This window comes from Bacillus paralicheniformis, from assembly GCF_002993925.1.
Classification (GTDB): Bacteria; Bacillota; Bacilli; order Bacillales; family Bacillaceae; genus Bacillus; species Bacillus paralicheniformis.
On record NZ_CP023665.1, the window covers coordinates 3254431 to 3302500 of the forward strand.

The window sequence follows — 48070 nt, forward strand, 5'->3', positions numbered from 1 at the left end:
CAGAATCATATTGTTTTGAAGGGTTTGCAGCTGAAGCCTTTTGCGGTGAATTTCCTCCCTTTGTTGCTCATTGGCAAACAGCGAAAGCTTGTTTAATTCATTGACCGCGTTTTCAAGCATCAGCTGCGCATCGCTGAACTCTGTCTCATTGTAATGTTCCTGCCTGCTTGCAGTTTCAAATTGAGATAAAGCATAATCATAAGCATCTTCGCTTCTTTGGATGTGCTCTCCGACGGATTGTCTTGTAGCCAAAGAAAACCCCTCCTTAATGGAAAAATCCATCGTGATTAGTTTGGCCATCACAGCCGTGATCATTGAAGAAAATAATTGGGAATCGGTTTGTTCTTATCGTGTTTATTTGCTACAATTTTAGGATGCGTAATACTAAAAGGAGGTCCTTTTGTTTGCATCAAAACAACCCTTTTCCATATACGAACAGTGAAAAACGATATCATACATGGAATTATCATTTACGAAATCATTTCGGTCATAAAGTGTTTAAAGTCGCCCTTGACGGAGGCTTTGACTGCCCGAATCGCGACGGCACGGTCGCACACGGCGGATGCACATTTTGCAGCGCCGCAGGGAGCGGAGACTTTGCGGGAAACCGAGCCGACGATCTGCTGACCCAATTTAATGAAGTCCGCGACAGAATGCATGAAAAATGGAAAGACGGCAAATACATGGCGTACTTTCAAGCATTTACGAATACGCACGCTCCTGTCAGCGTTCTTCGCGAAAAATACGAAACGGTCCTCGGCCTCGACGGCGTAGTCGGCCTTTCAATCGCAACCCGGCCGGACTGTCTTCCTGACGATGTTGTCGAATATCTTGCCGAGCTTAATGAACGAACATACCTCTGGGTGGAACTCGGCCTTCAAACCGTTCATGAACGGACGGCTGATTTGATCAACCGTGCCCATGATTTCGACTGCTATGTAGAAGGCGTGAACAAGCTGAGGAAACACGGTATCCGCGTCTGCTCTCACATCATTAACGGGCTGCCTCTCGAAGACCGCGGCATGATGATGGAAACCGCAAAAGCGGTCGCCGATTTGGATGTGCAGGGGATTAAAATCCATCTGCTTCACCTGTTAAAGGGAACGCCAATGGTGAAGCAGTATGAAAAAGGAAAATTAACGTTCCTTTCGCAAGAGGATTATGTCCAGCTTGTTTGTGATCAGCTTGAAATTCTTCCGCCGGAAATGATCATTCACCGGATTACGGGTGACGGACCGATCGAATTGATGGTCGGACCGATGTGGAGCGTCAATAAATGGGAAGTCTTAAATGCCATCAATGGAGAACTGGAAAGGCGCGGCAGCTATCAGGGGAAATGGTTCAACAAAGAGAAAGAAGGCATCGCCACATGAAGCTCAAGAAGATCCTCCCGTATGCGAAAGAACTGCTGAAAACAGCCGCAGGCGAAGGAGACATCGTCATTGATGCGACAATGGGAAACGGACATGATACGTATTTTTTAGCAGAACTTGTCGGTGAAAACGGACATGTCTATGCCTTTGATATTCAAGAAACAGCTCTTATGAATACTGCCGAAAGACTTGGAAACGAGTACAAAGACCGGGTGACATTGATTCAAAAAAGCCATGATGAGCTCATCACTTCGCTTCCTGACGACATCTCAGGCAAGGTGGCAGCAGCTGTGTTTAACCTCGGGTATCTTCCGGGAAGCGACAAATCGGTGACGACAAAAAGCGATTCAACCATCGCCAGCATCAAGCAGCTTCTCAAAATCCTGAAAAATGAGGGGCTGATCGTTCTGGTCGTCTACCATGGCCATCCCGAAGGAAAGCGGGAAAAGGACGCCCTGCTCGAATTTTGCACATCACTCGACCAAGATACTGCCCGCACCCTCTGTTACCAATATTTAAACCAGCGAAACGATCCGCCTTTTATCATTGCGATTGAAAAGAAAATAGCGGCTCAAAAATGATATCTTGAAAATCCTCCATTAGGAGGATTTTTTTCATCCAAACATAATGTAAGCGATATCAAAATAAAATATAAGAAATTTTTCGCAATTTTCTAAAAAGAAAAGGTGTTTCACTCTTTGTCACGAAATTATTGAAAACTCATGTAAAATACGGAGGGATTTCAATTTGAAAAAATTTATCGCTTATCAAATTTTGATCGCACTCGCCATTGGAGCAGTGATCGGACACTTTTTCCCTGATTTCGGAATGGCGCTGCGCCCCGTCGGAGACGGATTTATCCGCTTGATTAAAATGATCGTCGTTCCGATCGTTTTTTCTACAATCGTCATCGGAGCGGCCGGAAGCGGAAGCATGAAAAAAATGGGCAGTCTCGGCATCAAGACGATTATTTGGTTTGAAGTGATTACGACGTTCGTGCTCGGACTCGGGCTGCTTTTGGCTAATGTGCTAAAGCCCGGCGTCGGCCTTGACCTCTCCCATTTGGCCAAAAAAGATATCGGAGAGCTCTCAGGCTACACGGAAAAAGTGGTCGATCTTAAACAAATGATCCTCGATATTATTCCTACCAACATCGTTGACGTCATGGCCAGAAATGATTTGCTTGCCGTGATCTTCTTTGCGATATTGTTCGGCGTCGCAGCTGCCGGGATCGGCAAAGCCTCAGAGCCTGTCATGAAATTTTTTGAGTCTGTTGCCAATATCATGTTCAAACTGACGCAGATGGTTATGGTTACAGCCCCTATCGGCGTGCTTGCTCTTATGGCCGCATCCGTCGGGCAATACGGCATCGAACTCCTGCTTCCTATGTTAAAATTAGTCGGCACTGTTTTTCTCGGACTGTTTCTCGTTCTTTTTGTTTTATTTCCGATTGTCGGTCTTATTTTTAAAATTAAATACTTCGAAGTCCTGAAAATGATTTGGGATTTGTTTCTGATCGCGTTCTCCACTACGAGCACAGAAACAGTCTTGCCGCAGCTGATGGACCGCATGGAGAAATACGGCTGCCCAAAACGGGTCGTTTCCTTTGTGGTTCCTTCAGGCTTATCGCTGAATTGTGACGGCTCCAGCCTATATTTATCTGTCGCTTGTATCTTTTTGGCGCAGGCTTTCAATATAGACATGAGCATTTCACAGCAATTGCTCATGATGCTCGTGCTAGTGATGACAAGCAAAGGGATCGCCGCCGTTCCATCTGGCTCGCTCGTCGTCCTTCTGGCTACCGCCAACGCAGTCGGCCTTCCCGCTGAAGGAGTCGCGATTATCGCGGGAGTGGACCGCGTGATGGACATGGCGCGAACAGGCGTGAACGTGCCGGGTCATGCTGTCGCCTGCATCGTTGTTTCAAAATGGGAAAAAAGCTTCCGGTATAATAAGCGTTTTGTACTTGAAAAACAATACCGGATGGAAAGCTTGTAAACAGCAAAAGCTCAAGCCGATGAACGGTTTGAGCTTTTCTTTACGAGCTTTTCATCCACGGCATTTTTTGAATTTTGCGGTAGGCCCTTCCGTTGATATAGAAGAAGTAGGAAGTTTTTCCGCTCGCTTTAATAAGGCGCTTCGCCAGCCGGCCGATTTCCTTTTGACCCGCGACCTTATCGTCTGATAAATAAACACCCAGAAGACCTCTGTTGATCAAACGGTGAAAGTTTTCGTGCGGAATCCCGCGCAAATGTTCATCCGCCATTTCAATGAAATATTCGAGCCTTTCCATCATATCTGAATGTGATGGGTAATACGTGCAGAAATTCAAATCTCCGCCGATTAAGTCTTCCTCCTGGTCAATTAAATAATCGAGCAGGATGTGCAGTCCCTGTATGTACGGAAAATAGCTGTCGCGGATCTTTCCGGCCATCGATTCAGTAAAATCGGAACGGACGGAATACGATACGAGGCAGAAGATGCCGAGCGTTGAACCCGCACAGGCTGAGAACTCGTACCATTCCATTTTCGGCAAGGCCGATCTATAATTCTCAAACCACGCTTCGAGCCGGGGGACACGCTCATGCTCCACAACGTGTTTATGAACTTGCAGATCGCAGTAATAGCTGCAAAGCTCAAGCAGGTGCTGCTTGATCAAATCATAGTTCTCAATTTCCGCAAGCACGTCTTGGCACGTTTTCACTAAGTCGTGCAAATAGCCTTGATCATCCTGGTCTTCCCTGAACCGGTAATAGTTCTTCAATTCAGCCCCGACGGTCAGCGCGTCTTTCATTGACTGATGAAGCATGGAAAAATCATCCGGGTCAAGCGAGGTGCTCCGGTCGCATAGATTGTCGAGATAGTCGCTTATCGTCTGATACGCCGTAATAAACCGGATCGACTGCTCGATTTTGTCGCCTGAAAGGAGGGCCATAATGCCGCCGCCTTCACAGTGAAAGGTTTTATCCCTGATGCTGGCTTTCGCCTGCGTTTTCAGCTCGGGATTTTGAATCGTTTCAGCTTTTCGTTTCCACTTGTCCAACTCCTGATGAACAAGGGGAAAAACTTCTCTGTATACTTTAGCCATTAATCCAAAAGGATGCTCCGGTACTGCCAAAGAATGCACCTCCATTATGTCATATACTGTTCCACAAACGCTCTGGCCGCTTTAAAAACGTCTTCCCGCTCAGGCTCATTAAAAATTTCGTGGTATAAGCCCTCCCATTCCCTGTACGTCTTATTGTGAGAAGCAAGCTCGTTAAACCACTTGACGACCATTTTTTTGTCGACAAGCCAGTCTGTGCCCGCCTGCATGACAAAGAGCGGGATGTTGAGAAAGGCGTCCGTCGGCTCCATCGCGCTTTTCAACGCTTTTAACATTTCTTGATACCATCTGACAGAAACTTTTGTGATATATAATGAATCGTTGATGTCCATTTCGATGACTTCTTTGTTTCTCGTCGCTTTATCAGGCGTGATCCCGGATTCAAACCGCATGGACGGAGCCAAAACGTTGAGCCCTTTGGAAATCCAGTCCAAAAATTTGTTCGGCTTTAATTGCAGCCCGAGACAAGGGGATGATAAAATGAGACCGGCAATGCCGCTTTGCTGCTGCTTAAACCACTCGATCGCGATCAGGCCGCCCATGCTGTGCCCGAGCATAAATACAGGCAGTTCAAATGCTTTCGCCCTGGCGACCCATTTGTCCACTTCATCAATATATTCTTGAAACGAGCGTATATGTCCTCTTTCTCTTGTCGAAGTTCCCTGTCCGGGCAAATCCCCCATGACGACATTAAACCCGGATGAACGCCACATTTCGGACAGCCATTTATACCGCCCGTGATGCTCACATGCACCGTGAATGATGACGATTGAAGCAACAGGTCTTTCCGCTTCCATGCACCACATGCTGACCACCTCACACAATTTTATAAATGAAAGGATGAAACCTATGATCTACCCTTATAAAAAAACGGAACCCGTTATTCATGAAACGGCGTTTATCGCCGACAACGCGGTCATCACCGGAGATGTAACAATCGGAGAGCAATCAAGCATCTGGTTCTCTTCGGTTATCCGCGGCGATGTCGCCCCGGTCAGGATCGGAAAAGGCGTGAACATTCAAGACCTTTCCTGCCTGCACCAAAGCCCTGAGCGCCCTCTTGTGATTGAAGACGGTGTGACGGTAGGCCATCAGGTTACACTGCACAGCTCCGTGATACGAAAGCATGCCCTTATCGGAATGGGGTCGGTTATTCTTGACGAAGCGGAAGTCGGGGAAGGCGCTTTTATCGGGGCAGGCAGTCTTGTCCCGCCTGGCAAAAAGATCCCGGCCGGGCACCTCGCATTCGGCAGGCCCGCTAAAGTCATCCGCCCGTTAACTGACAAGGATAAACAGGAAATGGAAAGAATTCGCAAAGAATATATTGAAAAAGGACAATACTACAAATCCTTGCAAAAAAAAGATTAGCTTTGCTACAACTTTACCATTTTTTCACCGATAATTTAAGCAATAACCTTTTCGGCCGCACGCGTCTGCGGCTTTTTTCTTTTCCGAAATCTTTACAAATACTTATCATTTGCTAAACATTCATTTTTTACAATAAACATGAAGCAGCCATTCATGTAAAGGGGGTTATGACATTTGAATAAACTGATGGTCGGCATCTACAACTTTGAATGCCGGGTCTTCCTCGGTATGAACAGCTTATTTCACCAAAAAGCACTAAACCGTTACTTTCGTTCCTCAACACATCTGGGAGGGGCATTCTGCACGATTTCCGCTTGCCTGTCTCTCTTGCTGTTCGGATCCGGAAGTGTTCGTACAGCGGGGATCGCCAGCGCCATTGCACTTTTGGTCAGCCACCTTCAAGTCATGCTGATCAAAAAGCTGTATCCAAGAAAGCGGCCGTATTTAACGCTAAAGGAAACACAGGTTTTGCAAAATCCGCTCAAGGATCATTCTTTTCCATCCGGCCATACGACCGCGGCATTTTCCATCATTACACCGCTAATGATATTCTTTCCGATACTCGCGCTTTTATTAATTCCGGTAGGCATCAGTGTGGGACTCTCCAGAATTTATCTCGGTCTTCATTATCCTTCGGATGTTCTGGCAGGCACGGCCCTCGGGATATCAGTCGGAACTTTGTCGGCGCTGGTCTTCTAAGCCGGCCGTTTCTTCCAAAGCGTCACTGATTTTTTACATCACAAACAGGAGGGGAAACGATGAAAATTGCGATATTTACGGACACTTTTACACCGGATGTGAACGGATGCGCCAGAACGCTGAAAAGGTATACGGATTATCTTGAAAAAAACGGGATGTCCTATAAAGTATTTGCGCCGGAAAGCACGCATGAAACACAATTTTCGAGCCGCATCCGCCGTTTTACGAGCATGCCGTTCTTCTTATACCCCGAGTGCAGAATCGCTCTTCCTAATCTCATCAAAATGAAATCAGAACTCCGCGAATTCAATCCCGATCTCATTCACATCGCGACTCCTTTTAATATCGGCCTAGCAGGGCTCAAGCTTGCGAAGAAATGGAACATCCCTGTCGTAGGCTCTTACCATACCGATTTTGACCAGTACCTTTCATATTATGATCTTCAAATGTTTTCCAAACTATTATGGAAATATATGCACTGGTTTCATAAAGATTTTCGAAGAATTTTTGTCCCTTCGCGCGAAACGTTTATGCAGCTCAAAGCCAAACAATTCAGGAACCTCTCCATCTGGAAGCGCGGCGTGGACTGCTCGCTGTTCAGTCCGGCACATCAAACCGAACACATCCGCAAGCGATACGGCATAAAGGAAACCTATATCCTCAGCTATGTCGGAAGGCTTGCACCTGAGAAAGATTTGGAGACGCTGCTCAAGATCGCAAGTCACCCCAATTTGAAAGATGGCGTCCACTGGCTGATCGCGGGAGACGGCCCGTTAAAAAAAGAGCTTGAGAAGCGGGCTCCCCTCAATATGACTTTTGCCGGCTATGTCAAAGGAGAAGAGCTGGCAAGCATTTATGCAAGCTCAGATTTGTTCGTCTTTCCTTCTCCGACGGAAACCTTCGGAAATTCCGCGCTTGAAGCGCTCGCTTGCGGGACGCCTGTTATCGGGGCAGATTCCGGCGGCCTGAAAGACTTTATACAAAACGGAAGAAACGGTTTTCTTTCCGAACCTGGAAATCCGGATGCATTCACCGAAAATATATTGCGCGTCCTCTCCAATGTGCCGTTAAAAAAACGGATGTCATACGATGCGAGAAGCTATGCCCTTACCCAGTCGTGGGAAGTGATTTTTGACAATCTCTTCTCCGAATGTGAACGTGTGCTAGCAGATTTATCAGCTGAAAAACCGGCATAAAAAAAGAAGGTTTTCGATTAACGAAAACCTTCTTTTTTGACTTAAACGATAATGACTTCTTTTGGCTGATGGTTCAGTTCTTCCGGTACAAAGCGCTTTTCAACGAAAATGCTGTGCCAGATCATAAAGATGAGAACCGTCCAGATTTTGCGGCTGTTATCCGCTTTGTTGGCGCAGTGGTCTTCAAGAAGCTGAAGCACGTAATCTTTATGGATATATGCGTCTGTCTCGCTCTCTTTAATGATGTTCACGGCCCAGTCATGCATTTCGTTTTTCAGCCAGTGGCGGATCGGCACAGGGAACCCTAGCTTTTTGCGGTTTAAGACATGATCTGGAACGATGCCTTCCGCCGCTTTTCTAAGCAGATATTTTGTCGTGCCGTTTTTCGTTTTCAGCTCTTCCGGAATTTTGGAAGCCGCTTCAAATACGACTTTGTCCAAAAACGGAACGCGGAGTTCCAGTGAATTGGCCATCGTCATTTTGTCGGCCTTCAGCAAAATGTCACCGCGCATCCATGTGTGGATATCGACATACTGCATTTTGTTAATTTCGCTGTAGGACTTGCTTTCTTCAAAATATGGCTTTGTCACGTCACAGTAAGAGAGGTTGCTGTCATACTGGCGAAGAAGTTTTGATTTCATGCCTTCTTCAAAAATCTTTGCGTTGCCGATATATCTCTCTTCAAGAGGTGTACAGCCCCTCATTAAAAAGCTTTTCCCTTTCATTCCTTCCGGCATCGCTGAAGCTACGTGCAGAAGCATCTTTTTCAGCGGGGACGGAATTCGTTCAAACGGCTTTAATGAAAGCGGCTCCCGGTAAATATTGTAACCGCCGAACAGCTCATCTGCTCCTTCTCCGGACAAAACAACCGTAACTTGCTTCTTCGCTTCCTTCGCGACAAAATACAAAGGAATTGCAGCAGGGTCTGCCAACGGATCATCCAGATGCCAGACGATCTTTGGAAGCTCGTTCATATATTCTTCAGGGGAAATGATCGCGCTGAAGTTCTCCACGCCGACCCTATCAGCGGTTTCTTTCGCAACGTCAACTTCGCTGAAGCCTTCATGTTCAAAGCCGACAGAGAACGTTTTTAAGTTGGGATGAAATTGCTTCGCCACCGACACGATAAAAGAAGAGTCGATGCCTCCGGAAAGGAAGGAACCTACAGGCACATCGCTTCGCATATGGACTTTTACGGAATCAAAGATCGCGTCTCTTACTTCCTGAACAAGCTTGTCTTCTTCGGTCTGAACAGGCTTGAATTGAACTTTCCAGTATGTTTTAAATTGAATATCCTCGCCCGGGCGGACAGTAAACTGATGGCCCGGTTCTACTTTTTGCACCTTTTTGTCAAGCGTCTCAGGCTCTGGTACAAATTGGAATGACGTATACTGCTGAAGCGCTTTTTCATTCAATTCCAAATCGGCATCAACAGCCATCAGGCTCTTTCTTTCTGACGCAAAATAAACATGGCCGTCCGTTTTCGTAAAATAGAGCGGCTTAATGCCGAACGGATCGCGCGCTCCGTATAGGAGCTGTTCTTTTTTATCCCAGATTAAAAAAGCAAACATTCCGCGCAGCTTGGAAGCAGCTTCCTGTTTGTAGTGGCGGTAAGTCGCAAGCAAAACTTCCGTATCTGAATCGGTTTTGAACTCGTATCCTTTTGAAATAAGTTCGTCTTTCAGTTCTATATAGTTATAGATTTCTCCATTAAAAATAATCCAATAGGAATCATCTTCATAAGACAGAGGCTGTCCTCCGTTTTCCACATCGATGATGCTGAGCCTTCTAAATCCGAAGCCTACATGCTCATCATGATAGTACCCATCATCGTCCGGACCGCGGTGTACAATCATTTCATTCATTTGTTTAATCAGTTCTTCCTGGGCTGCTGTCTCGGATGATGGGCGATGATTGAATACCCCTACAAATCCACACATAGTATTGCCTCCGATTTTTTAAATTTCGTGCAGAAATCAAAGTCTGCTTCTTGATTAGACAAGTGTTTAAAGAAAAACGTTTCACATCCGCCCGCTTTTTGCCATCGAAAAACAAAGCCGCTTATGAAAGCGGCTATGCGGTTGTTATTCTCCTAATGCATCTTTCTTCAGCTGATCTGCTTTGTCTGTGCGCTCCCAAGGCAGATCGAGGTCGAGGCGGCCGAAATGTCCGTAAGCTGCCGTTTGTTTGTAAATCGGACGGCGAAGATCGAGCATTTTAATAATGCCGGCAGGTCTTAGATCAAAGTTTTTGCGAACCACTTCGATCAATGTTTCTTCACTGGCTTTGCCTGTACCGAATGTATCGATTGAAATGGATACCGGCTGTGCGACACCGATCGCGTAGGCAAGCTGCACTTCACAGGAATCAGCAAGGCCTGCGGCGACGATATTTTTCGCTACATATCTCGCAGCATAAGCTGCAGATCTATCAACCTTTGTCGCATCCTTACCGGAAAACGCTCCGCCGCCGTGACGGGCATATCCGCCATAGGTGTCAACGATGATTTTGCGTCCTGTTAAACCGGCATCCCCCTGCGGTCCTCCGATAACAAAACGGCCCGTAGGATTAATGAAGTACTTCGTGTTTTCATCGATCAGCTCTTTTGGCACTACCGGGTTGATGACATGCTCTTTCAGATTGCGCTGAATTTGTTCAAGCGAAATCTCAGGGTGATGCTGAGTCGAAATGACAATTGTATCGATGCGAATCGGCTTGTTGTTCTCATCATACTCAACAGTTACCTGTGTCTTTCCGTCCGGACGAAGATACGGCAGAATTTCCTCTTTGCGGACTTCTGTCAAACGGCGAGACAATTTATGAGCAAGCGAAATCGGCAGAGGCATAAGTTCCTTTGTTTCGTTGCAGGCAAAACCGAACATTAAACCTTGGTCTCCGGCTCCGATCGCTTCAATTTCAGCGTCGCTCATTGCTCCTTCACGCGCTTCAAGCGCCTGGTCGACTCCCATTGCAATATCTGGCGACTGTTCATCTATAGACGTTAAGACCGCGCAAGTTTCGGCATCAAAACCGTATTTTGCACGTGTGTAGCCAATTTCTTTAATCGTTTCGCGGACTGTTTTCGGAATATCGACGTAAGTGGACGTCGTGATTTCACCGCTTACCAGCACCAATCCGGTTGTCACAGATGTTTCACAGGCAACGCGGGCATTCGGATCTTTCTTTAAAATTTCGTCTAATATACTATCCGAAATCTGGTCGCAAATTTTGTCCGGATGTCCCTCCGTAACTGACTCTGATGTAAATAACCGACGGTTTTTGCTCATTTATGTTTCCTCCTGTATATGAAGATCAGCCGTGATCTTAAGTATGATACGGATCTCGTCCCTCTTGATTATATGACGATACTCGGGCTTCATACGCTCTCGTTTTGAAACAATTTCCATATGCTATTCTTGACGAGATTCTAAGTCAAAATTCCTCTTAATAGAATTTTTCCTGACTGGCTGCCCGGCTAGACCTTTCACGTCCTGTGAAAAACGCCCAGTACCTTCCTCCTGCTTGATACTCGGCTAAAACCTTTCACGTCCTGTGAAAAACGCCCAGTACCTTCCTCCTGAAGGCAGTTTTTTTAGCAATTTTTGGATCTCGATTTATGCAATAAAAAAACCTTTTCCTATTCGCTGAGGAAAGGGTCTGGTATTGCGTGCCTTTCACTCTTATCGCTCAAGGTATTGAACACCTTGCATCAGGTTAGCACCGTAGTTGTCTCAGAAACTGTTTTTTTCCATTAATAAGAGAAACCGGTTGCTGGGTTTCATTGGGCCTGTCCCTCCACCAGCTCGGGATAAGAGTATCCGCTCAATGAAATATCTTATCTTAAAATGGCTTGTTATGTCAATATCGGCCGCAATAAATTTAAACTTGTCTTTCGAGAAAAAACCCGAACGAAAAATGAAGAAACGGTATAGACTATAAGAGTAAATGTGTTATACTAATTCTACATTAATGATATACACATTAAAAAACACGCAAAGGAAGGTTTTTTATGAATTCTGTAGATTTAACAACTGACTTACAAACGTTATTAATGGGCGAAAACGTTCAGCTGAACTTATCCGTTCCCCTTTTGGTTGAAAAAGTCCTTGAACGCAAAGAAGGAGTCTTAACATCTTCCGGAGCCGTGCGGGCTACAACCGGTACATACACCGGCCGCTCGCCAAAAGACAAATTCATTGTGGAAGAAGCGAGCACAAAGGACAAAATCGATTGGGGCGCAGTAAACCAGCCGATTTCAGAATCCGCCTTTGACCGGCTGTACACAAAAGTGCTCAGCTATTTAAAGGAACGCGATGAATTGTATGTATTTGAAGGGTTTGCAGGAGCAGACGAAAAATACCGGCTTCCGATTACAGTTGTCAACGAGTTCGCCTGGCACAACCTGTTTGCAAGACAGTTGTTCATCAGACCTGAAGAACATGATAAAAAACCTGAAGAACAGCCGTTTACGATTCTTTCCGCTCCGCATTTCAAAGCCGATCCGCTCATTGACGGGACCAGATCTGAAACATTTATCATCGTGTCGTTTGAAAAGCGTACGATTTTAATCGGAGGCACCGAATATGCCGGCGAGATGAAAAAATCGATTTTTTCTATTATGAATTATCTTCTTCCTGAACAAAACATTTTACCGATGCACTGTTCGGCAAACATTAGCGAGGAAGGCGGAACAGCTCTCTTCTTCGGATTGTCAGGCACAGGAAAAACGACGCTTTCCGCCGATCCGAAACGGAAGCTGATCGGTGACGACGAACACGGCTGGTCCAGCACAGGCGTTTTCAACATTGAAGGAGGCTGCTACGCCAAGTGCATTAACTTAAGCAAAGAAAAAGAACCGCAGATTTACAATGCGATCCGCTTCGGTTCCGTTCTTGAAAATGTCGTGGTTGACGGCAAAACCGGGGAGCCGGACTATTCCGACGCATTCTATACGGAAAACACGAGAGCGGCTTACCCGATTGATGCGATTGACAACATCGTCAAGCCGAGCATCGCAGCACACCCGCAGACCATTGTATTTCTGACGGCAGATGCTTTCGGCGTGCTTCCTCCGATCAGCAAGTTAACGAAAGAACAAGCCATGTATCATTTCCTGAGCGGATATACAAGCAAGCTCGCCGGCACCGAACGCGGGATCACCGCTCCTGAAGCCACATTCTCGACCTGCTTCGGTTCCCCGTTCCTTCCGCTCCCTGCACATGTGTACGCTGAAATGCTCGGAAGAAAAATCGATGAGCACGGCGTCAGCGTCTTTCTCGTCAATACAGGCTGGACCGGCGGCGGATACGGAACAGGGGAAAGAATGAGCCTCGCTTATACGAGAGCGATGGTTCAGGCTGCGATAGAAGGAGAACTGGATAACGCCGAAATGAAGACTGACCGCATTTTCGGACTTCATTCACCGGTCCATGTTCCGGGTGTGCCTGATCAAGTGCTTGACCCGGCTAAAACTTGGACAGATGAAAACGAATACGAGGAAAAAGCGATCCACTTGGCGAATGCATTCAAAAAGAATTTCAAAAAATTCTCTAATACCGAAAACATTGAAAAAGCCGGAGGACCGCTCGTATAACTCAACCCGCTTGCAGCAGCGCAGGTATTCTGCGCTGCTGCAGTTTATTAAAAATCCGCTTCGCCTGTCAGCGGCCGATGCCATTTTCTGGACAATGATTAAAACGACAATCAAGCACGGCCTGTGATAAAACGCTTCCAATTCGCGGCTGTTATTATTTGAAAATACAGACTTTTTTTATTTTTAACAAAAGAAATCTTTCATATGATAATATGATAAAAACATTTGTATATATCAGGAGGACACATCTATGAAATTTGGATTACTGCCGAGAATTATGACGGCAATTGTTCTTGGTGTTATCGTCGGAAGCTTTGCTCCGCTTTGGTTTGTCAAAACAGCCGCTACTTTCAATGATATTTTTGGAAACTTCATTAAATTCGTCATTCCTTTTATTATTATCGCTTTTATTATTCCCGGCATCGGACAAATCGGCCGCGGCGCCGGAAAAATCCTTGGCATTACAGCAGGTATCGCCTACACGTCAACCATTTTTGCCGGCCTCCTGGCGTACCTTGTCGGATCAAATCTTCTCCCCGCGATCATTTCCGGCCATCAGCTGCAGGAATTTAAAAATCCGGAAGAAGTTTTGCAAGCAGGATTTTTCACCATTGAAATGACGCCGTTTATGAGCGTGATGAGCGCACTGATTTTTGCTTTCATCATGGGAATCGGAATCGCTTATCTGCCCGGAAAAACATTAAAAAACGCTTTCGATGAATTTCAAACGATCGTTGAAAAGCTGATATCATATATTATTATTCCGTTACTGCCTGTTCATATTTTCGGTATTTTCACCAATATGACGTTCGGCGGTCAGGTGCAGACAATCTTATCCGTATTTGCTAAAGTTTTCGTGATGATTATCGTGCTTCACCTCGTCATACTTTTGATTCAGTACTCCGTTGCGGGCGCTGCAAACGGCAGAAATCCGCTGTCGCTGTTGAAAATCGTGGCGCCGGCATACTTCACTGCGCTCGGCACACAATCGTCAGCGGCAACGATTCCCGTCACGTTGAGACAAGTCAGAAAAACGGGAGCAAGCCAAAAAGTGGCTGACTTCGCCGTTCCGCTCCTGGCCAATATTCATTTGTCAGGTAGCACGATTACACTGACGAGCTGTGCAATGGGCGTAATGATTCTAAACGGTCAAACACCGACTTTTTCGATCATGATGCCGTTCATTTTAATGCTTGGCGTCACAATGGTCGCAGCGCCCGGTGCCCCGGGGGGTGCCGTTATGGCCGCGGCCGGACTGCTGCAGTCGATGCTCGGCTTTAATGAAACCAGCGTATCATTGATGATCGCACTTTACCTTGCTCAGGACAGCTTGGGTACAGCAACGAACGTGACAGGAGACGGCGCTCTCACCATGCTGATTCACAGGCTGACTTCCAAAAAAGGAATCGGAAAAGAGGAAGATGTGCCTGCATAATACAGAAAAGCCAAGGACGCTACCCGCGCCTTGGCTTTTTTTAATTCGTCGAATTTAATGATACGAGCCTGTATGTTAAATGAGTCCGTCCGTCTGACCATTCAAGGCGCTCCGCCTGCGCGGTGCCGGTAATGTCGCCCCGCTTAGTCTTTCTGACTTCAAGCGGCACATGAAGAGGGTAAACCCGATAACCTTCTTTTTCAAGTGTAAACACATTTTCCTCAACCCGTGTTTCTTTTCCTTTTGTCACAATCATTGTATTAAATTCAACTGGCATTCCCACCTAAAGTCCCCCTCCTTTTCTCTTTTCTTTTAGTTTACCATAACTTGTCCAAGGCCGGCTTTTCATCCATTGAGACAATTCTCTTACAATCCGCCTATTTTCCCGCGGAGGAAAATAGTGGGTATATCGACTGAAATACCACGTATCCACAGACTTGTTTCTTTGCAGAAGTTCGCGTTCTAGACGCCGCGCATGCTCTATGGAGACATTTTCATCGTTTGCTCCGTGGATCAAAAGCACGGGCGCTTCGATCTTCTCCAGCTCGTCAAAAGGCGTCCTCCATTCGTACGCTTCAGGAACCTTTTCAGGCGTCCCGCCGATGACCCGCTTCATCATCCGCCGCAAATCTTTGCGTTCGCGATAGGTCATAACCATATCGCTGACACCGCCCCAAGACACAAACGAAGCTGCAGCTTCTTTCATTTCGATTGCCGTTAAGATACCCATGATCCCGCCGCGGGAAAAGCCAAAAATGTGTACGCGTCCGTCTTTTACCAGGTCATGCTTCTGCAGAAGACGAAAAGCGGCAAAAGCATCTTCCCGGTCATCACCCGCAAAGTCTTCATCGCCTTCTCCTCCTTGATTGCCTCTGTAAAACGGAGCAAGAACGACAAAGCCCTGTGAAGCGAACTGGACGATTCGGCCCGGTCTGACCATCCCGACGTTTTTAATTCCGCCGCGCAAATACAAAAATCCGTCATAATGTCCGGGAGCGGCCGGTTCCGCCAAGAGCCCCTTAACCTTGAGTCCTTGTGAAAGGTATGTGACGGAAAACAGACGCACCTTTTTGTTCGGCGATGGAAACCTTCTTTTTTCTAACCACATTCGTCACGTCACCTCTTTTTTAATCCGCAGCTGCCCCTCACACCTGTTTAGTATATAACATAAACTATTTTATGCCGAAAATAACCGAAATCAAAGGAGGGAAATCGGTTTGAAGCGTTTCTTTTTTACCATATTATCCTTCATTATGATGCTGTTTATCCTCGCGTCATGCGGCGGTCAAAAGCCCGAAAAGATCCGTCTCGCGGAAGTGACCCGTTCCGTTTTCTATACGCCTTTATATATCGCCTTGTCTGAAGGTTTGTTTAAAGAAGAAGGCCTTGATGTTGAACTGAAAACGACATGGGGTGGAGATAAAACGATGACTGCCCTTCTGTCAAACGGTGCCGATATTGCGCTTGTCGGCTCGGAAACGTCAATATACGTGAATGCCCAGGGCGCAAGCGATCCGGTGATTAATTTTGCACAGCTTACCCAGACGGACGGAACATTCCTCGTCGCCAGGAACGATGCGGGGCATTTCAGCTGGGATGATTTGAAAAACAAAACGTTCCTTGGCCAGCGCAAAGGCGGAATGCCGCAGATGGCGGGCGAATTTGTCCTGAAACAGAAAGGCATTGATCCCAAAAAGGATGTGGACCTGATCCAAACGATTGATTTCGCGAATATCGCAAACAGCTTTGCATCTGGTACAGGCGATTATGTTCAATTATTTGAACCCCAGGCCTCCATTTTTGAAAGAGAAGGCATCGGCCGCATTGTCGCCTCCTTCGGAAAAGAATCGGGCCGAATTCCATATACGACATTCATGGCTAAACAAAGCTACTTAACAAAAAACGAAGAAGCGGTCGAAAAGTTCACCCGCGCGGTTTACAAAGCGCAGCAGTGGGTAGAGACGCACTCTGCAAAAGAAGCTGCCGAAAGCATTCAAGATTATTTTAAAGATACCGAGCTTTCAATCATTGAATCTTCAATCGAACGGTATAAACAACAACGGTCTTTTGCCCTTGAGCCTGTTTTGGCTGAAAAAGAATGGAACCAGCTTCAAACCATCATGGATGAAGCCGGCGAGCTGCCGAAGCGCACCCCTCATCAAGAGCTGGTCAATACAAGGATCGCCGAAAAGGTCACAAAAAATCACTAGGAGGTGGCCGCAGTGTCTTTTTTGCAAGTTCAGGATGTCACACATACTTACTTTTCATTAAAGGAAAAAACAGCAGCGCTGGAAAACGTCAGCATTGAAGTCGAAAAGGGCGAATTTGTTTCGTTTCTCGGCCCAAGCGGATGCGGCAAAACAACACTTTTATCGATCATCGCCGGCATCGTTTCCCCCACGGAAGGACGCATCTTGGTTGAAGGGCGCACGCCTGACGAAGAGGATCGGCACATCGGTTATATGCTCCAGCAGGATTATTTATTTCCCTGGAAAACCATTGAGGAAAACGTCTTAATCGGTTTGCATATTTCCAAAAAATTCGGACCGGAAACAAAGGAGACCGCTCTCGGCCTGCTGAAAAAATTCGGGCTTTACGAGGTTGAAAAAAAGTATCCAAAAGAGCTCTCAGGCGGTATGAGACAAAGGGCGGCGCTTGCCCGCACACTCGCTGTCGACCCCGATATCCTCCTGCTTGATGAACCTTTTTCAGCCCTTGACTATCAGACAAAACTAAACCTCGAAGATTTGGTGTTCAACACGTTAAAGACGTATCAAAAAACAGCGGTGCTCGTGACTCATGATATCGGTGAAGCGATCGCGATGAGCGATCGGATATTGCTATTTTCAAAGCAGCCGGGCACCATCCATAAAACATTTGCCGTTCCTGAAGCGATCAGGAAGCTGACACCGTTTGAAGCGAGACAGGAACCGGAATTTCAGCCCCTCTTTCAGAACATATGGAAGGAGCTCAATGACCTTGAATAACAAACATCTGAAATTAAAAATTGACTTCCTTCATGAGGATTTTTTAAAGGAGCAGCAAGCCGAAAAAAGGCGGGTCCGCTTTTATCAAATCGTGATTTTCATCGTTTTCTTTTCACTGTGGGAAACCGCAAGCCGTCTGGCGTGGATCGATCCGCTGATCTTCAGCTCTCCTTCAGCCGTCTGGGCGCTTTTCCTCGAAAAGATGGGAGACGGATCATTGCCGGGGCATATCGGTGTCACCGTATTTGAAACCATCCTCGGCTTTCTGGCCGGAACATTGCTTGGAACTTTTCTGGCCGCCCTCCTATGGTGGTTCCCGAGGCTCTCCAAAATATTGGATCCGTATCTTGTCGTCTTAAATGCGATGCCGAAAGTGGCGCTAGGCCCCATTCTCATCGTGGCGATCGGCCCCAGCTTGACGAGTATTATTGCAATGGGCGCCATCATCAGCGTTATCATTACGACAATCGTCGTCTACACGTCCTTTCAAGAAATCGATGAAAATTATTTAAAAGTCATGAAAACATTCGGTGCAACGAAACGCGAGATTTTCAAAGAAGTCATTCTGCCCGCTTCCATTCCGACAATCATATCTACACTGAAGGTCAATGTCGGCTTAAGCTGGGTCGGCGTCATCGTAGGAGAATTTTTAGTGTCGGCTCAAGGCCTCGGCTATATGATCATCTACGGCTTTCAAGTCTTTAATTTCAACCTCGTCATGCTGAGCCTCCTGATCATCGCCGTCTTTGCAACATTGATGTATCAGGGTGTCGAGCTGTTGGAAAGAAAGTGGATGAAAGGCAGAGTATAACATGAAAAAACCCTGCAAATGCAGGGCTTTTTATTTGATGATGCCGGCCTTTTTCAGCTTTTCAAGACTGATCGTCAGGACGGAATCTTTCATTATAAAACTGTAATTTCTGTTTTTAGCGATATCTTTCGGGAGGCTCTTCAGCAAAACAGGGCCATTTGTCTCATAGTATGTCTGCTGTTTTTCGATCTTTTCGATATCGGCAAAATAAATATTTTTGACGATCACTTTCTCTCTGCCAAGAACTTTATATTGTCCGAGATAGGTCAGCTTTCTTACGACAGCGCCTGTTTCTTCCTTTACTTCCCGCAAAGCCGCTTCCTCAGCATTTTCGCTTGGTTCGACTTTGCCGCCTGGGAATTCACGGCCCCTGTCTTTATGATTTGTCAACAGCCATTGATCTTCGTAACGGCAGATCACCCATACATGCTTTGGTTCTTTTGAAAAAGGTTCCTTTTCAAAAGAAAGCTGAACCGTATTACGGTAAAAATCTTTAAATTCGTACATCCTAATCCCTCTTATCCGTTTCCTTGCTTCTTCCACTCATCATATCATATATTGGTTCTTTCGGTAGAGTTTTTGTCCAGTTCAGCTCAGTAATTTTATCGTTCCCTCGGGAACTTCAGTGTCCATTTCTGAGTGAGAAGGCAGCAAGGCTGGGTAACTCCGTGCTTGATGGTGCTTCGTTTAATCTGCTGAATTGAGTTCAGCAAGGCCGTTTTCACTGATAAACGACTTGGTTTCTTCATTGCCCAGACGGTAAAGCATCGAGTAAATGTCTTTGCGCAGTTCGTCCATTTTGTCATTTGCACTGTCATAATGGTATTCGACTGCCGGCACGTGAGCTCTGAAAAAGTTTATCCAGTCTTCTGAATACAGCTGATCAAAATATTCCCTTAATATAATGATGTCATCATCTGTCGCTGAAATTTGAAATTCCCACGGGGAAGCGTCTGAGCTCTGTGAAATCATTCCATCTTGCACCGAAACATAGTATGTCCTTTTTTCCAAAGCCAATCATCCTTTTTCGTGTTAGTATGACCAGTTGTGTTAAAATGTTACGGCTTTCCCCGGAGTTTTTCCTTTATGGTATTTAAAATATCCAATAACATCTGCGGCACGGGGATTCCTAACGAATGAGCCGTGCTTATGATTTGAAACGCTTCATATAAAATATAAAACATAATAGAAAAATCGCGGATCGAACTGCCTGTTTGCAGCATCTGATCAAAAAGGTGGGCAACGGATATAAGAAAGAGCGTCACCAATTTTTTCGCCAGCCTTGTAAACAGCCTCTTCATTGTAAAGCGATCTTCCACACATTCGTTCAAGCTTTTGCTGACAAATTCAATTCCCATGAGCGTTATTAAGATCATAAATAAATATTCGATTCGGCCAAACAAAAATCCGATGGCTGATAAACCGATTGTAAAGAGCGAAAAGATGCTTAAGTCCTTAAACATATGCTTCAACATCCTTTCAAAAAAGACTTTTCATAGCTTATCCTATGAAAAAAGACTTTGAAAGGCTTGGATGAATTGTTTGACAATTTCTAAAAAAGGCTTTAAAAAGAACGAAAATAAAAAAAGCTCAGGCATTGCCCGAGCTATTCTTACCCTAAGTAGGCTTTCAGCATCCAGTTGTGTTTTTCGATCGATTGATGAATCGCGAGCAGCATGTCTCCCGTCGTTTCATCATTGACTTCATCGGCAAGCTCCATTCCGCTTTTCAGCTCCTCAGCCACCGTTAAAAAGTCATTATAAATATTTTGCACCATTTGTTCAGCAGACTCGCTTCCGTCCGCTTCTTTAATCGCGGACATTTCCAGGCATTCCTTCATCGTTCCGACCGGGGAGCCCTGTATAGCCAAAAGGCGTTCAGCCAAATCATCGATATGCTCTGCAGCTTCTGTGTAAAGTTCCTCAAATTTTTCATGCAGCGTAAAGAAATCTTTCCCTTTCACATACCAATGATAATTATGTAGCTTTACATATAGAACGGTCCAGTTTGCGACTTGTTTGTTGACGGTTGTTTTCAATTTTTCAGACATAAGGTCGTCCTCCTTTTCGTTTACTTTTGATTTACCCGTTTAGCTTGTGCAGGAAACATTTCTTTTACTCTTTATCATGATTTTCTTTGCCTGATATGGTAAACTGTTGGAAAAAGCTATTCGGAGGTAAGTGATGATCCTCTTTTGGATTATTGTAGGAATTCTGATTACAGGCGCCGTTCTGGCCGTATCGCTTGTCACAACATCAAAAGCTTATGACTACAAGCATGAAGTCGATCCCCTTCCGTCGCGGGAAGAAGAACAGCCTCATCAGTGATGGTGGGCTTCTTCTTTTTCATCTTCTTCAGTCACATCCGTTGCTTTCCCTACCTTAATGTCTGCAACCGGCATTGTATGCTGTTTTTTCGCCGTGACATGGACTTGAACTTTGTAATGGCCATCTTCAGGAAACGCTTTTTCAATGCTGTATACGCCTTTTCCTTCATTCTTCGCTTTGATTAGCTCGCTATCTTCCTTGCTCCCGGCCTTCCAGCATTCAAACTCCACATCATCGGCATCTGCAACAGGCTCGTCCCCATAGCTCACGGTCGCTTTTATGACAGCCTTTTCATTTTTGGCCGCCGCTTCTGGAGCCGCCAGTTTTGCCGTCAGCACTTTGGGCTCCTCATCCGATGCCGCCTGCTTGTCCCCCTGGCTGCAGGCTGAAAGACCGACTGCTAAACATAAGAGAATAAACCATTTTCCCAAACGCATCCTATCACCCTTTTTCTATGATATGTATTACAATATAAAGTGTAGCAAAGTTCAGGGATATATGGCATTATTTTCTTTGTGAACAAAAAATGAAAACCGGCTCTTTTCTGAGCCGGTTTTTTTCAAACGTTTTATCCAAACACTTTGAGCAGATCTTCTTTATTTTGCGAAAGCCAAAAACGCATCATGCGCTTTGCGCCCTCTAGATCGTGAAGCTTTGCCTGGCCGCACTGTTTTTCGTTAGCCGCCGGAATTTCAGTCACTTCAACGGCTTCTTTGAACGTATCCTCAAGCAAATCAACGATTTCTTCCACTTTCGGTTCACCGCTCACCACCAGGTAATAGCCTGTTTGGCAGCCCATCGGCGAAATGTCGATAATATCAAAGTGGTCATATTTTTCCGCATACGTGCGGATCGTAAATGCAAGAAGATGCTCCAAAGTATGAATTGTATCAGGTTTCATCGCCTGCTTATTCGGCTGGCAAAAACGGATATCAAACTTGTTGACGACGCCGTCCGATCCCACTTTATGGACGCCGCAGTGTCTGACGTAAGGCGCTTTTACTGCATTATGGTCAAGTTCAAAACTTTCAACTGAAGGCATGGTTCCTCTCTCCCCTCTAATCGGTCTTTTTGTATTATATCATACTTTACCGATAAGTTTTCAGGTCAATGCTTTTCCTTTTTATGAGTTTTTTGCTTATATTATAATAAGGTCAAAACAAAAAAGGTGCGAAAAACATGAAAACCTTATTCCTGCTGCTCATCCGCTTTTATCAAAAATGGATATCACCGGCTCTTCCGCCGACATGCCGTTTTTATCCGACATGCTCCAATTACGGCCGTGAAGCGATCGAAAAGCACGGCGCATGTAAAGGCGGATGGCTCACCATTAAGCGGATTCTGAAATGCCATCCGTTCCATCCCGGCGGGATAGATCCCGTTCCGGAAAAAAAGCAAAAGGATTAACGCTCTTCCGGATATCCGTTGACAATAAGATCCAGTCTGCCTGTTTCCGGATTGATGACAAGTCCGTGAACAGGTACTTCCTCCGGCATCAGCGGATGGTTTCGAATCACGCTTACACTATCCCTGACGCTGTCCTCTACAGAATCAAAGCTTTTCAGCCATTGTTCAAAATCGACGCCGGAGTACTCAAGCGTCTCAATCCGTTCTTTTGGAATGCCTCGCTTAACGACTTTATCCAAAAAGCTGTCGCAGCTCAGCTTGCTCATTCCGCAGTCATGGTGGCCGATCACGCATACTTCATCAGCGTTCAGTTCGTATACCGCAACGAGAATGCTCCGCATAATACTCCCGAAAGGATGAGCCACGAGTGCACCCGCGCTCTTAACGATCTTCACGTCCCCGTTCCGCATATTCATGGCATGAGGAAGCAGCTCGACAAGCCTTGTGTCCATGCAAGACAGAATCACCATTCTCTTATCGGGAAACTTGCTTGTTTGGTATTTTTGATAGTCCTGCCGCTCAACAAACTGTTGATTGAACTGTAGAATGTTCTCCAAAAGTTTCATGGCTCATTTCCTTTCTAAACGCTTTTTATATCTAAATATAACATATTTCTTGTATTTTTTTCATAAGTCAAGTAAGATTTCCATTGTGCAAATCGAAATAATTACGTTTTAAAGGAAGTGAAAACATGACGCAAAACCTGATTCCTGTCACTGTTTTAAGCGGCTATCTCGGGTCCGGGAAAACGACGCTGCTGCAGCATGTCCTGCATGAAGCGCACGGCATGAAAATCGCCGTGATCGTCAATGACATGAGTGAAATTAATATCGACGGCTCCCTCGTGAAAAAAGGGGATCTTATCCGCACGGATGAAAAGCTTGTCGAAATGCAGAACGGCTGCATTTGCTGTACGCTGAGAGACGATCTGCTCATCGAAGTCCAAAAGCTGGCGGAGAACGGCGGAATCGATTATATTCTCATCGAATCTTCCGGTATCAGCGAGCCGATTCCCGTTGCCCAAACCTTTACTTACAAAGATGAGGAGCTGGATATTGATTTAAGCAAATATTGCAGGCTTGATACAATGGTCACCGTCGTCGACGGCAGCCGTTTTTTTGAGGACTTCGCTTCGGGGGAAAGTCTTTTGGAACGGAAACAGGCGGCAGATGAAACAGACAGCCGTGAAGTGGCCGATCTTTTAATTGAGCAAATCGAATTTGCCGATGTCCTCATTTTGAATAAAACTGATTTACTCAATAAAGAAGAGCAAGAAAAGCTTTTCTGGTCTCTGAGAAAACTGAATCCGGACTGCAGAATCATTTCCTCGACATTCGCAAAAGTGCCGATTTCGGCCATCATGAATACGAAATCGTTCGATTTTGAAAAATCGAGTCAATCAGCGGGGTGGATCAAAGAACTGAATGAAGAGCACACACCTGAAACAGAGGAATTCGGAATTTCTTCCTTCGTCTATCAAAAACAAAGGCCTTTCCATCCTGAAAGACTGAAGCGCTGGCTTGAAAACTGGCCGCCTCATATTATCAGAGCAAAAGGCTTCTTCTGGCTTGCTTCTCGAAATGACACAGCAGGCCTTCTGTCCCAGGCAGGCGCTTCTCTGATGATCCAAAGCGCAGGCCCCTGGATTGCAGCGTCTCCCGAGGAAGAACAAAAGCTCGCGTTTGAAGAGGATCCCCATTTAAAAACGGACTGGGATGAAACATACGGAGACCGGAAAACGGAAATCGTTTTTATCGGCATTGACATGAATCAGGAAGACGTGATCCGCTCCCTGGATCAGACCCTTCTTACAGATAAAGAAATGAATTCAGACTGGTCGGCCTTCCATGATTCACTGCCTGAGTATATTTAACTATCATTTCCTCTTTTCAAATCGTAATTATTACGATACAATGATACAGGACCATTAAATCGGAACCATTACAGTTTTACATTGAGAGGAGAAATACCATGAAAAAAACATTCGGATTAGCATCTGCATTCATTCTTGCTGCCGGATTAGCAGCCGGTTGTTCAAGCAACGGCACTTCCAGTGAACAAAAAGAAAATAAAGACACGCTGGATATCTATACAACCATTTATCCGCTTGAAGACTTCGCCAAAAAGGTCGGCGGAGAATATGTGAACGTCAAAAGTGTTTACCCGCCAAACGTTGAAGCGCACACTTACGAGCCAAGCTCAAAAACGATGGCGGAAATTTCCGACTCGGATGCCTTTATATACTCTGGAGTCGGTGTAGAAGGATTCGCAGACAAAGCTGTAAACACATTAAAAAACAGCAACGTCAAAATCGTCAAAGCCGGAGAGGGCATTGACCTTCTGTCACGTGAAGAAGAAGGCGAACACGATGACCATGCACATGAAGAAGAACATGGTGACCACGATGAGCATGCTCACGAAGAAGAACATGAACACGGAGAAGCCGAAGGCCATGATCATCATCACGACCATGGAGATCATGACCCGCACGTATGGCTTGATCCTGTCCTTGCTGAAAAAATGGCCGAAAACATTAAAGACCAACTCGTAAAATTAGATCCGGAACACGAAAAAACGTTTACGAAAAACTATGAGTCTCTAAAAAAAGATTTGGAGCAGCTTGACAAAGACTTTAAACAAACCGTTGACAAAGCTGATAAAAAAGAAATTCTCGTCTCACATGCCGCCTACGGCTACTGGGAAAAACGCTACGGCATTAAACAAATAAGCGTTCTCGGCCTTTCGCCTACTGAGGAACCTTCACAAAAGCAGCTTGAAAACATTGTTAAAACAGCGAAAGAACATAATATTAAATACGTCATTTTTGAAAGCAATGTCAGCAGCAAAATCTCCGAGATCATCAAAAAAGAAATCGGAGCCGAAAGTCTGACGATGAAAAACCTTGAATCTGTAACAAAAGAAGACATTGAAAGCGGCAAAGATTATACTACCATCATGAAAGAAAACCTGACCGTCTTGAAAAAAGCTTTATCAAACAAATAACAAAGATCAAGCGCATGAGAACTCATGCGCTTGTTTTTTTTATATGGACGAAAAAAGACCGGAAACATCCGGTCTTTTTCATTTAATCCATATTAAATCTTTTCTTGAACTGTTCGACCCTTCCGCCTCTTTCGTTGAATTTCTGTCTTCCGGTATAAAACGGATGGGTGTCTGAGCTTACCTCAACTTTTATAACGGGATACGTCTTGCCGTCTTCCCACTCGGCCGTCTCATCGGAAGTTTTAGTTGAGCGGCTTAAAAAACGGTACCCGCTGTTTACATCCTGAAAGATCACTTGATAAGTTTTCGGATGAATATTTGGTTTCATATGCCATTCCTCCTAACAAAACGTAATAATTACGTTTTATTATATACCTTTCATATGCTTGTGTCAAAAATGAATGTTCATTTGCCATGTTTTGATCACCTTATCCATTTTAACCGCTCGCAGGAAGAATAATCTAAAAAAGGCGGTAAACAATAAAAAGCAAAATGGTGTAAATGAAAGGTGGTTTTCCGGATGAATGACTTGATTTTTGCAAGAAGCCTTTTCGGAACAACGATGGGGTTCCATATTATTTTCGCCTCGCTCGGTGTCGGAATTCCTTTAATGATTTTGCTGGCCGAGCTGATCTATCAAAGAACGAAAGATCCCCACTACGCCATTATGGCCAAAAGATGGACGAAGGCACAGGCCGTGTTGCTCGGGGTCGCCATACCGACCGGAACCATTGCCGGAACGCAGCTCGCCTTGCTTTGGCCGGGATTCATGGAAGTGATCGGGAAAGTCATGTCCCTCCCATTTCAAATTGAAATCTACGCTTTTTTTATTGAGGCTTTATTTATGTCCATTTATGTTTACGCAGCCGATCGGCTGACTCCTCTTATGAGAATTACAGCTGTCATTTTTATCGTTATCGGAGCAGCCGCATCAGCCATCTTAATTACAAATGTGCACGCTTTCCAGGGAACGCCTGAAGGCTTCAAAATCGTGAACGGCGAAATTACAGATGTTCAGCCGTGGACGGCGTTCTTCAACAAAAGTTTTGTGGCTACAGCAGGACACGTTGTCGTCTCCGCTTTTATGACGGGCGCGTTTATTATTGCGACGATAGCCGCTTACAAAATGCTCCGAAACCGCGGCGATGAAAAAGTCTACGCCCTTCATAGAAAAGCGCTGCTGCTCGGGCTGATTGTCGGAGGAGCGTTTTCTCTGGTCACGGCTCTGAGCGGTCACGAATCCGCACAGCTTCTTCACCGCTACCAGCCTGAAAAACTGGCGGGCGCAGAAGGGCTTTTTGAAACTCAGTCCCACGCTCCACTTGCGATCGGCGGATTTACTGATGAAAAGACGCAATCGGTCAAATGGGCGATTGAGATTCCTTGGGCTTTAAGCTTTTTGGCCGACAACCGCTTTGACACCGTTGTAAAAGGACTGAATGACTTTCCAAGGGATGAGTGGCCTCCTCTGTTCATTCATACTTTGTTCAACGGCATGGTTTTTATCGGCAGCCTTTTGATTGTTTATGCCGCTGTCGGTTTTATTTGGAGAAAAGTCATGAAAAAAGACCGCTTTCCCCGCTGGATGCTGGCCGTGTTTATAACCGGCGGCCCGCTCGCTTTGCTTGCAATCGAATTGGGCTGGGTTTTCGCTTGCACCGGAAGGCAGCCTTGGGTTATTTACCATATGCAGAAAACGTCCGAAGTAGTGACATCCTCCGGCTCGATCGGCATATTGTTTCTTTTGTTCTTTATCGTCTACATCATTTTAGGAGCAGCGGTGGTGTTCGTATTGCAATATTACTTTAAACGCCACCCTGTCGAAGAAGATTTAAAAAGCAGCTGAATGCACAAAAAAACAGAAGGGAAGTCATATGATGCAACTGGATGGAACAACAGATGCCCTGCTGGCTATTTCGATCGTCTGGGGATTTATATTTATCTACGCTGTGATGGCGTCAATGGATTTTGGAGCGGGATTTTGGTCGATGATCTATATGAACAAAAAACAGCTGAAAGCAACCAATATTGCAAACCGCTACCTTTCCCCGACCTGGGAAGTGACCAATGTTTTCATCGTCGGAATCGTCGTGGCCCTTTTCAGCTTTTTCCCGGGCGGCACTTTTGTGCTGGGAACGGTGCTTTTGCTTCCCGGCAGCATTATTTTATTGCTTTTGGCGATTCGAAGCGGATTTTTGGTCTTTTCGCACGCAGCAAAAGATTATGAAAGGGCGTTGACTTACGTTTCAGGGATCAGCGGCTTTATCATTCCGGCTGTTTTAATCCTTGTCTTGCCCGTGACACACGGCAACTTCGTATATCAGGTAGACGGAAACCACCAATTGGATTTTATTAATTTGTTTTTAAGCCCTCATGCCTATTCTTTTATGGGCTTTGCCATTTTCAGCACGCTGTTTCTGTCTTCATTGCTGCTGGCTGATTTTTCAAATGTAGCCGGAGAAAAAGACGCGTATCAGGTCTACCGCCGAAACGCTTTAATCACCGGCCCGCTCGCTTTGCTTATGTCATTCAGCATCATGATGACCATGAGGACGGAAGCCCGCTGGCTTTATACAAAAATGATGGACGGGCTTCCGTGGCTGATTTTATCGTTTTTGCTGTTTCTCGTCGCATTTGCGGCTTTGTTTCTGCCAAACAGACATAACAGCGACCGACAGGGAAAGCCTCGCCTCGCCGTCATCGCCATTACGCTGCAGTATTTTACGGCGAGCTATGTGTACGGGAGAGCGCACCTTCCTTACATGGTCTATCCTGATGTCACGATTCAATCAGGCTTCACCGCGCCGGAGACATTCAGGGCGCTGTTCATCTCCTATATCGTCGGTTTTATTATTTTATTCCCCGGCTTTTATTATTTCTGGAAATTGTTCATGAAGGACAAGAGGTACATCAAACAGCATGAATAAGGTTAAGCTAAATGTGTACAACTTTTAAAGGGGGCCAAAATGATATGGAACAAAAAATACTGTGTGAAGTCAGCAACTGCACCTATTGGGGCCAGGGAAACAAGTGTACAGCCGACGCCATTTATGTCGTCAGCCATGCTGAAGGTGAAAAAGCTTCTAATAGCAAAGAAACGGATTGTAAAACATTTAAACCTGAACATCATTAAAGCGGATGAATGAAGGAGGGACAGTCATGAATAAAGAGTCGCTGCTACAGGCTTTTTATCAGGAAATCCACGGGGCGGACGAAACCGCATTTCAAAAAGCCGCCTGCTCCTTCATGAACTTATGGGATTATGAATACGGATGTCTGGACGGGCTGCCGGATCAAGCGGACCGGCTGATTGGACAGATCGTACACGAAGATTTGCTTTTGGGCGATTAAAGAAAAGGGCTGTCATAAAGGCAGCTCTTTTCATATTTTTAAAAAAACCGGCTTGAAAGCCGGTCCAAACGAGAAGGGAATAATGTACAGCTTTACTATACATGAGAGGCCGTCCATTTAACAAAGCTTGAAAATCTGGAAATCAGCGTTTAAAACAGCCTTTACTGTTTGAAAACATCTATTTTAGATGAATTCTTTCTTAAAACATGAGTATCCACTTCAAAGCCCATTCCCGGTCGGCTTGGAACCTGAATATAGCCGCCTTCGATGCGGATTTCCGGTTTTACGATATCCTCTTCCCAATACCTTGAGGATGAAGAAAGATCCCCGGGAATCAAAAACTGCGGAAGAGAACTCAGCGCAAGATTGTGTGCTCTTGAAATACCGGTTTCAAACATGCCGCCGCACCAGACAGGCATTTGATGTTCTTTGCAGATGTCATGGATTTTCAGAGCTTCTGTCAAACCGCCGACTCGGGACGGCTTAATATTGATAATTTTGCAGCTGCCGAGCTCGATTGCCTTTCGCGCATCATCAGCAGAACGGATGCTTTCGTCAAGACAAATTGATGTTTTGATATGTTTTTGCAGATGGCGGTGGTCTACGATATCATCATCCGCCAAAGGCTGTTCGATCATCATTAATTTAAATGCGTCAAGCTCTTTAATCCGGCTGATGTCTTTTAATTCATAAGAAGAGTTGGCATCCGCCATCAGCGGCACCTTCGGAAAATGCCGGCGTATTTCCTTTAAAAGCTCTATATCCTGCCCCGGCTGAATTTTGATTTTTATTCTTTGATAACCTTCTTTTACATATTGTTCAATTTCCTCAAGCATATCATCCAATGGAGCAAGACCGACGACGACCCCGGCAGGAACTTCTGTTTTTACTCCGCCCAGCGCCTCTCTTAAAGAGATCCCTTTTTTCCTGGCGTAAATGTCCCAAAAGGCGGCTTCAAGGCCGGCCTTTGCCATTCTGTTGCCTTTGAATCCGCGAAGCGTCTCGGGCACTTCTGAAGGGTGTGTGAATGATTCGCGCAGCACAGCCGGAATCAAAAAATCTTTTAGCATGTGGTAACATGTCTCCGTTGTTTCTTCTGTGTACCACGGAGATGAAAAAGCGGATACTTCCCCCCAGCCTGTCACCCCTTCCCGGTCAGCAGCTTCTATGATGATAAACTTGCGATCCTGAAAGGTTTCCAAGCTTGATTTAAAAGGCTTTTTCAGCCGCATGCTGAGATGGTACAATGTCAGCTGTTTGATTTGAATCATGGCGCTCTCCTTCTACAATTGATGTCTCATCAGTTTATTCGAAGCATTTCTCGGCAGCTTGCCGACAAAATGAAAGGCTTTAGGCACTTTATAGGAAGCAAGCCGTTCTTTGCAAAAGTCGCTCAGCTCCTCTTCATCAACAGGGCTGGCGGCGACAAGATAGGCGTGGGGAACCTTTCCCCAAGTTTTGTCATCGACCCCTTTTACCCCCGCTTCCGCAACTTTGGGGTGTGACAGAAGAACGGCCTCGACTTCAGCCGGATAGATGTTTTCTCCCCCTGATATGATTAAGTCTGAACGCCTGTCCAGCACGTATAAAAATCCGTCAACGTCAAGATACCCGATATCACCAGTTTTAAACCAGCCATCATTGAATGAGGCTTTGTCTGCCGCCTCATTTTTTAAGTAGCCCTTCATAACGGTCGGCCCTTTTACGGTTATTTCTCCATGTTCTCCGGGTTGGCATTCCGTGCCGTTCTTTTCGATTTTAATGCTTGATGCAAACAGCGGCTTGCCGGCTGAACCGAGCTTTTCAATCGAGTATTCTGGGGCGAGGGTGGCAATCTGTGAGCACGTTTCAGTCATTCCGTATGACTGTACGACAGGCAGCCTCTTTCTTTTGCATTCCTCAAGGAGAGAAAGCGGAGCAGGCCCTCCGCCCAGTAACAGGCACCTTAATGATTCGGGGCAGCTGTCGACTTTTGCCGCAAGCCTTGACAGCATCGTCTGAACGACCGATGCAATCGTTACTTGATTGTCTTTGATCGAACGGAGAACTTCTTCCGCGTCAAACCTTTGATGTAAAACAACTGTCATTCCGTAAATGACCGATTTAAAAAGAGCCGATAAGCCGCTGATGTGGAAAAGCGGCAAGGCGATCAGCCAGCGATCGTGTTCTTGGAGCCCCAAATTCAAAGCGGATGAAACCGCGCTGAAATAATGGTTGGCAAATGTCTGCATAACCCCTTTCGGCCGTCCTGTCGTTCCGGACGTATACATAATTGTGGCTGCATCGTCCAAATGAATGCTCTCGATTTCCGTAACCGGAGGGCCGGCGGCGTTTTGAACGTCTTCAATGTCAACAGCGCGGGCCGGCTTGCCCTCTCTATGCTCTTCCAGGAAAGGCTGTTCTGTAAGCAATAGCTTTGCTTCCGAGTGTTCAATTTGATATGTTCGTTCGGCCATTGACAGCTTCGTATTCAGCAAAACGATGCGAACTCCGAGAATAAAACAGGCATGGACGGCGATAACCATCTCCAGCCGGTTGGTGAGAAGTACAGCCGCTGTATCCCCTTTCCTCAGACCAAAGCTCTTCAGCTGCCCGGCCGTTTTTTTTGCTTCATGAAACAATTGATTAAAAGTCAGCTTGTGATCCCCCTGAATCACAGCCATCCTGTCAGGAGTCAGCTCTGCTCGCTGTTTAAGCCAATTCGGATGGTCCATCAGCATATCATCATCTCCAAAAAATATCTTGAATGATAAAAGAAACAGCTCAGTCGCACTAAGCTGTTTCTCTCTTCCGTCTTTTAAGGAAAACGCGGGAACTGTCCGAAATCTGGACGGCGTTTTTCTTTAAACGCATCGCGGCCTTCTTTCGCTTCATCTGTTGTGTAATAAAGCAGTGTCGCATCTCCGGCAAACTGCTGGATGCCGGCAAGCCCGTCCGTGTCGGCATTAAAGGCCGCTTTAAGAAATCTGAGTGCTGTCGGGCTTTTCTCAAGCATTTCTTCACACCATTGAATCGTTTCTTCTTCAAGCTTTTCAAGCGGTACAACCGTATTGACAAGGCCCATTTCCTTAGCTTCCTGAGCGTTGTATTGACGGCACAGATACCAGATTTCACGCGCTTTTTTATGACCGACGATACGCGCCAGATAGCCTGATCCGTAGCCTGCATCAAAGCTGCCGACTTTCGGCCCTGTTTGTCCGAAAATTGCGTTGTCTGCAGCAATCGTCAAATCGCATACGATGTGGAGCACATGGCCGCCGCCGATCGCATAGCCTGACACCATCGCAACAACAGGCTTCGGAATGACGCGGATCAGCCGCTGAAGATCAAGAACGTTCAGACGTGGAATCTCGTCTTCACCAACATAGCCGCCGTGTCCTCTTACCTTCTGGTCTCCTCCTGAACAAAACGCTTTATCGCCGGCCCCTGCAAGGATAATGACACCGATATTGGCATCATCCCGTGCATATGCAAACGCATCGATCAGTTCCGAAACCGTTTTTGGACGAAATGCGTTATGTACCTCAGGGCGATTGATCGTGATTTTGGCGATGCCGTTATATGTTTCATATAATACATCTTCGTATTGACGTTCGCTTTTCCATTCTACAGTCATAGATGTGTACCTCCTATTTTAAAATAAATTCACTTACTATTTTACCAAAAAAATCGGGCTCTTCCACATGAACCGCATGACCGGTATGTTCAACAATCTCGAGGCGGGCAGTTGGAATTCGCTTTGCCATGCTTTCATTGATCGCGATAAATTTCCGATCCAGGCTCCCCGCAATGAGAAGCACCGGATCATCGATTCCGCTCAATCTGTTCCACCAGGACGGCTGTGATCCGGTTCCCATTCCGATTAAGCTGCCTCGAAGCCCGACCGGATTGTTGTTCAGACGTTCTTCACGCACTTTTTTTCTTTTCGAAGGGTCCATTGACAGCTGGGATGCAAACAGCGGAATGCCTTCCCAATAATCTACGAAAGACTCGATTCCTTCTTCAAGTATCCGTCTGCTGAGCCGGCTGTCCTGCTCCCTGCGCATTTTTCTTTCTTCCGGCGAATCAAGCCCCGGAGAACTGCTTTCCAGCACAAGACCGGACACACGCTCCGGATGAATCATCGCCACTGATAAGGCAAGCCGGCCGCCCATTGAATAACCGATGAGGTAAGCCTGTTTCACATTTAACTGATCAAAAATCTCGATCAGATCGGCTGCCTGCTTCTCTGTTGTGTAGCGGCTGCTGTCTGCCGGCGAGTCTGTTCCGCCGTGTCCGAGCAGGTTCAGCTTGATCAGACGCAGCCCCTGAAAATAGCCGTCTATCCCGTCCCATGTTGCCGCACTTCCTGTAAAGCCATGCAAAAACACCGCCGTTTTTTCCGCAGACAGGCCATTGTCTTCTATTTTATAGGAAACGCCGTCTTTCAGTGTTAATTTCAAAACGGCCACTCTTTTCTTATTTCATACATTGCGGAATCAAGCATTCGGCGATGCTGCTCTACACGATCATCGCGCTTCGTTTTCACCTCAATGATATCCAAGCCGCGGCGGTTGACGGAGGACAAATACGCATCGGCAAAATGAGCGGATGACTCAGGGCATACATAGCGTCCCCCATACAGCTTGGCGGCATGCTCGAATTCGAGCCCCGTCGGCGTTCCGAACAAGAGCTCGAAGTACCTTTCTTCAGCAGATTGGGGAAGAAATGAGAAAATGCCGCCGCCGTCATTGTTGACGAGAACGACAGTCAGCGGAATGTCGAGCGTTTTGCTGACAAGAAGGCCGTTTAAATCGTGATAAAAAGACAGATCGCCGATGACAAGAGTTACCGGTTCTTTCGTTGCGGCATATATGCCCAGCGCAGTCGAGACAACGCCGTCAATCCCGTTTGCCCCTCTATTGGCGAAAATCCGGAATGATCGCTCCTGATTTTCAAAAAATGTATCCGCATCGCGGATCGGCATGCTGTTTCCGACAAACAGGGAACTGTTTTCCGGAATCAAATGCTGCAGGTTCCGGTAGATATTTCCTTCAAAGGTAAGATCCTCAGCTTCAAGATTTCTTAAAAGAGCTCGGAAGCGGCTGTTGGCAAACCGCCATTTCTCCAGCCAGCTGTCTGATCTTTTTTCTGAATGGACAGCGGAAGCCACAGCAGCCGCAATCTCTTTTTCCGCGCAATGCAGCATATGTGCACTGAGCTGAGTCGGATCGCGCCACCCTCCATCTGGGTCAACAACGATTTGCCTGATGCTCGGATTTTGCTTTAGCAGCTGAAAAAGCGGCTTTGAAACCGGCATCGCGCCGAAGCGGATGACTAGCTCAGGCATGAGCTCCCGTTTCAGCTGTTCTTCTTTCAATAATGAATCGTATCCATCGATGATGGTTTCTTTTGAATGGCTGCCGTTTCTCAAGTTTGAAAGCGGGTCAGCCAAAATCGGATATCCCGCTGCCTGAGAGAGAGATACAATATGTGCTTTGGCGTTATCATCTTGCAGCTCTCCGCAGACGATCATGCCTTTTTCCGTCTCTTTGATCAGAGCGCTCAGCGCTTCAAGCTGATGCCGGTCAGCACGAAAGCGGCCGCTTTCAACCGCCACATGACTGCCGTTTCTCAACCTTTGAAACGGGTCATCCTCAAGGTTCGGCATGAGCGGCTCTCTCAGCGGAAAGTTGATATGCACGGGTCCGCGCGGCGCTTTTTTGGCTTCTCCGGCTGCGCGTGCTGCCAAAGAACGGATGTACGCCAGCATTTCGGGATGACTGTCAGGCAAAGCCGAGTCTGTGAAAAACTTAACAAAGTTTCCGAATAAGAATTGCTGATCAATCGCCTGAGGTGCTCCTACTTCTCTCAGTTCATGCGGCCGATCAGCCGTTAAGATGATAAGCGGTATTCTTGAATAATGAGCTTCGATCACAGCCGGGTAGAAATTCGCCGCAGCTGTTCCGGATGTACAGATCAATGCGACAGGCTTCCGCATAGCTTTTGCCATGCCCATTGCAAAAAACGCAGCGGATCTTTCATCCACATGAATATGAACATTGATGTCCGGATGACTCGCGGCCAAAATCGCAAGGGGCGTCGATCTTGATCCCGGGCAGATAACCGCTTCTGTCACGCCTGCAAGAGAAAGCTCATCAATAAAATTCCCTATATATTTTGTAATTGGATTTTCAGTCAACGGATATCGCCTCCAAGTGCAGACAGCATCGGCTTCATCTTAATTTGCGTTTCTTCGTATTCCATATGAGGATCGGAATCAGCCACAACCCCGCAGCCGGCAAAAATTCTGGCCTCTTTTGAATCGATAAGTCCTGACCTGATCGCCACCGCAAATTCCCCATTGCCGGACATGTCGATCCAGCCCGCCGGTGCCGCATACCAGCCCCTTGACATCGGCTCCAACACTCTGATGACCTCAATCGCTTTTTGCTGAGGCGCTCCTCCAAGTGCAGGAGTTGGATGAAGCTTCTCGATTAAATCAAAAAGCGAGGACTCCGCATTCATTTTGCCGACAATCGGCGTATACAAATGCTGCACATTTTTTGTTTTGTATAGTCCCGGCTTGGCCGGCTTTTTGATATTGCTGCAATTTGACAATAGCGCCTGATGAATCATATTGACGACAATGTCGTGTTCGATAAGGTTTTTTTCATCGTTTAACAGCTCAAGACCGAGCATCCGGTCCTCCTGCTCACTTTCGCCTCTCTTGATTGAACCGGCAAGGCAGGTCGACAGCACGTTGTCTCCGTCTTTTTTGACCAGTCGTTCAGGTGACGCGCCGACAAAACTTTTGCCGTTTTCTTCAATAGCGAATATATAGCTCGTTTTTTGTTCAGACATCAGATTGAATAATACTCTGTGAAGTTCGACTGGCTGGTCGAACGTTAAAAGGATCTCTCTGGCGAGCACAACTTTATCGTACTTCCCGTTTTTAATGTCGTCAGTCGCCCGCCGGACCGCTTCAAGCCATTCAGGAACATCAAGCTCCTCCTTGGCGGTAAATCGCGCATGACCGTTTTCGGGATAACGGGAAGCGTCCGCCTTGATCAGCTGTGAAGCAGCGCCCTTTATTTCTTCAAGTACTTTGCGCACATCCTCTTCAGGAGCCTTCCATCTATTGACCGTAATGAACGTTTCCTCTCCGTCCTGTGTCAGCATAGCGGTAGGAATAAAAAAAGCGCCTTCCTGGTAGCCGTTCCAATGCTGCTTGCGATCTTCCAGCGGATCAAATGAAAAACCGCCAAACAGCAATGGCCCCACCGCTGCCTGACTCGTGCATTGATCTTCGTGGAAGTGAAAGGTTTTCTCTTTTAAGCGCTCCCATTTTTCATGTACAGCCTGATAACGTCCGGCATCCTTCAGGTCTGTGGAAACCGAAATTTCCTTTCCCAATCCGACAAGCGTCAGTCCGCCGTCGGGATCAGACCAGAAGAACCGTTTCCCGGCAAATTGTTCTTCCCCATTTATGAAAAAGGAAAGAGCATCTATGCTCTCAATTTTTCTGGAATAACTTATTAAAACAGCATGGTTGACTTTTTTGACGATGTTTAATGCTTCAGGCGCTTCCCTTAGGAAAGTGCGCTGCACTGTTGTCACCATGATACATTCCTCCAAAATCCGTAAAATGCTTTTATAACCATACACCTGTGAACGGTATGTGTCAACAAAACGACACTTTATTAACAACCGCCCTTACCTATTATAAACGTAATCGGCCGATTGAAAAAGACAAGGTCATTTAATATTTTCGAAATGCGTGACGGCCGCTTTTTTTCTAACAATATCACCCATTATATTGACACCTTTTTTAACTTTTTCTAAACTTAGTATGGACGTGTACGTATTAAAACTAAAGGAGTCATACTATATGCAGCATCAATCACTTTCAGGGAGTGTTTCTGAAATAAAGCCGGAAAAATGGCGCGTATGGTGGATGTTAACAAGACCCCATACACTGACAGCAGCCTTTGTCCCTGTAACGCTCGGGACCGTAATGTCCCTTGAATCGGGAAAAATTGATATCTGGCTGTTTTTAGCTATGCTGGCCGCATCAATATTAATTCAAATCGGAACGAACTTATTCAATGAGTATTTTGATTTTGTACGAGGACTTGATAATGAAAACTCGGTCGGCATCGGCGGTGCTATCGTCCGCTATGGAATGAAGCCAAAGACGGTATTATACCTGGCATACGGACTGTTTGGAGCAGCCGTTTTACTCGGCCTGTACATCTGCGCTTCTTCAAGCTGGTGGCTTGCGTTGATCGGATTGGTATGCATGGCCGTCGGCTATCTTTATACGGGCGGACCGTTTCCAATCTCCTATACGCCGTTCGGTGAAATTATGTCGGGCGTTTTTATGGGAATGGTCATCATTCTGATTTCATATTATATTCAGACTGGCGGGCTGACTTGGAACGTCTTTCTGATCTCCCTTCCGATTACGATTTTAGTCGGAGGCATCAATCTTTCCAATAATATCCGCGATATGGTCGGAGATAAAGAAAACGGAAGGAAGACGCTGCCGATTTTGGCTGGAAGAAAAAATGCCGTGCAGATTTTGAGCTGGGTTTTTGCTGTTTCCTATATATTGATCGGTATATACATCGGCTTTGAGATCGTTTCTCTATGGAGCTGTATTGTTCTATTAAGCCTGCCGAAACCGATTAAAGCCATCCAGGAGTTCAAGGAAAAAGAAAAACCGGCGGATCTGATGGTCGCCATGAAATCAACGGCGCAGACGAACACCTTTTTCGGCCTTTTGCTCGCCATTGCCCTGCTCATTCAGTATATTTTTTAAAAAAGGAGCCTTTATGGCTCTTTTTTTTGCTTTTATTTACAAGAAAGTTCTGTTTGAATTCGTTCATACTAAAAACGCGAGCACTTTAAAGAAACGAGGCGATGCATGTGCTAACAAAAGAACAGTTGACAAAACTCGAAAATGAACTGAAAGCCGGGAAAGAACAGATCGTCAGCCGCTTTAAAGAAAACGGACATTTTGGCATCGATGTGACGCATCCGTTCAACTCGACGGGCGATCTTTCGGCTTATGACAACCATCCAGGAGATGAAGGTACAGAACTGTACGAACGCGAAAAAGATCTTGCTCTTTTTGAACATGAAAGAGAGCATTTGCACGATATCGAACATGCTCTGGCTTTGATCGAAAAAGGAACATACGGCCGCTGTGAGGTATGCGGAAAGGATATCCCGTATGAAAGGCTGTCCGTACTGCCAACCGCAACGACATGCAGCGAACATTCGTCAACCGTCTCCGTTTCAAAAGACCGTCCGATTGAAGAAGAAGTGCTGAACCCCCCGTTCGGACATTTTGAAAAAGACGAAGACGACGAAAACGTCGCATACGATTCAGAAGACGCTTACCAGGACGTCGAACGCTACGGCAATTCTGAAACACCTCAGGATCTGGCCGTTCCGCCGCTTTCATACAGCCAGATGTACATGGAATATGAAGAGCCGCTCGGATATGTCGAAGATTACGAAAACTATGCCGCAACAGACATTACCGGAAAAGAAGTAACCGTCTACCCGACGAAAGAACACGAAAAATATGAAGACCTTCTTGATGAAGAAGGCATCATGACCTCTTTCGGTGATCTCCCGGCTTATGAAAAGGATCCTTATACTGAAGAAGACTAAGCCCCGCGGGTCAGGGGCTTAGCGTTTTTAAATTCAGCGGTGATACGGCTCAATTTCCCAAATGTCTTCCGCATACTCCCTGATCGTGCGGTCACTTGAAAAATATCCGGCATGCGCGATGTTTGTGACGGCTTTTTCGGCCCAAAGACGCTTATTCAAGTAGTCTTTTTGAATCCGTTCCTGTGCTTCAATATAAGAAGCAAAATCTTTTAAAACAAAGTATTCATCATTATAAGCGATCAGCGAGTCATAAATCGGCTCAAATTCGCCGGCTTCCCCTTCGAAAAAACCATTGATCAGCTGATCGGCCGTCTGTCTGATCCTTGCATCATGCTGATAGTATTCCCTTGACAGATAGCCGCCTTTTTCAGTGTAGTTCAGCACTTCATCCGCCTTTAAACCGAACGTGTAAATACACTCGTGCCCCACCCTCTCAAGCATTTCAATATTGGCGCCGTCATGCGTGCCGATCGTCAAAGCCCCATTGATCATGAACTTCATGTTTCCTGTACCGGAGGCTTCTTTGCTTGCCGCAGATATTTGCTCGCTGACATCTGACGCCGGAAAGATACGCTCGGCGGTTGATACCCGGTAATTTTCCAGAAAGATGACATTGATCGATTGTCTGACATCCGGATCATGATTGATTTTATCTGAGACTGAATGGATCAGTTTAATGACCTTTTTGGCATAATGATAAGTCGGCGATGCTTTTGCCCCGAAAATAAATGTTTGCGGATAAATGGCAAAGCCTTTGTCTTCCTTCAGCCTGTTGTACAAGTACATGATATGGAGCACATTTAAAAGCTGGCGCTTATAAGCGTGGAGACGCTTGACTTGAACATCGAAGATGCTGTCAGGATTAATGGCGAATCCGATGCTGCCTTTCATCATGTCTGCTAAAAGCTGCTTTCGTTCCCTTTTGATGCGCTGAAATGCTTCAAGAAACGCGGAATCGTGCACAAACGGACGAAGATCCAAGAGGCTTTCCGGTTCTTTCAGCCACCTGTCTCCTATCGCTTCAGTTATCAGGTTCGCCAGCGGCGGATTTGCCTTTAACAGCCACCTTCTATGTGAGATGCCATTCGTTTTATTATTGAATTTAAAAGGGAATACAGAATAAAAGTCGTTCATTTCCCGCTCTTTTAATATGGTTGAATGAATGTTGGCTACGCCGTTAACACTGTAGCTTCCGACGATCGCCAGATGGGCCATTTTCACTTCGCCGTGGGCGATGACGGCTAGCTTTTCGATCCTTCCCCATTCACCCGGGTATTTTTCCCACAGCCAGCCGCAAAACCGCTCATTGATCTCCTCAATGATCATAAAAATTCTCGGCAGAAGCGGTTGAATTAAATCGATCCTCCATTTTTCCAGCGCTTCGGCAAGCGTCGTATGATTCGTATATGAAATCGTATGTACGGTAACATGCCACGCTTCATCCCACGTCATTTTTTCTTCATCAAGCAAAATTCTCATCAATTCCGGCACAGCCAGAGCGGGGTGGGTGTCATTGATATGGATCGCAACTTTTTGATGAAAATCATGGAGTGACGGGTGATTTTTCTTATAGCATTTCACAATGCTTTGCAGGCTTGCCGATACTAAAAAATATTGCTGTTTCAAACGGAGAATCTTGCCTTCGTCATGCGTGTCATCCGGATACAGGCATTCAGATACAGCTTCTGTCTCGCGCTTATACTTCAAAATATTCGGTTCATGATGGAGCGAGCAAGGCTCCGCATTCCACAGCCGGAGGGTATTGACCGTCTCGGTCTCATAGCCGATGATCGGAATGTCGTAAGGCACGGCTGTCATCACTTCCGCTTCTTCCTGCCAAAAGCGGAGGCGCCCTCCTTCCTGCGCCATCTTGACCCGCCCGCCGAAACGAACACAAACAGCCTGATCGGCGTTGCGGATTTCCCAGACGTACCCATGTTTGAGCCATTGTTCAGGCAGTTCGACTTGATGACCGTCAACGATTTTTTGTTCGAAAAAGCCATGCTTGTAGCGAATCCCCATCCCATGCCCGGGAAGGTCGAGCGAAGCCAGTGAATCCAAAAAGCACGCCGCGAGCCTGCCCAATCCGCCATTGCCAAGGCCTGCATCCATTTCGGCCTCTTCGATGTCTTCAAGACAAATGCCAAGCTCGGAAAGACCTTCTTGGACAACTTCACGGACGCCGAGGTTGAGCAGGTTTTGGCCGAGCAGTCTGCCCAGAAGAAATTCAATCGATAAATAATAGGTCTGTTTATTTTGGTTGGAGCGGCTCCTTTCATTGGTCCTGATCCAGTTTGCGCTGATATGTTCCCTGACCATGATGCCGAGCGTCTGATACTGGTCAAGCGTAGAAGAGTCCCGAAAGCTTTTTCCGCACAACCGTTCAAGACGCTTCAAAAAGCATTGTTTAAAGCTTTCTTTACACGAGAACATGGCGCTTCCCCCTTTATCTCCCGGCTGTATAACTGCTGATACTGACGGGCTGACAAAGCCCAGCTGACATCATGTGTCATGGCTTTTTGAACGATACTGCCCCATTCTTCTTTCCGGTGATATATAGACAGTGCTCTTTTAATCGTATACTTCATATCATGGGCGTTAAAATGGGCGAACGTAAAACCGTTGCCTTCACCGTTTGTTTCCTGGTAAGCGGTCACTGTATCGTGAAGCCCGCCTGTTTCCCTGACAACCGGAACCGCTCCGTATCTAAGGGCAATCAGCTGCCCAAGACCGCACGGCTCGAATTTTGAAGGCATCAGGAAAAGATCGCTGCCGGCATAAATCTTGCGGCTGAGCGGTTCATGAAAACCGATATACGCCTTGCACCGCTCCGGAAAAGCCTGCTCCATATAGCGAAAATAATTTTCATATTCCGCTTCTCCGGTTCCTAAAACGAGCAGCTGCATGTCTTCTTCTTGAAACAGTTCGTGCAATACCCGCTTGATCAAATCGATGCCTTTTTGCTTCGTCAGCCTTGTCACCGTGCTGATGAGCGGAATGTCTTCATTCACCGGCAGACCGAATGTCTTCTGGATCACAGCTTTATTTTTCCGTTTTCCGTCACGGTTGACGGCATCGTAATGATAATCGATGTGAGGATCATTTAAAGGGTCGTACAGTTCATCATCAATCCCGTTTAAAATGCCGGTCAGCACATCCTTCTTGTCTGCCAGCACCCCTTCAAGCCGCTCGCCGTAGTATGGAGTCAAAATTTCATTGCTGTACGTCGGACTGACCGTTGTCACCTGATCAGCGGCAATAATGCCGCCTTTCATATAATTGATGTGTCCATAAAACTCGAGCTTTTCCGTTGTGAAGTGGGAAATGTCAAGGCCGAGCAAGTCATGGACCGCTTCCTTCGGAAAAATCCCCTGAAATTGAAGGTTATGAATGGTGAATACGCTTTTCATGCGCTGATAGAACGGTTTTTTTTGATATTCCTCTTTTAATAAATAATTGATCATCCCTGCGTGCCAATCATGGGTATGGATGACATCAGCATCAAAATTCAGCGCGTATAATGCTTCCAAAACGGCCCGCGAGAAAAAAGCAAACCGTTCTCCATCATCATAATGGCCGTAGAGGGAATCCCGGTTAAAATAATACTCATGATCTAGAAAATAATAAGAAATTCCGTCATGTTCAAGGTGTTCAATGCCGCAAAACTGCCTGCGCCACCCGACGCGAACTTCGCATTCAGCCGTTTTAACCATCCTTCTTCTGAAATCTTCCGCAATCAAGCTGTATTTCGGCATCATGACAGCCGTTTCTATTCCTAAAAGGGCGAGTTCTTTCGGGAGCGCACCGGCGACATCGGCGAGCCCGCCTGATTTAACAAACGGCACACATTCAGAGACAGCGAATAAGACTTTCAAGAGTTCATCAGCGCTCCTTGTACGGCTCCTTTTTTTATGATGAAAGGGAGGCTCATAGTGCCGGACATTTCGATATGATGGCCGACTTTGACATCCTTGTCGCAGATGACGTGCTCCAGTCGGCAGTTTTCTCCAATCCTTGTTTTTTGCATAATCACGCTGTTTTTAATGGTCGTTCCTTTTCCTACGTGAACTCCTCTGAACAAGACCGAATTTTCAACCTCGCCTTCGATGACGCAGCCGTTAGCGATAATCGATTGCTTTACCCTGCTGTTTTTAGCGTATTTTACTGGAGGATCGTTTTTTATTTTTGTGTAGACAGGCTGGCTCATATGAAAGACTTGCTCCCGAAACACAGGCTGGATGAGGTTCAAACTATGAAAGAGATAGCTTTCGGGGGAATCGATCACGGCGGTATACCCCGAATGCTCATAGCTGTTGACGGATAGCGAACCACGCTCTTTCCGGCAGACTTCCTCAAAAGATTGCGCTCCTCCGGCGCAATGCCCTTCAACCATCTCTCTCAACAGACTTTTTTTCGTGACATACAAACCTAAAGGTTTTCCTTCTTGACAAACTTCAGTCAGATCACACCCGGATTCAAGGTGCTGGTTGAGCACTTCTTGAAAAGGAATGTGACAGACCGTATAGCTGTTTGCCACAGCAGCATATGGCTGAGTGCTTCTTTGAAAATAATCGAGATGCTCGGCAAATTGCCGAAACGAACCAAGCCCGACATGCTCGTCATGGGGAATCGAAGACGGAAGAAAGAAAAGACCGTCCCTTTTCCTGTTTAAATCCCACTCTTTTCCCGATCCTAAATGATCCATCAAGGAACGGTACGGAGACTTGGAAAATACAGCGACACTCCGAATGCCTGCATGAACCATGCCTGACAACGCAAAATCGATCAGCCGGTACCTTCCTGCAAATGGAACGGCTCCGATCGAACGTCCGGCCGTTAAATCCTGAAGAGAGTGCTGGTTGACAGCTGCATCAATAATCCCCAGCATTTGTTTATTCATTGGCACCATCCGCCTCTCCGTGTTGTTTAAACAACCTTATGTTTTTTGACATATTCCTCTGTGATCAGCAGGATTTCGCCATCTTCCGCCTTCGCGTGAAATCCGTCCGGAATTCGTATTCCTGCCGATACAATAGCATTTTCGATCTCAACATGCTCTCCAATTGAAACGTCATGCATCACGACTGAACGTTTGATCGCGGAATGTCTGCCGATTGCAACGCGCTGAAAGATAACCGAACGGGTGACAGCTCCATATACGGCGCACCCTTCGCTAATGAGCGATTCTTTGATGTCCGCCTGCTCGGCAACAAACTGCGGCGGTAGGTTCGGAGCGACGGAATAAATCCGCCAGTTCCGTTCGAACAGGTCAAGTGGAGGATGATCTCCAAGCAGATCCATATTAGCTTCCCATAAACTTCTGACCGTACCGACATCCTTCCAGTACCCTTTAAACGGATAAGCGTTCAGCTGCTTCTTTTCCTCGAGAAGAGCCGGTATGATATCTTTACCGAAATCGTGGCTTGAGCCGGATTTTTTTTCATCGCGTTCAAGCGCCTCTTCAAGCACGCTCCATTTGAAAACGTAGACACCCATCGATGCCAAGTTGCTCTTCGGGTATTTCGGCTTTTCCTCGAAGCTTGTAATCTCCATCTTGTCATTCGTATGAAGGATACCGAAACGGCCGGCTTCTGCCCAGCTCACTTCGATGACGGCAATGGTGGCGTCAGCCTGTTTCTCCACGTGGTATTCGAGCATTTTTCCGTAATCCATTTTGTAGATATGATCTCCTGATAGGATGAGTACATGTTCAGGCTGAAGCTCTTTTAAAAAATGGCGGTTTTCATAAATCGCGCTTGCCGTTCCTTTGTACCACTTCACTTCTGACGCTTCTGCATAAGGGGACAAAATGGAGACCCCGCCGTCATTGCGGTCAAGATCCCATGGCTCGCCGATGCCGATATATGAGTTTAATAAAAGCGGTTGGTATTGAGTCAGCACACCGACATGATGAATTCCCGAGTTGGCGCAGTTGCTGAGGGCAAAATCGATGATTCTGTACTTGCCGCCAAATGGAACGGCCGGTTTTGCGAGGTTTTTCGTTAAGGCATTCAGCCTGCTTCCCTTGCCGCCAGCCAAAAGCATAGCCACACATTGTTCTTTCATCCCTTTTTCGCTCCTCTCTTTTTGACTGCTCTGAAAACCGCAGCTCCCAGCGGAGGGACTGTCATGCTGATGCTGTATGGTTTGCCATGCAGAACGCCTGCTTTTGCTTGAAGGCGTTTCGGGTTGATTTGGTGTGAACCTCCGTATTTTGCATCATCGCTGTTAAGCACTTCGATATATTCGGTTTGAAAAGGGACGCCGACCTGATATTCGTGATAAACGGAAGGCGTAAAATTGCAGACGATAATCAACGCTTCACCGGGCTGTTTTCCATAGCGGATAAACGATACAATCGACTGTTCCGCATTGTTGACGTCAATCCACTCGAATCCTTGCTGCCGATGATCATTTTCATACAGAATACGGCTTTTTTTGTAGAGGTGAAGAGCCTCCTTTGTAAACATCCGGGCCTTGCGGTGCATGTCAAAATCGTCCAAGAACCAATCGAGCTCTTCTTCGTCTTTCCATTCATCAAATTGAGCAAACTCACCGCCCATAAAGAGAAGTTTTTTTCCCGGGTGCAGCGTAAAATAACTGATCAGCAGGCGGTACTGGGCGAATTTCTGCCAGTAATCGCCGGGCATCTTATGAAGCAGAGACTTTTTGCCGTATACCACTTCATCATGGGAGAACGGCAGGATGTAATTTTCTGAGTAGGCATACATTAAGGAGAATGAAACAAGATGATGCAGGTGTTTTCTTTGTTCTGGGGAAGCTTCCATATAGGTTAATACATCGTTCATCCAACCCATATTCCACTTATAATTAAACCCGAGACCGCCTGCATAGGTCGGATGCGTCACAAGCGGCCAGTCTGTGGAGTCCTCAGCAATCATTAAAAAGTGGGGGTCTTTTGCAAAAACCTGTTCATTTAAAGTTTGAATAAATTCGACGGCAAAGCCGTTCGCTTCAGCCTGAGGACGGTTTGGCCAATACAGGAGGTTTGCAACTGCATCGACTCGAAATCCATCTATATGATACATCTCGATCCAATACAACGCATTCGAGATTAAAAAACTGCGAACTTCTCGTTTTCCGAGGTCAAAATTGGCGGTCCCCCATTCCCAATTTTCCCTGTCATGCTCATGTGAATATTCATACAGCGGCATACCGTCAAACAAATACAAGCCGTGGTCATCTTTGCAGAAATGGCCGGGAACCCAATCCATAATAACGCCGATCTCATGCTGATGGCACTGATCGATAAAATACATCAAGTCATGCGGTTCGCCATATCTGCTCGTCGGACTGTAGTACCCCGTTGTCTGATAGCCCCATGAACGGTCAAACGGGTGCTCTGTCAACGGCATCAGCTCGATATGTGTGAATCCGTGTTCTTTAACGTAAGGAATGACTGTTTCGCTCAGTTCCCGGTATGTGAAAAAACGCCCATCCGCTTTCTTTTTCCACGAACCGACATGAAGCTCGTAGATGGAAATCGGTTTTTCATATACGTTTTTTTGTTTCTTTTTCTTTTGCCACTTTCGGTCGCCCCATGGGTATCCGGCCAATTGATAAGTGATCGATGCCGTTTTCGGCCTGACTTCAGAAAAAAAAGCATAGGGATCGGCCTTCAATTTTGTTTCATTTGCGGCTGTGATCATTTCATATTTATACAGCTCCCCTTCTCCTATGCCGGGGATAAACAGTTCCCATATGCCTTCCTGATGACGCTCCATTTGATGCCGGGCACCGGACCAGCCGTTAAACGTTCCGGCGATTCGAACTTCCTTCGCATGAGGGGCCCAAACACAGAAGCGAAAACCTTGGCGGCCGTCCTGTTCCATTTGATGAGCGCCGAAAAATCTGTAGCATTCATAAAGCCGACCGTCATGAAAGAGATGCGCTTTAATATCCGAGGCACTCACACCAGCCATTGATTTCATCCTTTCTGCCACTATATTTAAAGATTACTCTTTTATTCGCATAATATGGCTTGATCCCTTTCATGAAAGCGCTTCTTTTTATTGACAAAGTTCAACAATATCCTTTTTGAACATTGACTGAAGTCATACAGGCATAAAAAAACTCCGCATCATAATGATGCAGAGTTTAACATGATGACCCGTACGGGATTCGAACCCGTGTTACCGCCGTGAAAGGGCGGTGTCTTAACCACTTGACCAACGGGCCTTATTAAAAAAATGGCGGAGAAGGAGGGATTTGAACCCTCGCGCCGCTTACGCGACCTACACCCTTAGCAGGGGCGCCTCTTCAGCCACTTGAGTACTTCTCCATGGCTCCGCAGGCAGGATTCGAACCTGCGACCGATCGGTTAACAGCCGATAGCTCTACCACTGAGCTACTGCGGAATATCATGGTGGGCCTGAATGGACTCGAACCATCGACCTCACGCTTATCAGGCGTGCGCTCTAACCAGCTGAGCTACAGGCCCATGATATGCAAATGGAGCGGGTGATGGGAATCGAACCCACGACATCAGCTTGGAAGGCTGAGGTTTTACCACTAAACTACACCCGCATTTCGCATGGGGCGGTTGATGGGAATCGAACCCACGAATGCCAGAGCCACAATCTGGTGCGTTAACCACTTCGCCACAACCGCCGCAATATATAAAATTGTAAAATGGTGGCTCGGGACGGAATCGAACCGCCGACACACGGATTTTCAGTCCGTTGCTCTACCAACTGAGCTACCGAGCCTTTATTAAATGGCGGTCCGGACGGGACTCGAACCCGCGACCTCCTGCGTGACAGGCAGGCATTCTAACCAACTGAACTACCGGACCATTTTGGCAATGAATTTAAATTTGGTTGCGGGGGCAGGATTTGAACCTGCGACCTTCGGGTTATGAGCCCGACGAGCTACCGAACTGCTCCACCCCGCGATGATCAAAACAATAATAGATATATGGCGGAGGAAGAGGGATTCGAACCCCCGCGGGCTTTGACACCCCTGTCGGTTTTCAAGACCGATCCCTTCAGCCAGACTTGGGTATTCCTCCGTAACAATGGTGGACCTTGTAGGACTCGAACCTACGACCGGACGGTTATGAGCCGTCTGCTCTAACCAACTGAGCTAAAGGTCCTTTAATAGCGGCGGAGGGAATCGAACCCCCGACCTCACGGGTATGAACCGTACGCTCTAGCCAGCTGAGCTACACCGCCATGGTGAATATTAAAGATAACAAAGTGGAGCCTAGCGGGATCGAACCGCTGACCTCCTGCGTGCAAAGCAGGCGCTCTCCCAGCTGAGCTAAGGCCCCAAATAATGGTCGGGAAGACAGGATTCGAACCTGCGACCCCATGGTCCCAAACCATGTGCTCTACCAAGCTGAGCTACTTCCCGTTATATAATGGCGCGCCCGAGAGGAGTCGAACCCCTAACCTTTTGATCCGTAGTCAAACGCTCTATCCAATTGAGCTACGGGCGCATAGATGATCAAGCGGAAGACGGGATTCGAACCCGCGACCCCCACCTTGGCAAGGTGGTGTTCTACCACTGAACTACTTCCGCAAAATAGATTGGCAATGCGGATGAAGGGACTTGAACCCCCACGTCTTTAAAAGACACTAGAGCCTGATTCTAGCGCGTCTGCCAATTCCGCCACATCCGCATGAAAATGGTGAGCCATGAAGGACTCGAACCTTCGACCCTCTGATTAAAAGTCAGATGCTCTACCAACTGAGCTAATGGCTCCAATACTGCAATGAAAACTGAAGAC

At 46.4% G+C, this 48070-nt stretch carries 47 protein-coding genes, 18 tRNA genes and 1 riboswitch (1 of these 66 cut by a window edge); of the genes, 21 read left to right on the top strand and 44 right to left on the bottom strand.

Annotated elements, in window-relative coordinates:
* A protein-coding gene (locus tag CP943_RS16530; RefSeq protein WP_065643617.1) for a YtzC family protein crosses the window boundary here: on the bottom strand, nt 1-252 show its 5' portion. It extends 21 nt beyond the left edge of the window; the window shows 252 of its 273 coding nt (coding positions 1-252); the start codon lies at nt 250-252; the stop codon falls past the left edge of the window.
* Between the two features lie 152 nt (nt 253-404).
* Between CP943_RS16530 and CP943_RS16535 the strand changes: the two genes are divergently transcribed.
* The 3 genes from CP943_RS16535 (at nt 405) to gltP (ending at nt 3371) form a co-directional block, all read left to right on the top strand.
* On the top strand, nt 405-1373 hold the full coding sequence (locus tag CP943_RS16535; RefSeq protein WP_105981157.1) for a tRNA modification radical SAM protein MnmL/YtqA: 969 nt from the start codon (nt 405-407) through the stop codon (nt 1371-1373).
* Nucleotides 1370-1954 (top strand): tRNA 5-(aminomethyl)-2-thiouridylate-methyltransferase MnmM, encoded by a 585-nt coding sequence (locus CP943_RS16540; RefSeq protein WP_095290789.1) that lies wholly within the window; start codon nt 1370-1372, stop codon nt 1952-1954. Before CP943_RS16535 ends, CP943_RS16540 begins: the two co-directional genes overlap by 4 nt.
* Before the next feature lie 166 nt (nt 1955-2120).
* The gene (gltP, locus tag CP943_RS16545; protein ID WP_023855832.1) at nt 2121-3371 is read left to right on the top strand and encodes a glutamate-aspartate/proton symporter GltP; all 1251 of its coding nucleotides are present in this window, start codon (nt 2121-2123) and stop codon (nt 3369-3371) included.
* Between the two features lie 40 nt (nt 3372-3411).
* Here gltP and CP943_RS16550 read toward each other — a convergent pair whose 3' ends face one another.
* Nucleotides 3412-4491 carry a tetraprenyl-beta-curcumene synthase family protein gene (locus tag CP943_RS16550; RefSeq protein WP_020452664.1) on the bottom strand — a complete coding sequence of 360 codons (1080 nt, stop codon included), beginning with the start codon at nt 4489-4491 and terminating at the stop codon, nt 3412-3414.
* A gap of 14 nt (nt 4492-4505) precedes the next feature.
* A complete protein-coding gene (locus CP943_RS16555) occupies nt 4506-5285 on the bottom strand; it encodes an alpha/beta hydrolase (RefSeq protein ID WP_023855831.1) in 780 nt (259 codons plus the stop codon).
* A 43-nt stretch (nt 5286-5328) separates the two neighbouring features.
* Here CP943_RS16555 and CP943_RS16560 point away from each other — a divergent pair, with 43 nt between their 5' ends.
* The 3 genes from CP943_RS16560 (at nt 5329) to CP943_RS16570 (ending at nt 7742) form a co-directional block, all read left to right on the top strand.
* Nucleotides 5329-5847: a gamma carbonic anhydrase gene (locus tag CP943_RS16560; RefSeq protein WP_020452666.1), complete on the top strand. Its 519-nt coding sequence runs from the start codon at nt 5329-5331 to the stop codon at nt 5845-5847.
* 174 nt (nt 5848-6021) lie between these two features.
* A complete protein-coding gene (locus CP943_RS16565) occupies nt 6022-6546 on the top strand; it encodes a phosphatase PAP2 family protein (protein WP_026579034.1) in 525 nt (174 codons plus the stop codon).
* A 59-nt stretch (nt 6547-6605) separates the two neighbouring features.
* Nucleotides 6606-7742, top strand: coding sequence for a glycosyltransferase family 4 protein (locus tag CP943_RS16570; protein ID WP_026579033.1), 1137 nt, complete (start codon nt 6606-6608; stop codon nt 7740-7742).
* 41 nt (nt 7743-7783) lie between these two features.
* Here CP943_RS16570 and asnB read toward each other — a convergent pair whose 3' ends face one another.
* Nucleotides 7784-9682 (bottom strand): asparagine synthase (glutamine-hydrolyzing), encoded by a 1899-nt coding sequence (asnB, locus tag CP943_RS16575; protein ID WP_023855828.1) that lies wholly within the window; start codon nt 9680-9682, stop codon nt 7784-7786.
* A 144-nt stretch (nt 9683-9826) separates the two neighbouring features.
* Nucleotides 9827-11029 carry a methionine adenosyltransferase gene (gene metK / locus CP943_RS16580; protein ID WP_003184586.1) on the bottom strand — a complete coding sequence of 401 codons (1203 nt, stop codon included), beginning with the start codon at nt 11027-11029 and terminating at the stop codon, nt 9827-9829.
* A gap of 390 nt (nt 11030-11419) precedes the next feature.
* Nucleotides 11420-11557, bottom strand: a riboswitch (SAM riboswitch).
* A 194-nt stretch (nt 11558-11751) separates the two neighbouring features.
* Between metK and pckA the strand changes: the two genes are divergently transcribed.
* The gene (gene pckA, locus CP943_RS16585) at nt 11752-13335 is read left to right on the top strand and encodes a phosphoenolpyruvate carboxykinase (ATP) (protein WP_026579032.1); all 1584 of its coding nucleotides are present in this window, start codon (nt 11752-11754) and stop codon (nt 13333-13335) included.
* A 250-nt stretch (nt 13336-13585) separates the two neighbouring features.
* On the top strand, nt 13586-14770 hold the full coding sequence (locus tag CP943_RS16590) for a dicarboxylate/amino acid:cation symporter (protein ID WP_020452671.1): 1185 nt from the start codon (nt 13586-13588) through the stop codon (nt 14768-14770).
* 40 nt (nt 14771-14810) lie between these two features.
* On the opposite strand, the gene CP943_RS16595 is transcribed toward CP943_RS16590, so the two are convergent.
* A complete protein-coding gene (locus CP943_RS16595; protein ID WP_009329422.1) occupies nt 14811-15053 on the bottom strand; it encodes a DUF2584 domain-containing protein in 243 nt (80 codons plus the stop codon).
* Nucleotides 15054-15878 carry an alpha/beta hydrolase family protein gene (locus CP943_RS16600; protein ID WP_020452673.1) on the bottom strand — a complete coding sequence of 275 codons (825 nt, stop codon included), beginning with the start codon at nt 15876-15878 and terminating at the stop codon, nt 15054-15056. It lies immediately after the preceding gene.
* Between the two features lie 145 nt (nt 15879-16023).
* Here CP943_RS16600 and CP943_RS16605 point away from each other — a divergent pair, with 145 nt between their 5' ends.
* The 3 genes from CP943_RS16605 to CP943_RS16615 are packed head-to-tail and all read left to right on the top strand — an operon-like array spanning nt 16024 to nt 18568.
* A complete protein-coding gene (locus CP943_RS16605; protein ID WP_043054601.1) occupies nt 16024-16980 on the top strand; it encodes an ABC transporter substrate-binding protein in 957 nt (318 codons plus the stop codon).
* A 12-nt stretch (nt 16981-16992) separates the two neighbouring features.
* Nucleotides 16993-17757 (top strand): ABC transporter ATP-binding protein, encoded by a 765-nt coding sequence (locus tag CP943_RS16610; protein WP_020452675.1) that lies wholly within the window; start codon nt 16993-16995, stop codon nt 17755-17757.
* On the top strand, nt 17744-18568 hold the full coding sequence (locus CP943_RS16615) for an ABC transporter permease (RefSeq protein ID WP_026579031.1): 825 nt from the start codon (nt 17744-17746) through the stop codon (nt 18566-18568). The genes CP943_RS16610 and CP943_RS16615 overlap by 14 nt, the downstream gene beginning before the upstream one ends.
* Nucleotides 18569-18598: 30 nt before the next feature.
* On the opposite strand, the gene ytkD is transcribed toward CP943_RS16615, so the two are convergent.
* The 4 genes from ytkD to CP943_RS16635 form a co-directional block, all read right to left on the bottom strand.
* On the bottom strand, nt 18599-19075 hold the full coding sequence (gene ytkD / locus CP943_RS16620) for an RNA deprotection pyrophosphohydrolase (protein WP_020452677.1): 477 nt from the start codon (nt 19073-19075) through the stop codon (nt 18599-18601).
* 180 nt (nt 19076-19255) lie between these two features.
* Nucleotides 19256-19579: a hypothetical protein gene (locus CP943_RS16625; protein WP_020452678.1), complete on the bottom strand. Its 324-nt coding sequence runs from the start codon at nt 19577-19579 to the stop codon at nt 19256-19258.
* 47 nt (nt 19580-19626) lie between these two features.
* Nucleotides 19627-20031 (bottom strand): phage holin family protein, encoded by a 405-nt coding sequence (locus CP943_RS16630; RefSeq protein WP_020452679.1) that lies wholly within the window; start codon nt 20029-20031, stop codon nt 19627-19629.
* Nucleotides 20032-20180: 149 nt separating this feature from the next.
* On the bottom strand, nt 20181-20618 hold the full coding sequence (locus CP943_RS16635) for a Dps family protein (protein ID WP_023855822.1): 438 nt from the start codon (nt 20616-20618) through the stop codon (nt 20181-20183).
* A gap of 133 nt (nt 20619-20751) precedes the next feature.
* Here CP943_RS16635 and ytzI point away from each other — a divergent pair, with 133 nt between their 5' ends.
* Nucleotides 20752-20895 (top strand): YtzI protein, encoded by a 144-nt coding sequence (gene ytzI / locus CP943_RS16640; protein ID WP_020452680.1) that lies wholly within the window; start codon nt 20752-20754, stop codon nt 20893-20895.
* Here the strand turns inward: ytzI and CP943_RS16645 are convergent.
* Both CP943_RS16645 and CP943_RS16650 read right to left on the bottom strand, forming a co-directional pair.
* Nucleotides 20889-21332: a FixH family protein gene (locus CP943_RS16645; protein WP_026579028.1), complete on the bottom strand. Its 444-nt coding sequence runs from the start codon at nt 21330-21332 to the stop codon at nt 20889-20891. The two genes, ytzI and CP943_RS16645, sit on opposite strands and share 7 nt — an antisense overlap.
* 131 nt (nt 21333-21463) lie before the next feature.
* The gene (locus tag CP943_RS16650) at nt 21464-21937 is read right to left on the bottom strand and encodes an S-ribosylhomocysteine lyase (protein WP_020452682.1); all 474 of its coding nucleotides are present in this window, start codon (nt 21935-21937) and stop codon (nt 21464-21466) included.
* A 137-nt stretch (nt 21938-22074) separates the two neighbouring features.
* Between CP943_RS16650 and yidD the strand changes: the two genes are divergently transcribed.
* Complete coding sequence (yidD, locus tag CP943_RS16655; protein ID WP_020452683.1) at nt 22075-22302, top strand: membrane protein insertion efficiency factor YidD; 228 nt, start codon at nt 22075-22077, stop codon at nt 22300-22302.
* On the opposite strand, the gene CP943_RS16660 is transcribed toward yidD, so the two are convergent.
* Nucleotides 22299-22868 (bottom strand): beta-class carbonic anhydrase, encoded by a 570-nt coding sequence (locus CP943_RS16660; RefSeq protein ID WP_020452684.1) that lies wholly within the window; start codon nt 22866-22868, stop codon nt 22299-22301. The two genes, yidD and CP943_RS16660, sit on opposite strands and share 4 nt — an antisense overlap.
* Before the next feature lie 125 nt (nt 22869-22993).
* Between CP943_RS16660 and CP943_RS16665 the strand changes: the two genes are divergently transcribed.
* Nucleotides 22994-24175 (top strand): GTP-binding protein, encoded by a 1182-nt coding sequence (locus tag CP943_RS16665; protein WP_105981158.1) that lies wholly within the window; start codon nt 22994-22996, stop codon nt 24173-24175.
* A gap of 98 nt (nt 24176-24273) precedes the next feature.
* Complete coding sequence (locus tag CP943_RS16670) at nt 24274-25305, top strand: metal ABC transporter substrate-binding protein (protein WP_065643695.1); 1032 nt, start codon at nt 24274-24276, stop codon at nt 25303-25305.
* Between the two features lie 82 nt (nt 25306-25387).
* Here CP943_RS16670 and CP943_RS16675 read toward each other — a convergent pair whose 3' ends face one another.
* Nucleotides 25388-25633: a type B 50S ribosomal protein L31 gene (locus tag CP943_RS16675; RefSeq protein ID WP_003184624.1), complete on the bottom strand. Its 246-nt coding sequence runs from the start codon at nt 25631-25633 to the stop codon at nt 25388-25390.
* Nucleotides 25634-25825: 192 nt separating this feature from the next.
* Between CP943_RS16675 and CP943_RS16680 the strand changes: the two genes are divergently transcribed.
* The 4 genes from CP943_RS16680 to CP943_RS16695 are packed head-to-tail and all read left to right on the top strand — an operon-like array spanning nt 25826 to nt 28656.
* Entirely contained in the window at nt 25826-27151 is a 1326-nt protein-coding gene (locus CP943_RS16680) for a cytochrome ubiquinol oxidase subunit I (RefSeq protein ID WP_023855818.1), read from the top strand.
* A 37-nt stretch (nt 27152-27188) separates the two neighbouring features.
* Nucleotides 27189-28232, top strand: coding sequence for a cytochrome d ubiquinol oxidase subunit II (locus tag CP943_RS16685; RefSeq protein WP_025810962.1), 1044 nt, complete (start codon nt 27189-27191; stop codon nt 28230-28232).
* 44 nt (nt 28233-28276) lie between these two features.
* Nucleotides 28277-28438 carry a DUF1540 domain-containing protein gene (locus CP943_RS16690; RefSeq protein WP_075212789.1) on the top strand — a complete coding sequence of 54 codons (162 nt, stop codon included), beginning with the start codon at nt 28277-28279 and terminating at the stop codon, nt 28436-28438.
* Nucleotides 28439-28464: 26 nt separating this feature from the next.
* Nucleotides 28465-28656 (top strand): hypothetical protein, encoded by a 192-nt coding sequence (locus tag CP943_RS16695; protein ID WP_020452690.1) that lies wholly within the window; start codon nt 28465-28467, stop codon nt 28654-28656.
* Between the two features lie 161 nt (nt 28657-28817).
* Here CP943_RS16695 and menC read toward each other — a convergent pair whose 3' ends face one another.
* The 6 genes from menC to CP943_RS16725 form a co-directional block, all read right to left on the bottom strand.
* On the bottom strand, nt 28818-29927 hold the full coding sequence (gene menC / locus CP943_RS16700) for an o-succinylbenzoate synthase (RefSeq protein WP_020452691.1): 1110 nt from the start codon (nt 29925-29927) through the stop codon (nt 28818-28820).
* Between the two features lie 12 nt (nt 29928-29939).
* On the bottom strand, nt 29940-31376 hold the full coding sequence (locus tag CP943_RS16705) for an o-succinylbenzoate--CoA ligase (protein ID WP_025810961.1): 1437 nt from the start codon (nt 31374-31376) through the stop codon (nt 29940-29942).
* A gap of 77 nt (nt 31377-31453) precedes the next feature.
* A complete protein-coding gene (gene menB / locus CP943_RS16710; protein WP_020452693.1) occupies nt 31454-32272 on the bottom strand; it encodes a 1,4-dihydroxy-2-naphthoyl-CoA synthase in 819 nt (272 codons plus the stop codon).
* Nucleotides 32273-32285: 13 nt separating this feature from the next.
* Nucleotides 32286-33107 (bottom strand): 2-succinyl-6-hydroxy-2,4-cyclohexadiene-1-carboxylate synthase, encoded by an 822-nt coding sequence (gene menH / locus CP943_RS16715; RefSeq protein WP_025810960.1) that lies wholly within the window; start codon nt 33105-33107, stop codon nt 32286-32288.
* The gene (menD, locus tag CP943_RS16720; RefSeq protein ID WP_105981159.1) at nt 33095-34837 is read right to left on the bottom strand and encodes a 2-succinyl-5-enolpyruvyl-6-hydroxy-3-cyclohexene-1-carboxylic-acid synthase; all 1743 of its coding nucleotides are present in this window, start codon (nt 34835-34837) and stop codon (nt 33095-33097) included. The genes menH and menD overlap by 13 nt, the downstream gene beginning before the upstream one ends.
* On the bottom strand, nt 34834-36258 hold the full coding sequence (locus CP943_RS16725) for an isochorismate synthase (protein WP_023855811.1): 1425 nt from the start codon (nt 36256-36258) through the stop codon (nt 34834-34836). Before CP943_RS16725 ends, menD begins: the two co-directional genes overlap by 4 nt.
* A gap of 268 nt (nt 36259-36526) precedes the next feature.
* On the opposite strand from CP943_RS16725, the gene CP943_RS16730 reads away from it, so the two are divergent.
* Both CP943_RS16730 and CP943_RS16735 read left to right on the top strand, forming a co-directional pair.
* Nucleotides 36527-37459: a 1,4-dihydroxy-2-naphthoate polyprenyltransferase gene (locus tag CP943_RS16730; RefSeq protein WP_020452697.1), complete on the top strand. Its 933-nt coding sequence runs from the start codon at nt 36527-36529 to the stop codon at nt 37457-37459.
* 107 nt (nt 37460-37566) lie between these two features.
* Nucleotides 37567-38319: a TraR/DksA C4-type zinc finger protein gene (locus tag CP943_RS16735; protein ID WP_023855810.1), complete on the top strand. Its 753-nt coding sequence runs from the start codon at nt 37567-37569 to the stop codon at nt 38317-38319.
* 33 nt (nt 38320-38352) lie between these two features.
* Here the strand turns inward: CP943_RS16735 and CP943_RS16740 are convergent, their stop codons facing one another.
* The 23 genes from CP943_RS16740 to CP943_RS16850 all read right to left on the bottom strand — a co-directional run bounded on the left by CP943_RS16740 (nt 38353) and on the right by CP943_RS16850 (nt 48045).
* The gene (locus CP943_RS16740; RefSeq protein WP_105981160.1) at nt 38353-40752 is read right to left on the bottom strand and encodes a glycogen/starch/alpha-glucan phosphorylase; all 2400 of its coding nucleotides are present in this window, start codon (nt 40750-40752) and stop codon (nt 38353-38355) included.
* A complete protein-coding gene (gene glgA / locus CP943_RS16745) occupies nt 40713-42194 on the bottom strand; it encodes a glycogen synthase GlgA (protein WP_051967034.1) in 1482 nt (493 codons plus the stop codon). The genes CP943_RS16740 and glgA overlap by 40 nt, the downstream gene beginning before the upstream one ends.
* Nucleotides 42191-43219: a GlgC family sugar phosphate nucleotidyltransferase gene (locus tag CP943_RS16750; protein WP_023855807.1), complete on the bottom strand. Its 1029-nt coding sequence runs from the start codon at nt 43217-43219 to the stop codon at nt 42191-42193. The genes glgA and CP943_RS16750 overlap by 4 nt, the downstream gene beginning before the upstream one ends.
* 26 nt (nt 43220-43245) lie before the next feature.
* Nucleotides 43246-44385, bottom strand: coding sequence for a glucose-1-phosphate adenylyltransferase (locus tag CP943_RS16755; RefSeq protein ID WP_023855806.1), 1140 nt, complete (start codon nt 44383-44385; stop codon nt 43246-43248).
* Nucleotides 44382-46262, bottom strand: coding sequence for a 1,4-alpha-glucan branching enzyme (gene glgB, locus CP943_RS16760; protein WP_105981161.1), 1881 nt, complete (start codon nt 46260-46262; stop codon nt 44382-44384). The genes CP943_RS16755 and glgB overlap by 4 nt, the downstream gene beginning before the upstream one ends.
* Before the next feature lie 184 nt (nt 46263-46446).
* Nucleotides 46447-46518: transfer RNA gene (locus CP943_RS16765), tRNA-Glu, on the bottom strand.
* Nucleotides 46519-46530: 12 nt separating this feature from the next.
* A tRNA-Ser gene (locus CP943_RS16770) sits at nt 46531-46621 on the bottom strand.
* Between the two features lies 1 nt (nt 46622).
* Nucleotides 46623-46697, bottom strand: a tRNA-Asn gene (locus CP943_RS16775).
* Nucleotides 46698-46703: 6 nt separating this feature from the next.
* Nucleotides 46704-46780, bottom strand: a tRNA-Ile gene (locus tag CP943_RS16780).
* A gap of 12 nt (nt 46781-46792) precedes the next feature.
* Nucleotides 46793-46866: transfer RNA gene (locus CP943_RS16785), tRNA-Gly, on the bottom strand.
* Between the two features lie 8 nt (nt 46867-46874).
* Nucleotides 46875-46950, bottom strand: a tRNA-His gene (locus CP943_RS16790).
* Between the two features lie 22 nt (nt 46951-46972).
* Nucleotides 46973-47048, bottom strand: a tRNA-Phe gene (locus CP943_RS16795).
* 9 nt (nt 47049-47057) lie between these two features.
* Nucleotides 47058-47134: transfer RNA gene (locus tag CP943_RS16800), tRNA-Asp, on the bottom strand.
* Nucleotides 47135-47156: 22 nt separating this feature from the next.
* Nucleotides 47157-47233, bottom strand: a tRNA-Met gene (locus CP943_RS16805).
* Between the two features lie 24 nt (nt 47234-47257).
* Nucleotides 47258-47350, bottom strand: a tRNA-Ser gene (locus CP943_RS16810).
* A gap of 7 nt (nt 47351-47357) precedes the next feature.
* Nucleotides 47358-47434, bottom strand: a tRNA-Ile gene (locus CP943_RS16815).
* A gap of 5 nt (nt 47435-47439) precedes the next feature.
* Nucleotides 47440-47513: transfer RNA gene (locus tag CP943_RS16820), tRNA-Met, on the bottom strand.
* Nucleotides 47514-47538: 25 nt separating this feature from the next.
* Nucleotides 47539-47611 (bottom strand) — tRNA-Ala (locus CP943_RS16825).
* A 6-nt stretch (nt 47612-47617) separates the two neighbouring features.
* Nucleotides 47618-47694 (bottom strand) — tRNA-Pro (locus CP943_RS16830).
* Nucleotides 47695-47702: 8 nt separating this feature from the next.
* Nucleotides 47703-47779 (bottom strand) — tRNA-Arg (locus tag CP943_RS16835).
* An 11-nt stretch (nt 47780-47790) separates the two neighbouring features.
* A tRNA-Gly gene (locus tag CP943_RS16840) sits at nt 47791-47862 on the bottom strand.
* 15 nt (nt 47863-47877) lie between these two features.
* Nucleotides 47878-47962: transfer RNA gene (locus CP943_RS16845), tRNA-Leu, on the bottom strand.
* A gap of 7 nt (nt 47963-47969) precedes the next feature.
* Nucleotides 47970-48045, bottom strand: a tRNA-Lys gene (locus tag CP943_RS16850).
* Nucleotides 48046-48070: the final 25 nt, after the last annotated feature.

What these genes read in the sequence shown, in the direction of transcription:
- CP943_RS16540 (WP_095290789.1), top strand. Translation starts at nt 1,370, where the DNA reads ATGAAGCTCAAGAAGATCCTCCCGTATGCGAAAGAACTGCTGAAAACA.
- CP943_RS16555 (WP_023855831.1), bottom strand. Translation starts at nt 5,285, where the DNA reads ATGTGGTGCATGGAAGCGGAAAGACCTGTTGCTTCAATCGTCATCATT.
- CP943_RS16560 (WP_020452666.1), top strand. Translation starts at nt 5,329, where the DNA reads ATGATCTACCCTTATAAAAAAACGGAACCCGTTATTCATGAAACGGCG.
- CP943_RS16570 (WP_026579033.1), top strand. Translation starts at nt 6,606, where the DNA reads ATGAAAATTGCGATATTTACGGACACTTTTACACCGGATGTGAACGGA.
- asnB (WP_023855828.1), bottom strand. Translation starts at nt 9,682, where the DNA reads ATGTGTGGATTTGTAGGGGTATTCAATCATCGCCCATCATCCGAGACA.
- metK (WP_003184586.1), bottom strand. Translation starts at nt 11,029, where the DNA reads ATGAGCAAAAACCGTCGGTTATTTACATCAGAGTCAGTTACGGAGGGA.
- pckA (WP_026579032.1), top strand. Translation starts at nt 11,752, where the DNA reads ATGAATTCTGTAGATTTAACAACTGACTTACAAACGTTATTAATGGGC.
- CP943_RS16590 (WP_020452671.1), top strand. Translation starts at nt 13,586, where the DNA reads ATGAAATTTGGATTACTGCCGAGAATTATGACGGCAATTGTTCTTGGT.
- CP943_RS16600 (WP_020452673.1), bottom strand. Translation starts at nt 15,878, where the DNA reads ATGTGGTTAGAAAAAAGAAGGTTTCCATCGCCGAACAAAAAGGTGCGT.
- CP943_RS16605 (WP_043054601.1), top strand. Translation starts at nt 16,024, where the DNA reads ATGATGCTGTTTATCCTCGCGTCATGCGGCGGTCAAAAGCCCGAAAAG.
- CP943_RS16615 (WP_026579031.1), top strand. Translation starts at nt 17,744, where the DNA reads ATGACCTTGAATAACAAACATCTGAAATTAAAAATTGACTTCCTTCAT.
- ytkD (WP_020452677.1), bottom strand. Translation starts at nt 19,075, where the DNA reads ATGTACGAATTTAAAGATTTTTACCGTAATACGGTTCAGCTTTCTTTT.
- CP943_RS16630 (WP_020452679.1), bottom strand. Translation starts at nt 20,031, where the DNA reads ATGTTTAAGGACTTAAGCATCTTTTCGCTCTTTACAATCGGTTTATCA.
- CP943_RS16635 (WP_023855822.1), bottom strand. Translation starts at nt 20,618, where the DNA reads ATGTCTGAAAAATTGAAAACAACCGTCAACAAACAAGTCGCAAACTGG.
- ytzI (WP_020452680.1), top strand. Translation starts at nt 20,752, where the DNA reads ATGATCCTCTTTTGGATTATTGTAGGAATTCTGATTACAGGCGCCGTT.
- CP943_RS16645 (WP_026579028.1), bottom strand. Translation starts at nt 21,332, where the DNA reads ATGCGTTTGGGAAAATGGTTTATTCTCTTATGTTTAGCAGTCGGTCTT.
- CP943_RS16650 (WP_020452682.1), bottom strand. Translation starts at nt 21,937, where the DNA reads ATGCCTTCAGTTGAAAGTTTTGAACTTGACCATAATGCAGTAAAAGCG.
- yidD (WP_020452683.1), top strand. Translation starts at nt 22,075, where the DNA reads ATGAAAACCTTATTCCTGCTGCTCATCCGCTTTTATCAAAAATGGATA.
- CP943_RS16660 (WP_020452684.1), bottom strand. Translation starts at nt 22,868, where the DNA reads ATGAAACTTTTGGAGAACATTCTACAGTTCAATCAACAGTTTGTTGAG.
- CP943_RS16665 (WP_105981158.1), top strand. Translation starts at nt 22,994, where the DNA reads ATGACGCAAAACCTGATTCCTGTCACTGTTTTAAGCGGCTATCTCGGG.
- CP943_RS16670 (WP_065643695.1), top strand. Translation starts at nt 24,274, where the DNA reads ATGAAAAAAACATTCGGATTAGCATCTGCATTCATTCTTGCTGCCGGA.
- CP943_RS16675 (WP_003184624.1), bottom strand. Translation starts at nt 25,633, where the DNA reads ATGAAACCAAATATTCATCCGAAAACTTATCAAGTGATCTTTCAGGAT.
- CP943_RS16680 (WP_023855818.1), top strand. Translation starts at nt 25,826, where the DNA reads ATGAATGACTTGATTTTTGCAAGAAGCCTTTTCGGAACAACGATGGGG.
- CP943_RS16690 (WP_075212789.1), top strand. Translation starts at nt 28,277, where the DNA reads ATGGAACAAAAAATACTGTGTGAAGTCAGCAACTGCACCTATTGGGGC.
- CP943_RS16695 (WP_020452690.1), top strand. Translation starts at nt 28,465, where the DNA reads ATGAATAAAGAGTCGCTGCTACAGGCTTTTTATCAGGAAATCCACGGG.
- menC (WP_020452691.1), bottom strand. Translation starts at nt 29,927, where the DNA reads ATGATTCAAATCAAACAGCTGACATTGTACCATCTCAGCATGCGGCTG.
- CP943_RS16705 (WP_025810961.1), bottom strand. Translation starts at nt 31,376, where the DNA reads ATGCTGATGGACCATCCGAATTGGCTTAAACAGCGAGCAGAGCTGACT.
- menB (WP_020452693.1), bottom strand. Translation starts at nt 32,272, where the DNA reads ATGACTGTAGAATGGAAAAGCGAACGTCAATACGAAGATGTATTATAT.
- CP943_RS16725 (WP_023855811.1), bottom strand. Translation starts at nt 36,258, where the DNA reads ATGGTGACAACAGTGCAGCGCACTTTCCTAAGGGAAGCGCCTGAAGCA.
- CP943_RS16730 (WP_020452697.1), top strand. Translation starts at nt 36,527, where the DNA reads ATGCAGCATCAATCACTTTCAGGGAGTGTTTCTGAAATAAAGCCGGAA.
- CP943_RS16740 (WP_105981160.1), bottom strand. Translation starts at nt 40,752, where the DNA reads ATGTTCTCGTGTAAAGAAAGCTTTAAACAATGCTTTTTGAAGCGTCTT.
- CP943_RS16750 (WP_023855807.1), bottom strand. Translation starts at nt 43,219, where the DNA reads ATGAATAAACAAATGCTGGGGATTATTGATGCAGCTGTCAACCAGCAC.
- CP943_RS16755 (WP_023855806.1), bottom strand. Translation starts at nt 44,385, where the DNA reads ATGAAAGAACAATGTGTGGCTATGCTTTTGGCTGGCGGCAAGGGAAGC.
- glgB (WP_105981161.1), bottom strand. Translation starts at nt 46,262, where the DNA reads ATGGCTGGTGTGAGTGCCTCGGATATTAAAGCGCATCTCTTTCATGAC.